53 protein-coding genes, 4 tRNA genes and 2 pseudogenes (1 of these 59 running past the window's edge) are annotated in these 54028 nt (G+C 73.2%); 30 read left to right on the top strand and 29 right to left on the bottom strand.

Annotated elements, in window-relative coordinates; all coding sequences use genetic code 11:
* Positions 1–10: 10 nt before the first annotated feature.
* On the bottom strand, positions 11–1402 hold the full coding sequence (locus S1361_RS15575; protein WP_208032450.1) for an MFS transporter: 1392 nt from the start codon (positions 1400–1402) through the stop codon (positions 11–13).
* A gap of 138 nt (positions 1403–1540) precedes the next feature.
* Here S1361_RS15575 and S1361_RS15570 point away from each other — a divergent pair, with 138 nt between their 5' ends.
* The 4 genes from S1361_RS15570 (at position 1541) to S1361_RS15555 (ending at position 4290) form a co-directional block, all read left to right on the top strand.
* Positions 1541–2089, top strand: a complete 549-nt coding sequence (locus tag S1361_RS15570; RefSeq protein ID WP_208036614.1) for a winged helix-turn-helix transcriptional regulator — start codon at positions 1541–1543, stop codon at positions 2087–2089.
* A 75-nt stretch (positions 2090–2164) separates the two neighbouring features.
* Positions 2165–2488: a DUF6412 domain-containing protein gene (locus S1361_RS15565; RefSeq protein WP_208032449.1), complete on the top strand. Its 324-nt coding sequence runs from the start codon at positions 2165–2167 to the stop codon at positions 2486–2488.
* 97 nt (positions 2489–2585) lie between these two features.
* Positions 2586–3296, top strand: a complete 711-nt coding sequence (locus S1361_RS15560) for a YidC/Oxa1 family membrane protein insertase (RefSeq protein WP_208032448.1) — start codon at positions 2586–2588, stop codon at positions 3294–3296.
* A gap of 136 nt (positions 3297–3432) precedes the next feature.
* Positions 3433–4290 (top strand): fumarylacetoacetate hydrolase family protein, encoded by an 858-nt coding sequence (locus tag S1361_RS15555; RefSeq protein ID WP_208032447.1) that lies wholly within the window; start codon positions 3433–3435, stop codon positions 4288–4290.
* Positions 4291–4416: 126 nt separating this feature from the next.
* On the opposite strand, the gene S1361_RS15550 is transcribed toward S1361_RS15555, so the two are convergent.
* From S1361_RS15550 to S1361_RS15540, 3 genes are all read right to left on the bottom strand, one after another.
* Positions 4417–5283, bottom strand: coding sequence for an LLM class F420-dependent oxidoreductase (locus S1361_RS15550; protein ID WP_208032446.1), 867 nt, complete (start codon positions 5281–5283; stop codon positions 4417–4419).
* 95 nt (positions 5284–5378) lie between these two features.
* Positions 5379–5888 (bottom strand): heme-degrading domain-containing protein, encoded by a 510-nt coding sequence (locus S1361_RS15545; RefSeq protein WP_208032445.1) that lies wholly within the window; start codon positions 5886–5888, stop codon positions 5379–5381.
* The gene (locus S1361_RS15540; protein ID WP_208032444.1) at positions 5888–6961 is read right to left on the bottom strand and encodes a Gfo/Idh/MocA family protein; all 1074 of its coding nucleotides are present in this window, start codon (positions 6959–6961) and stop codon (positions 5888–5890) included. The genes S1361_RS15545 and S1361_RS15540 overlap by 1 nt, the downstream gene beginning before the upstream one ends.
* A gap of 48 nt (positions 6962–7009) precedes the next feature.
* Between S1361_RS15540 and S1361_RS15535 the strand changes: the two genes are divergently transcribed.
* The 5 genes from S1361_RS15535 to S1361_RS15515 all read left to right on the top strand — a co-directional run bounded on the left by S1361_RS15535 (position 7010) and on the right by S1361_RS15515 (position 12322).
* Positions 7010–8197 (top strand): ROK family transcriptional regulator, encoded by a 1188-nt coding sequence (locus S1361_RS15535; RefSeq protein ID WP_425086629.1) that lies wholly within the window; start codon positions 7010–7012, stop codon positions 8195–8197.
* Positions 8198–8520: 323 nt separating this feature from the next.
* The gene (locus S1361_RS15530; RefSeq protein ID WP_208032442.1) at positions 8521–9435 is read left to right on the top strand and encodes a hypothetical protein; all 915 of its coding nucleotides are present in this window, start codon (positions 8521–8523) and stop codon (positions 9433–9435) included.
* 748 nt (positions 9436–10183) lie between these two features.
* Positions 10184–10963: an HAD-IIA family hydrolase gene (locus S1361_RS15525; RefSeq protein WP_208032441.1), complete on the top strand. Its 780-nt coding sequence runs from the start codon at positions 10184–10186 to the stop codon at positions 10961–10963.
* Between the two features lie 121 nt (positions 10964–11084).
* The gene (locus tag S1361_RS15520) at positions 11085–11642 is read left to right on the top strand and encodes a hypothetical protein (protein WP_208032440.1); all 558 of its coding nucleotides are present in this window, start codon (positions 11085–11087) and stop codon (positions 11640–11642) included.
* A gap of 8 nt (positions 11643–11650) precedes the next feature.
* Positions 11651–12322 (top strand): class F sortase, encoded by a 672-nt coding sequence (locus S1361_RS15515; protein ID WP_208032439.1) that lies wholly within the window; start codon positions 11651–11653, stop codon positions 12320–12322.
* 99 nt (positions 12323–12421) lie between these two features.
* Here the strand turns inward: S1361_RS15515 and S1361_RS15510 are convergent, their stop codons facing one another.
* Positions 12422–13111, bottom strand: a complete 690-nt coding sequence (locus tag S1361_RS15510; protein WP_208032438.1) for a FadR/GntR family transcriptional regulator — start codon at positions 13109–13111, stop codon at positions 12422–12424.
* A gap of 76 nt (positions 13112–13187) precedes the next feature.
* Positions 13188–13261: transfer RNA gene (locus S1361_RS15505), tRNA-Lys, on the bottom strand.
* A 186-nt stretch (positions 13262–13447) separates the two neighbouring features.
* On the opposite strand from S1361_RS15505, the gene S1361_RS15500 reads away from it, so the two are divergent.
* From S1361_RS15500 to S1361_RS39215, 5 genes and pseudogenes are all read left to right on the top strand, one after another.
* A complete protein-coding gene (locus S1361_RS15500) occupies positions 13448–14725 on the top strand; it encodes a peptidoglycan-binding protein (protein ID WP_208032437.1) in 1278 nt (425 codons plus the stop codon).
* Between the two features lie 66 nt (positions 14726–14791).
* A complete protein-coding gene (locus tag S1361_RS15495; protein WP_208032436.1) occupies positions 14792–15928 on the top strand; it encodes an SPFH domain-containing protein in 1137 nt (378 codons plus the stop codon).
* Positions 15929–16052: 124 nt separating this feature from the next.
* Positions 16053–16658, top strand: coding sequence for a lytic polysaccharide monooxygenase auxiliary activity family 9 protein (locus tag S1361_RS15490; RefSeq protein WP_208032435.1), 606 nt, complete (start codon positions 16053–16055; stop codon positions 16656–16658).
* A 119-nt stretch (positions 16659–16777) separates the two neighbouring features.
* Positions 16778–17245 carry a DUF3592 domain-containing protein gene (locus S1361_RS15485; RefSeq protein ID WP_208032434.1) on the top strand — a complete coding sequence of 156 codons (468 nt, stop codon included), beginning with the start codon at positions 16778–16780 and terminating at the stop codon, positions 17243–17245.
* A gap of 140 nt (positions 17246–17385) precedes the next feature.
* Positions 17386–17591, top strand: a pseudogene (locus S1361_RS39215) (acyl-CoA synthetase); the annotation flags it as partial.
* Here S1361_RS39215 and S1361_RS15480 read toward each other — a convergent pair.
* The 6 genes from S1361_RS15480 to ehuB form a co-directional block, all read right to left on the bottom strand.
* Positions 17557–17630 (bottom strand) — tRNA-Lys (locus S1361_RS15480). The pseudogene S1361_RS39215 and the gene S1361_RS15480 sit on opposite strands and share 35 nt — an antisense overlap.
* A gap of 92 nt (positions 17631–17722) precedes the next feature.
* On the bottom strand, positions 17723–18475 hold the full coding sequence (locus S1361_RS15475) for an IclR family transcriptional regulator (protein WP_208032433.1): 753 nt from the start codon (positions 18473–18475) through the stop codon (positions 17723–17725).
* Positions 18476–18665: 190 nt separating this feature from the next.
* Entirely contained in the window at positions 18666–19448 is a 783-nt protein-coding gene (gene ehuA, locus S1361_RS15470) for an ectoine/hydroxyectoine ABC transporter ATP-binding protein EhuA (RefSeq protein WP_208032432.1), read from the bottom strand.
* Entirely contained in the window at positions 19438–20088 is a 651-nt protein-coding gene (gene ehuD / locus S1361_RS15465; RefSeq protein WP_208032431.1) for an ectoine/hydroxyectoine ABC transporter permease subunit EhuD, read from the bottom strand. The genes ehuA and ehuD overlap by 11 nt, the downstream gene beginning before the upstream one ends.
* Positions 20085–20732 (bottom strand): ectoine/hydroxyectoine ABC transporter permease subunit EhuC, encoded by a 648-nt coding sequence (ehuC, locus tag S1361_RS15460; protein WP_208032430.1) that lies wholly within the window; start codon positions 20730–20732, stop codon positions 20085–20087. Before ehuC ends, ehuD begins: the two co-directional genes overlap by 4 nt.
* Positions 20729–21646, bottom strand: a complete 918-nt coding sequence (gene ehuB / locus S1361_RS15455) for an ectoine/hydroxyectoine ABC transporter substrate-binding protein EhuB (RefSeq protein WP_425086624.1) — start codon at positions 21644–21646, stop codon at positions 20729–20731. Before ehuB ends, ehuC begins: the two co-directional genes overlap by 4 nt.
* A gap of 192 nt (positions 21647–21838) precedes the next feature.
* On the opposite strand from ehuB, the pseudogene S1361_RS40320 reads away from it, so the two are divergent.
* Positions 21839–21967: pseudogene (locus S1361_RS40320) on the top strand (DUF3830 family protein); the annotation flags it as partial.
* Here S1361_RS40320 and S1361_RS15445 read toward each other — a convergent pair.
* The gene (locus S1361_RS15445; RefSeq protein WP_208032429.1) at positions 21949–22902 is read right to left on the bottom strand and encodes a D-2-hydroxyacid dehydrogenase; all 954 of its coding nucleotides are present in this window, start codon (positions 22900–22902) and stop codon (positions 21949–21951) included. The pseudogene S1361_RS40320 and the gene S1361_RS15445 sit on opposite strands and share 19 nt — an antisense overlap.
* Before the next feature lie 381 nt (positions 22903–23283).
* On the opposite strand from S1361_RS15445, the gene S1361_RS15440 reads away from it, so the two are divergent.
* From S1361_RS15440 to S1361_RS15425, 4 genes are all read left to right on the top strand, one after another.
* Positions 23284–24015, top strand: coding sequence for a maleate cis-trans isomerase family protein (locus S1361_RS15440; RefSeq protein ID WP_208032428.1), 732 nt, complete (start codon positions 23284–23286; stop codon positions 24013–24015).
* Positions 24016–24120: 105 nt separating this feature from the next.
* Positions 24121–24489 (top strand): hypothetical protein, encoded by a 369-nt coding sequence (locus tag S1361_RS15435; RefSeq protein ID WP_208032427.1) that lies wholly within the window; start codon positions 24121–24123, stop codon positions 24487–24489.
* Between the two features lie 109 nt (positions 24490–24598).
* Positions 24599–25168: a bifunctional DNA primase/polymerase gene (locus tag S1361_RS15430; RefSeq protein WP_208032426.1), complete on the top strand. Its 570-nt coding sequence runs from the start codon at positions 24599–24601 to the stop codon at positions 25166–25168.
* A tRNA-Lys gene (locus S1361_RS15425) sits at positions 25159–25232 on the top strand. Before S1361_RS15430 ends, S1361_RS15425 begins: the two co-directional genes overlap by 10 nt.
* Positions 25233–25316: 84 nt before the next feature.
* On the opposite strand, the gene S1361_RS15420 is transcribed toward S1361_RS15425, so the two are convergent.
* On the bottom strand, positions 25317–26576 hold the full coding sequence (locus S1361_RS15420; protein WP_208032425.1) for a M6 family metalloprotease domain-containing protein: 1260 nt from the start codon (positions 26574–26576) through the stop codon (positions 25317–25319).
* Between the two features lie 322 nt (positions 26577–26898).
* Between S1361_RS15420 and S1361_RS15415 the strand changes: the two genes are divergently transcribed.
* Entirely contained in the window at positions 26899–28704 is a 1806-nt protein-coding gene (locus S1361_RS15415; protein ID WP_208032424.1) for a putative bifunctional diguanylate cyclase/phosphodiesterase, read from the top strand.
* On the opposite strand, the gene S1361_RS15410 is transcribed toward S1361_RS15415, so the two are convergent.
* The 5 genes from S1361_RS15410 to S1361_RS15390 form a co-directional block, all read right to left on the bottom strand.
* On the bottom strand, positions 28683–29780 hold the full coding sequence (locus S1361_RS15410; protein WP_208032423.1) for an LLM class flavin-dependent oxidoreductase: 1098 nt from the start codon (positions 29778–29780) through the stop codon (positions 28683–28685). The two genes, S1361_RS15415 and S1361_RS15410, sit on opposite strands and share 22 nt — an antisense overlap.
* A 147-nt stretch (positions 29781–29927) precedes the next feature.
* Complete coding sequence (locus tag S1361_RS15405) at positions 29928–31262, bottom strand: AAA domain-containing protein (protein ID WP_208032422.1); 1335 nt, start codon at positions 31260–31262, stop codon at positions 29928–29930.
* Entirely contained in the window at positions 31259–32848 is a 1590-nt protein-coding gene (locus tag S1361_RS15400; RefSeq protein ID WP_208032421.1) for a hypothetical protein, read from the bottom strand. The genes S1361_RS15405 and S1361_RS15400 overlap by 4 nt, the downstream gene beginning before the upstream one ends.
* Positions 32839–34026 (bottom strand): hypothetical protein, encoded by a 1188-nt coding sequence (locus S1361_RS15395; protein ID WP_425086620.1) that lies wholly within the window; start codon positions 34024–34026, stop codon positions 32839–32841. The genes S1361_RS15400 and S1361_RS15395 overlap by 10 nt, the downstream gene beginning before the upstream one ends.
* Entirely contained in the window at positions 33923–34867 is a 945-nt protein-coding gene (locus S1361_RS15390; protein ID WP_208032420.1) for a phosphatase PAP2 family protein, read from the bottom strand. The genes S1361_RS15395 and S1361_RS15390 overlap by 104 nt, the downstream gene beginning before the upstream one ends.
* A gap of 236 nt (positions 34868–35103) precedes the next feature.
* Between S1361_RS15390 and S1361_RS15385 the strand changes: the two genes are divergently transcribed.
* Positions 35104–35700 carry a histidine phosphatase family protein gene (locus S1361_RS15385; RefSeq protein WP_208032419.1) on the top strand — a complete coding sequence of 199 codons (597 nt, stop codon included), beginning with the start codon at positions 35104–35106 and terminating at the stop codon, positions 35698–35700.
* Between the two features lie 94 nt (positions 35701–35794).
* On the opposite strand, the gene S1361_RS15380 is transcribed toward S1361_RS15385, so the two are convergent.
* The gene (locus tag S1361_RS15380) at positions 35795–37288 is read right to left on the bottom strand and encodes an NsdA family TPR-like regulatory protein (RefSeq protein WP_208032418.1); all 1494 of its coding nucleotides are present in this window, start codon (positions 37286–37288) and stop codon (positions 35795–35797) included.
* Positions 37289–37554: 266 nt separating this feature from the next.
* Here S1361_RS15380 and S1361_RS15375 point away from each other — a divergent pair, with 266 nt between their 5' ends.
* From S1361_RS15375 to S1361_RS15365, 3 genes are all read left to right on the top strand, one after another.
* Entirely contained in the window at positions 37555–37959 is a 405-nt protein-coding gene (locus tag S1361_RS15375; protein WP_243769181.1) for a hypothetical protein, read from the top strand.
* Positions 37960–38007: 48 nt separating this feature from the next.
* Entirely contained in the window at positions 38008–38874 is an 867-nt protein-coding gene (locus S1361_RS15370; protein ID WP_208032416.1) for a spermidine synthase, read from the top strand.
* Between the two features lie 165 nt (positions 38875–39039).
* Entirely contained in the window at positions 39040–39390 is a 351-nt protein-coding gene (locus tag S1361_RS15365; protein WP_208032415.1) for a hypothetical protein, read from the top strand.
* A gap of 76 nt (positions 39391–39466) precedes the next feature.
* On the opposite strand, the gene S1361_RS15360 is transcribed toward S1361_RS15365, so the two are convergent.
* The gene (locus S1361_RS15360; protein ID WP_208032414.1) at positions 39467–39970 is read right to left on the bottom strand and encodes a hypothetical protein; all 504 of its coding nucleotides are present in this window, start codon (positions 39968–39970) and stop codon (positions 39467–39469) included.
* A 98-nt stretch (positions 39971–40068) separates the two neighbouring features.
* On the opposite strand from S1361_RS15360, the gene S1361_RS15355 reads away from it, so the two are divergent.
* From S1361_RS15355 to S1361_RS15345, 3 genes are all read left to right on the top strand, one after another.
* A complete protein-coding gene (locus tag S1361_RS15355) occupies positions 40069–40785 on the top strand; it encodes a response regulator transcription factor (RefSeq protein WP_208032413.1) in 717 nt (238 codons plus the stop codon).
* Positions 40785–42185 (top strand): sensor histidine kinase, encoded by a 1401-nt coding sequence (locus S1361_RS15350; protein ID WP_208032412.1) that lies wholly within the window; start codon positions 40785–40787, stop codon positions 42183–42185. Before S1361_RS15355 ends, S1361_RS15350 begins: the two co-directional genes overlap by 1 nt.
* Positions 42186–42294: 109 nt before the next feature.
* Positions 42295–43755: a glycoside hydrolase family 18 protein gene (locus S1361_RS15345; RefSeq protein ID WP_208032411.1), complete on the top strand. Its 1461-nt coding sequence runs from the start codon at positions 42295–42297 to the stop codon at positions 43753–43755.
* 158 nt (positions 43756–43913) lie between these two features.
* On the opposite strand, the gene S1361_RS15340 is transcribed toward S1361_RS15345, so the two are convergent.
* From S1361_RS15340 to S1361_RS15325, 4 genes are all read right to left on the bottom strand, one after another.
* Positions 43914–45344, bottom strand: a complete 1431-nt coding sequence (locus S1361_RS15340; RefSeq protein WP_208032410.1) for a GH1 family beta-glucosidase — start codon at positions 45342–45344, stop codon at positions 43914–43916.
* A gap of 98 nt (positions 45345–45442) precedes the next feature.
* Positions 45443–46327, bottom strand: coding sequence for a carbohydrate ABC transporter permease (locus S1361_RS15335; RefSeq protein WP_208032409.1), 885 nt, complete (start codon positions 46325–46327; stop codon positions 45443–45445).
* Positions 46324–47349, bottom strand: coding sequence for a carbohydrate ABC transporter permease (locus S1361_RS15330; protein ID WP_208032408.1), 1026 nt, complete (start codon positions 47347–47349; stop codon positions 46324–46326). Before S1361_RS15330 ends, S1361_RS15335 begins: the two co-directional genes overlap by 4 nt.
* Positions 47346–48677 (bottom strand): ABC transporter substrate-binding protein, encoded by a 1332-nt coding sequence (locus S1361_RS15325; protein ID WP_208032407.1) that lies wholly within the window; start codon positions 48675–48677, stop codon positions 47346–47348. The genes S1361_RS15330 and S1361_RS15325 overlap by 4 nt, the downstream gene beginning before the upstream one ends.
* 310 nt (positions 48678–48987) lie before the next feature.
* Here S1361_RS15325 and S1361_RS15320 point away from each other — a divergent pair, with 310 nt between their 5' ends.
* A complete protein-coding gene (locus tag S1361_RS15320) occupies positions 48988–50043 on the top strand; it encodes a LacI family DNA-binding transcriptional regulator (protein WP_208032406.1) in 1056 nt (351 codons plus the stop codon).
* Positions 50044–50206: 163 nt separating this feature from the next.
* On the opposite strand, the gene S1361_RS15315 is transcribed toward S1361_RS15320, so the two are convergent.
* From S1361_RS15315 to S1361_RS15300, 4 genes are all read right to left on the bottom strand, one after another.
* Positions 50207–50279, bottom strand: a tRNA-His gene (locus tag S1361_RS15315).
* 127 nt (positions 50280–50406) lie between these two features.
* The gene (gene orn / locus S1361_RS15310) at positions 50407–51009 is read right to left on the bottom strand and encodes an oligoribonuclease (RefSeq protein ID WP_208032405.1); all 603 of its coding nucleotides are present in this window, start codon (positions 51007–51009) and stop codon (positions 50407–50409) included.
* A 141-nt stretch (positions 51010–51150) separates the two neighbouring features.
* Entirely contained in the window at positions 51151–52377 is a 1227-nt protein-coding gene (locus S1361_RS15305) for a helix-turn-helix domain-containing protein (RefSeq protein WP_208032404.1), read from the bottom strand.
* A 378-nt stretch (positions 52378–52755) separates the two neighbouring features.
* Complete coding sequence (locus S1361_RS15300; protein WP_208032403.1) at positions 52756–53025, bottom strand: hypothetical protein; 270 nt, start codon at positions 53023–53025, stop codon at positions 52756–52758.
* A 314-nt stretch (positions 53026–53339) separates the two neighbouring features.
* On the opposite strand from S1361_RS15300, the gene S1361_RS15295 reads away from it, so the two are divergent.
* Together S1361_RS15295 and S1361_RS15290 are read left to right on the top strand one after the other, a co-directional pair.
* Positions 53340–53867: a universal stress protein gene (locus S1361_RS15295; RefSeq protein ID WP_208032402.1), complete on the top strand. Its 528-nt coding sequence runs from the start codon at positions 53340–53342 to the stop codon at positions 53865–53867.
* Positions 53868–54003: 136 nt separating this feature from the next.
* Positions 54004–54028, top strand: partial view of a GPR1/FUN34/YaaH family transporter gene (locus tag S1361_RS15290; protein WP_208032401.1) — the start only. 536 nt of this gene lie beyond the right edge of the window; only the first 25 of its 561 coding nucleotides appear in the window; the start codon lies at positions 54004–54006; its stop codon lies beyond the right edge, outside the window.

Genomic DNA, 54028 nt, shown 5'->3' with positions numbered 1-54028 from the left:
CCGGCCACCCTCACGCCCGCTCCCGCAGCGCCAGCACGCTCACCGCGCCCGCCACCGCGAGCCCCGCCGACACCAGCAGCGCGAGGTTCGCGCCCCGGGCCGGCCCGTCGGCGGAGGTGGCGACGGCGATGGTCAGGGCCACGCCGGCGCAGGAGCCGACGTAGCGGAAGGTCTGCTGGGCGCCGGAGCCCATCGCGGCCCGCTGGGGCGGCACCGATTCGACGGCGAGCAGCGGCAGCGCGCCGTTGAGCAGACCGCTGCCGACGCCGCCGACGATCAGGCCGGGCAGCAGGCGGGGCCAGGAGCCGGAGCCGACCGCGCCGAGCATCGCCGCCATGGCGATCGTGTGCAGGGCGAAGCCGAGGGCGAGCTGGGTGCGCGGGGCGACCCGGCCGGCCAGGTGCTTGACCTGGAGGGCGACGGCGAAGCTCAGTCCGGACCAGAGCAGGAACAGCCATGCGGTGGCCGGCGGGGAGAGGCCCAGTGCCTGCTGGAGCAGCGCGGGCAGGAAGCTGAACAGGCCGATCACGGCCAGGCCGGTGAACAGGCCGCCCGCGGAGGAGGCCAGGAAGCGGCCGTGGCGCAGGAGGGCGAGGTCGATCATCGGGGTGCCGGTCCGGCGCTCCACCGCGACGAACACCGCGACCAGCACGACGGCCGCCGCGAACAACAGGCCGACCGGTGCGCGCAGCCAGCCGTCCCGGCCCAGGGTCAGGGCCGCGACCAGGGCCACCAGGGCCAGTCCGAAGGTGAGAGCGCCCAGCACGTCCGGCCGGCCGCCGCGCGGGGCGCGCGACTCGGCCAGCGCCCGGGTGCCGAGCGCGGCCACGACGAGGGCGGCGGCGCCCAGTACGACGTAGCCCGCCCGCCAGCTCGGCAGCGCGCCCGCGAGCAGCGGGCCCACGGCGATGCCGCCGCTGACGAAGGCGCCCCACACGCCGGTGGCGTGCAGCCGGCCGCGCGGGCTGGGGAAGGCGTGCACGATCAGGCCGAGGCTGCTGGCCAGCAGGGCCGCGCAGGCCGCGCCCTGGGCGATGCGGGCCAGGGTGAACTGCCACGTCGACGTGGTGAACGCGGCGAGGGCGGTGGTGAGGCCGAGGGCCAGGGTGCCGGAGAGGAAGATCCGGCGCCGGCCGTGGTCGTCGGCGAGGCTGCCGGCCACCAGGAGGAGCGCGGCGAGGCCGAGGGGGGCGCCGTTCAGCAGCCAGGCCTGGGCGGAGAGCGGGGTGTGCAGGGCGGAGGCGGTGTCCGGCAGCGTGACCATCGGGGCCGTGTAGGTCATGAGGGCCACGGCGGTGGCCGCGCTGGTCAGGGCGAGGGTGGCGCGGGGGCGTACGGGGATGTCCGGGGCGGGGGCACCGCGTACGGCCGCGGGGGTGGTGGCGGAGTCGAGCCGGGTCATGGCCTGTCCTGTCGTTCCGGGGCCCCGGTCGGGTCCGCCGGGGTCTGCCACAATCGGTTCAATCATTGAACCTAGGTCCGCCGCCCACCGTAGCACCGTCGGTTCGTTCACTGAACCCGCAGGTGGTCGATGGTTACAGTGGATGGCATGGCACTGGGCAAGGACTACGTGACGCAGGAGTGCTCGATCGCCCGGGCGCTCGAGGTCGTGGGCGAGCGGTGGACGCTGCTGGTCGTCCGCGACGCGATCTACGGCGTCCGGCGCTACAACGACTTCCTCGTCCACCTCGGCATCCCGCGCGCCGTCCTCTCCGCCCGGCTCCGGACGCTCACCGAGGAGGGCATCCTCGAAAAGCGCCGGTACCAGGAGGCCCCGCCCCGCGACGAGTACGTCGTCACCGAGCGCGGTGCCGCCCTCTGGCCCGTGCTCCGCGCCCTCGGCCGCTGGGGCCGTGAACACGTCGACGGCAGCCGGCTGCGGTCCTTCCGGCACGCGGACTGCGGAGGGGACGTCGAGCCGTCCGGAAAGTGCGCGGAGTGCGGAACTCTCGTGCCGGTCGCGGACGTTGTCATGGTGCCGGGGCCGGAACTGGACTCCGCCCCGGCGGATCCGGTCAGCAGGGCGCTGCTGCGGCCGAAGCGGCTGCTGGAGCCCCTGGTGACCGATCCGGTGCACCTGGCAGACTGACAGGCAGTCATACGACGGGCAGTCATACGACAGACGGTCGAGCGGCCGTCCGTCTCGCGAAGGGGGGGAGTGCTGATGGCCGGCCGTGTCGCCGTCGCGCGCCCCCTCGCCCTCCTGCTGCTCCTGGCGCAGCTGCTGGTCCTCCAGACCACGCTCCTCGGCACCGGCGGCCTCACCACCGCCGTCGCCCTCGCGGCGACCGCCACCGCGGCCGCCGCGCTCACCGCCTGCGCCCTGCTGGCCGCACGCAGCGTGCCCGCCGTACCACCCACCCGCGTCCGCACGGCGATACGCGACCGGGCCCGCCGTACGGCCTTCCTGCCCCAGCGCGATCCCGACGCGCCCGGCCGGCGGCGGCCCAGAGCGCCCGGGCACGCCGGTCCGGCGACCGCCGCGTAGGGCACGTCCTCGCATCTCCTCAGCGCGTGACCCCGCGCGGGTCGTCATGCCGTTCTCCGCTCCTTTCGGCACGACGAGACCCCCGGAGGGCTCACCCATGTCCGTTTTCGCCCGTCTGGTCGAGCACCTGGCCGACCTGCTCACCCCGCTCTTCCACGCCTCCGCCGCAGCCGCCGCGATCGTCCTGTTCACCGCACTCGTACGGCTCCTCGTCCACCCGCTGTCCCGGGCCGCCGCCCGCGGCCGGCGCGCCCGTGCCGCGCTCCAGCCGAGAATCACCGCACTGCGCGAGAAGCACGCCGGGAACCCGCAGCGGCTCCAGCAGGCGGTGCTGGAACTGCACGCCGAGGAGAAGGTCTCGCCGCGCTCCGGCTGCCTGCCCAGCCTGCTCCAGGTGCCCGCCTTCTTCCTGCTCTACCACCTCTTCTCCAGCTCCACGATCGGCGGTGAGGACAACGCCCTGCTCGGCCACCGGCTGTTCGCGGCACCGCTCGGCGGACGCTGGGCGGACGCGATGGCGGACGGCGGGGTGTTCGGCCCGGCCGGAGTCGTCTACCTCGGCCTCTTCGCCGTCGTCGCGGCCGTCGCCGCCGTCAACTTCCGGCGCGCCCGGCGGACGATCGCCGAACAGTCCGCCCCGGCCGCCGCCGGCGACCAGGTGCCCGGTCTCGCCGCGGTCACCCGGGTCACCCCCTTCCTGTCCTTCTTCACCCTCGTCACCGTGGCGGTCGTCCCGCTCGCCGCCGCGCTGTACGTCGTCACCAGCACCGCCTGGAGCGCGGCGGAACAGGCGCTGCTGTCCCGCTGAGCGGCGCGGGCCGTCCCGTTACGGTCCAGTACGTGAACATGGTCTTGCGGACTGGACGGGCGAATTGGAGGATCAGCCAGTCCTCCGATGGCCGCACCCGTCGGCGGGGCGCCCGCGATCGAGGGAGATTGTGACCATGAAGCTGCTGCGAGTCGGTACGGCAGGGGCCGAGCGCCCCGCGCTGCTCGACGCCGAGGGGACCCTGCGGGACCTGTCGGGCCTCGTGGACGACATCGACGGCGCGCTCCTCGCCGACGACACCGCGCTCGACCGGGTGCGGGCGGCGGCCGCGTCCGGTGAGCTGCCCGCGCTGGACGCGGCTGGACTCCGGATCGGCCCCCCGCTCGGCCGCATCGGCAAGATCGTGTGCATCGGGCTCAACTACCACGACCACGCCCGCGAGACGGGTGTCGAGGCGCCGCCGGAGCCGGTGGTCTTCCTCAAGGCGCCGGACACGGTCATCGGGCCGCACGACACGGTGCTGGTGCCGCGCGGCTCGGTGAAGACCGACTGGGAGGTCGAACTCGCGGTCGTCATCGGCCGTACGGCCCGCTACCTGGACTCCGCCGAGGAGGGCCTCGCGCACGTCGCCGGGTACGCGGTGGCGCACGACGTCTCCGAGCGGGAGTTCCAGATCGAGCGCGGCGGCACGTGGGACAAGGGCAAGAACTGCGAGACGTTCAACCCGCTGGGGCCGTGGCTGGTGACGGCCGACGAGGTCCCGGACCCGCAGCGGCTGCCGCTGCGGCTGTGGGTGAACGGAGAGCTGAAGCAGGACGGTACGACGGCCGAGCAGATCTTCCCCGTGGGGGAGGTCGTGCGGTACCTCAGCCGGTTCATGACGCTGTACCCCGGGGACGTCGTCAGCACGGGCACGCCGGCGGGGGTGGCCATGGGGCGGCCCGAGCCGAAGCCGTACCTGAGGGCCGGGGACGTGGTCGAGCTGGAGATCGAGGGGCTCGGGCGGCAGCGGCAGGAACTGAAGGACGCGTAGGCGCTCCGCCGGGAGCGCCGGGGAACTGCGGCATCGCCGCCGGCTGCGGGTGGTTCTCGGCCGGTCGCGCCCGCGCGGCGGGGCCGCATGTCGAATGCGGCCCCGCGCCACCCGAAGCCGGACCGGTTACCCGAGCAGCGAGGCCAGCCGGCGCCATTCCTCCCTCGGCAGGACGCTGCCGTCGGCCGCGGTCACGACCTGGAGGGCGACATGGTCGGCGCCCGCCTCGTGGAAGGCGCTGACGCGCTCGCGGATCCGGGTCTCGTCGCCCCACGCGAAGACCGCGTCGATGAGGCGGTCGCTGCCGCCGCCGGCGATGTCGTCCTCGGAGAAGCCCAGGCGGAGGAAGTTGTTGGTGTAGTTGGGGAGTTCGAGGTAACGGGCCAGGTAGGCGCGGGCCGTCTCCCGGGCGCGGGCCGGGTCGGCCTCCAGGACCACCTTGAACTCCGGGGCGAGCAGGGCCTGTTCGCCGAGGATCTCGCGGGCCTGCGCGGTGTGCTCGGGCGTGACCAGGTAGGGGATCGCGCCGGCCGCGCGGTCGCGGGACAGGCCCAGCATCTTCGGGCCCAGCGCGGCGAGCACGCGACGGCCGGCGGGTACGCCCGCCTTGTCCAGCTCGTCGAGGTAGCCGGTCATGGCCGTGTACGGACGGTGGTAGCCCTCCACCAGAGGGCCGTGGCTCACACCGAGGCCCAGTGCGAAGCGGCCGGGATGGGCCGTCTCCACCTCGGCGAAGGCGGCCGCGGTCGTGGCCGCGTCCTGCTGCCAGACGCTCTGGATGCTGGTGCCGACGACGATGCGGCGCGTCGCGCCGATCAGCGGGGCCGCGTGGTCGGCGGTGCTGTTGCCGCCCAACCAGAGGGCGCCGTACCCGAGTTCCTCCAGCTCGGCCGCGGCCTCGTCCAGTTCGCCGCGCCGGGCCGGGTCGTCCGAGCGCAGCTCGACGCTCCAGACGCCGTAGCGGCCGGTGGTCTCCTTCAGCGAGGTGGTCATCGGGTGCGTCCCTCCGGTGGTGTGCGGTGACGTGATCATCACGTCGTCCGACACTGCCAACCGGAGGGCACCCGGCCGTGATTCCCGCCGTTCGCTCAGTCGGCCGAACGGCCGAGGAACTCCTCCAGCGCCTCCACCACGAGCCGGTGGTCCTGGAGCTGAGGCAGGCCGGAGACGGTCACCGCGCCGATCACGCCCACGCCCTCGACCGAGATGGGGAAGGACCCGCCGTGGGCGGCGTACTCGTCCGCGTCGAGGCGGGAGGCCTCCTCGAAGGTCGTGCCCTTGGCGCGGAAGCGGGCCCCGACCAGGTAGGAGGCGGCACGGTAGCGCTCCACCACCCGGCGCTTGCGGACGATCCAGGCGTCGTTGTCCGGGGAGGAGCCCGGCAGGGCGGCGTGGAAGAGCTGCTGGCCGGCGCGGTGGATGTCGATGGCGACCGGCGCCTGGCGCTCCCGGGCCAGCTCCACCAGCAGGGAACCGAGGGCCCAGGCGTCCTCGTGGGTGAACTGCCGGAAGACCAGCCGGCGTTCCTGGGCCTCCAGCTCCTCCAGGCTCGGCGTCAGTTCGGGTGTCGACCGGGGCGTGATCTGCGTGTGCTGCATCAGAGGGTCACCGTCACCTTGTCTCGGGCGGACCTGCGGGCCGCTTCCAGTACGTCGAGCGCGGCGGCCGCCTCCAGGGCGCTCACCGGGTTGGGACCTGCGCCGCGCACAGCGGCGGCGACGGCCGCGTAGTAGGCGGGGTAGTCGCCCGCCAGGGTCGGAACGGGGGTGCCGCCACCCGACAGGGGGGATTCGCCGGAGCCGATACGGCCCCACAGCGACTCGTCCTCGGCACCCCAGTCGGCGACGGTGCCGGGGCGGCTGCCCTCGCGCAGGGCCGCCTCCTGGGGGTCCAGGCCGTACTTGACGTAACCCGCGCGGGAGCCCAGCACCCGGAAACGGGGGCCGAGCTGGGCGGCCGTCGCGGAGACGTAGAGGTGGGAGCGGACGCCGCTCGCGTGCGTGAGCGCGATGAAGGTGTCGTCGTCGGTCTCGGCGCCCGGGCGGCGGACGTCCGTCTCGGCGTAGACCTCGGTGACCGGGCCGAAGAGGACCAAGGCCTGGTCGACGACGTGGCTGCCGAGGTCGTAGAGCAGACCTCCGATCTCTGCGGGGTCGCCGGACTCGCGCCAGCCGCCCTTGGGCTGGGGGCGCCAGCGCTCGAAGCGGGACTCGAAGCGCCAGGCGTCGCCGAGTTCGCCGTCCGCGAGGAGCCGGCGGAGGGTCAGGAAGTCGTTGTCCCAGCGGCGGTTCTGGAAGACCGACAGGAGCAGGCCGCGCTCCTCGGCGAGAGCGGCCAGCTCGCGGGCCTCGGCGGCGGTGCCGGCGACCGGCTTGTCCACGACCACCGGCAGGCCGGCCTTCAGGGCGGCCGTGGCCAGCGGGACGTGCGTCTTGTTCGGGGAGGCCACGACGACCAGGTCCAGGTCGTCCGCGCGGTCGAACAGCTCCTCGGCGCCGGCGGCGAGCCGGACGTCGGGGAACTCGGCGCGGGCCTGCTGCTGCCGCTCCGGGTGGGAGGTGACCACGGTGTCCAGGGCGAGGCCCTCGGTGGCGGCGATCAGCGGGGCGTGGAAGACGGAGCCGGCGAGGCCGTAGCCGATCAGGCCGACGCGGAGGGGGGTAGCAGTCATGCCCTCCACTTTGGCAACGCTGTTGCGAAAGTGCAAGCGGTGCGGACAATGGGGGGTGTGAAGAGGGTGAGCACGGCGACGACGGGGACGGGACCTGGGAGCGGCGGGTCCGCGGGGGCGAACCTCGGGGTGCTGCGCAGCCACAACACCGCGCTGGTGCTGGGGCTGCTGCGGGACGCCGGGGCCGAGGGCATCAGCCGGCTGGAGCTCGCCGAGCGCACCGGACTGACCCCCCAGGCCGTCAGCAAGATCACCGCACGGCTGCGGGAGCAGGGGCTCGCCGCGGAGGCCGGCCGCCGGGCGTCGACCGGGGGCAAGCCGCGGACCGTACTGCGGCTGGTGCCGGAGGCGGGGCACGCGGTCGGGGTCCACCTGGACCGCGACGAACTGCGGGTGGTGCTCGTGGACCTGGACGGGACCGTGGTCGCGGAGCGGCGGGGGGAACTGGATCTCGGGGCGGGGGCGGAAGCCGTGCTGGGCGCGGTCTGCGCGGGTGTGCGCAGGGTGGCCGGGGGGCTGGGGGCCGGCGCACCGGGTGAGGGAGAACTCGCCCGGGCCGTCTCGTTGCTGGGCGTGGGCGTCGCGCTGCCCGGACCCCTGGACCATGCGCGCGGGGTGCTGCACCGGGTCACCGGCTTCCCCGAGTGGGACGGCTTCCCGCTGCGGGACGCGCTCGCGGAACGGCTCGGGGTGCCGGTGGTGGTGGACAAGGACACCAACGCGGCGGCGCTCGGACTGGCGGTCGGCGGCGAGGAGGGCGCCGCCGGGGACTCCTTCGCCTACCTGCACCTCGGTACCGGGCTCGGGGCCGGGCTGGTGATCGGCGGGAGCGTGCACCGGGGGGCGCGGACCGGGGCGGGGGAGTTCGGGCACCAGGTCCTCCAGCTGGACGGGCCGCTGTGCGAGTGCGGGAACCGCGGGTGCGTGGAGGTGCTGTGTCTCGGGGCCGTGGCGCGGGGGGAGGTGGCCGAGGCGGCGCGCGTGCTGGGGGTCGCCGCGGGGAACCTCGTGGGGCTGCTGGACATCGACGTGGTCCTGCTCGGGGGGCGGACCGTGGCCGGGGCGCCCGAGGTGTACGTGCGCGGGGTGAGCGAGGTGCTGGGGGCGCGGGCCCGCCGGGAGGGCGCGGCCGAGGCCGCCGTTCCGGTACGGGTCGCTCCGCGGGGGGAGCGGGTGGTGGCCGAGGGAGCCGCCCAGCTGCTGCTGGCACCGTTGTTCGGGCGGGGGCAGGCGTGACGGCGCGCACTGTGGCGGGGCACGCCGAACCTCGCTCACGGGGGCTTGCGGGTCTTGCTCCGCCCATCCGTGCTGCCCTGGCGGTACGGCTGCCCGCGGCCGGGTCCGCGGCGGCGGTGCTTCTCATGCCGGCGGCACTGCAACATCCCAGGGGCCCGGGGAACTGCGCGACCGGCCACCGCGGACCCGCACGGTCACGACGGCCCGTACCGGCACGGTGCTGTCGGCCCAGCCCACACCGCTCCGCTGATCGAGCAGACTTCGGCCCCACCACCGGCGCGGCGCCCCCCGTCCCCCGCTCCACCCGGCATGGTCATGTGTTCATGCGACTGTGCACGCCCCCGTCCCCGTCCCTCCGCCTCACCGCAGCCGTCGCCACCGCAGCCGTCGTCCCCGTCCTCGCCCCCCTGTCGCCGGACACCGCCTCCGCCGACACGACGACGCCCCCCTCCTGCGCCGCCGCCGACGCGCGGAGCTTCCCGCTGGCCACCCGGATCCGCGGCGGCCCCGCCTCCTACGAGGCCGGCGGCGGTTTCGGCACCTGGTACATCGACCTCACCAACACCACCCGCCGGGCCTGCGCCGGCGTTCACCCGGTGGTGGTCCTCGTCGACGACAAGCGCTCCCTGCGGCCGGACCAGCCCCAGCTGGACTTCTACGACGGTTCCACGCCCCGGCCGGTGGCCTTCGAGACCACCGACGAGCAGGAGCTGGTCGGGGTGCTGGACGGCACCGGCTTCCCCGGGTTCACCGTGCCGCCGGGCAAGACCGTCAGCGTCCGGGTCCGGCTGGCGCTCCCCTCCGACACCGTGGCCGGCGAGGTCACCGCCAACGCGGCCGTCGTCCAGCGGCGGGGGCAGGACGGGGAGTGGGTAGGGGAGTCCAACACGTACCGCTTCGGGATCGGCAGGGAAGGAGAGCAGGAACCGCGGGAGGCCGAGGAGGTGCAGGAGACCGGGGGCGCGCAGGAGACGCCGGGCGCGCAGGAGGCCGGCACCGCGCAGCGGACCGAGGGCGTGCCGACCGCCCCGTCCGGCACCACGCCGGACGACGCCTCGGACACCGACGCCGAGGACGACTCCTCCCTGGCGTTGGCCCGGGAAGCGGAGGACGCCGGGGAGCGGGCGCGCGAGCTGGCGCGCACCGGCCCGGACCTCGCCCACGGCCTCCTCGCGGCCCTGGCCGCCCTGCTGGGTGTGGCCGCCGGCGCCTTCATCGTCCTCCGCACCCGCCGCTGAACCCGCCGGGCCGTTCTCCGGCTGAGGGGCTGGAGGGGGCGGCGGCATCCGTATGGAGCGGGATGCTGCCGAGCGGTACGACGTGGCCCCGCTGGGCCCCGCGCAGTTGTTCTCCTCGCTGCGGGTGAGCGAGGGGCTGGAGGGGAGCGGCGGCATCCACACGGAGCGGGACTCCACCCAGCGGTACGACGTGCCCCGCGGGGCACGTCGCCGCAGGATGTGCGGGAGCTGGTGCCGGCGGGGCGGCTGCCGCGCCGGCAGGACGGTCGTCATCCGGGCCCGAGTCGGCCCGGCCGCTGCCCCGGCGGCGGCGCGAGGGGGCGGCGGGTCGTACGACCGTCATCCTCGCCCGTTCCCGTCGCCCGTTCCCCTTCTCCTTCCCCTTCCCGTTCCCGTTCCCGTTCCCGTGCCAGGGGCCATCGCCGTCGAGGCCGGGCCCATCCACGGCGAGCCGGTGTGGCACCCGCGGTGGGCGCTGCTCGGCGATGACGAGCGGACCGGTCGGGGGCACGTAGACCGTCGTCGCGCGGGTACCCCGGCTTGACGTCGGCTTCGATCGGGACTCCGCCGCCCACGTCGCCGCCGCCGGTGCCACCCCGGTGCTCCGCCCGGCGCCATGTCCCGCCCGCCGGAGAGCGGGTGATCGGCGGGGTCGGGATCGGCCCCTCCTGACTAGGCTGGGGGCGTCGGCACGCCGTGGTTCCGGCGCCCCCGCTTCCCGCCCGTACGTACGCAGGAGACGCACAGCATGGCAGACCGCAAGCCCATCGAGTCATGGCTCACCGACATGGACGGCGTCCTGATCCACGAGGGTGTCCCGATCCCCGGCGCCGACGCCTTCCTGAAGAAACTGCGCGAGTCCGGCCGCCCCTTCCTGGTGCTCACCAACAATTCCATCTACACCGCCCGCGACCTGCATGCCCGGCTGCGCCGGATGGGTCTGGACGTGCCGGTGGAGAACATCTGGACCTCGGCCCTGGCCACCGCCCAGTTCCTGGACGACCAGCGGCCCGGCGGCACCGCCTACGTCATCGGCGAGGCGGGCCTGACCACCGCCCTGCACGACATCGGCTACATCCTCACCGACCACGACCCCGACTTCGTGATCCTCGGCGAGACCCGCACGTACTCCTTCGAGGCCCTGACCAAGGCCGTCCGGCTCATCAACAACGGCGCCCGGTTCATCGCCACCAACCCCGACAACGTCGGCCCGTCCATCGAGGGCGACCTGCCCGCCACCGGCTCGGTCGCCGCCCTGATCACCGCGGCGACCGGCAAGAAGCCGTACTTCGTCGGCAAGCCGAACCCCCTGATGATGCGGGCCGGGCTGAACGCGATCGGCGCCCACTCCGAGACCTCCGCGATGATCGGCGACCGCATGGACACCGACGTGCTCGCGGGCCTGGAGGCCGGGATGCGCACGTTCCTGGTGCTGAGCGGGGTGACCCAGCCGAAGAACGTGGACCGTTACCCGTTCCGTCCCTCCCAGGTGGTCGACTCCATCGCCGACCTGGTCGACCTGGTCTGAGCCGGCCCCTCCGATCCGGCCCGGCCGAAACCCGGCGTCACCCGTCCGGAGCAACAGGGCGCCCCCCGAGGATGCGGGGGCGCCCTGCCCGGGGGAGTCTCCAGATAACTGGAGGTTCACGATGGGCTCACTACGCCTCACTGTCTGTACCGGAATCCTCGCAGTCACGTCCGCCGCGTTTCCGCCGGTGGCCCACGCGGCGGACGGCGGCTCGGTCGGCGTGACCCCCGCCGTCCCGGCGCCGGGCGACGACGTCACCCTGCGGGTCAGCGGCTGCGCCGGCGAGCAGGGCACCGCCGCCTCCTCCGCCTTCGTCAGCGACGCCCAGCTGACCGGCGCCCAGGGCAGCCTCACCGGCGAGACCCGGGTCCGCTCCGCCCTGACGCCCGGCGCCTACACCGTGAAGGTCAGCTGCGCCGGCTCCGTGCGCACCGGCATGATCAGGGTCACGGAGGCGGGCGGCACCGGCCGGGCGGAAGAGTCCCTCGAACCCCCCGCCGGCACGGCCTCGCCCATCGCCCCGGTCCCCGCGGGCGGCGGCGGCACCGCGCACTTCGCCACGGTGGCCACCAGCGGCTCCGGCCCCGACACCCTGCAGGCGGTGACCGGCCTCGCGCTCGCCGGGATCGCCGCGGTCGCCGCCGGGCTGCGCGCCCGCCGGAGCCGCGGTCCCCGCTGAGCCGCGCCATGTCCGACGACGAGGGGCACACCACCGGTTCGGGGCGGCTCGTCACCGCCCTGGCCTGGACGCTGCTGCTGTGCGGGCTGTGGCTGTGGGGGCGCGGCGTGACGGACGTGCCCGGGGGCACGGACGGCCCGGCCACCGGCGACGTCCTCGCCCTCGGCCGGGACGCCGATCCGGCCCGGCTGCCGCGCCCGGCGAAACCCCTGGCCGAGGCGGTGCCCCAGCGCGTCGACATTCCCCGGCTGGGCGTCCAGGCCCCGGTGGTGGTCCGCGGTCTGGACGCCCGTGGCGCGGTCGACCCGCCGCCGTACGACCAGCCCGGTGTCGTCGGCTGGTACGGCGCCGGTCCCAAGCCGGGCGCGGCCGGCGCGGCCCTGCTGGTCGGGCACGTCGACACCAAGACCCGGCCGGCCGTCTTCTACCGGCTCAGCACCCTCAAGCCCGGCGGAACGGTCCGGGTCTTCCGCGCGGACGGCAAGGTCGCCGATTTCACCGTGGACGACGTCCGCGTACTGCCCCGTGACACCTTCGACGCCCGCGAGGCCTACGGGCCCCGCGTCCCCGGCCGCGCCGAGCTGCGCCTGATCACCTGCGGCGGCACCTTCGACCGGGCGAACGGCAGCTACACGGCGAACGTGGTCGTCTCGGCGTACCTCACCCGGACCACCGGTTGAGCCCGTGCGAGGCGCGCACCCCCTGCGCACCCGGCCGAAAGCCACCCGGCCGCGAGGCCCACAGTCCCGCACGCCCGGCCGAAGGCCGCCCCCCGCCCCTCACCCGTTGGCCGCCGCCACCGGGGACAGGCGGGTGCGGAGGTTGCCGAAGTGGTCGCGTATGGCCCGTTCGGCCCGCAGGGAGTCGCCGGAGCGCACCGCGTCGAGGATCTCGCGGTGCTGGCGGCAGGTGACCCGCGGATCCTGTGCGACCTCCACGAGGTCCTGCTGCACCCGGTGGAAGGCGTCCCAGAAGGCCTCCAGCACCTCGCCGAGCAGCACGTTGTCCAGCCCCCGGTAGAGGGTGGCGTGAAAGGCACGGTCGGTCTCGGCGAGCCCGGTCCCCTCGGCGGCCTCCCGTTCCATGCGGTCCACGAGCGCCTCCAGCGCCACGAGGTCCGCCTCCGGCAGCCGCCCGGCCAGCCGGGACACCAGCCCGGTCTCGACGGCCTCGCGCAGTTCCAGCAGCTGGAGCAGGGAGTCCTCGCCGCGGTAGTGGCCGGCGACGGTCCGGAAGGCCAGCCCCTCGATCATCGGCGCGAACGACATCGAGCCGACGTACGTCCCGAACCCGTGCCGGATCTCCACGATCCCCATGGCCTGGAGCGCCTTCAGCGCCTCGCGCACCGAGTTCCGGCTCGCCCCGAGGAGCCGCATCAGTTCCGGCTCGGTGGGCAGCGGGGCGCCCGAGGGCAGCCGCTGGTCCACGATCAGCTTCTTGATCCGCTCCTGAAGGTCCCGGGCTGCCATGGCGAGAGGGTATCCGGCCATTCGGGCGGAGGGCATACGGAAAGCCCCCCGCTTCCGCGAGGGGCTTTCCGGTCGGTGCGCCGCCAGGGACTCGAACCCCGGACCCGCTGATTAAGAGTCAGCTGCTCTAACCAACTGAGCTAGCGGCGCCTGCTGACGGAGAAAACTCTACCCGACCTCCGGGGGTGCTCCGGACCACCGGGAGGGGGTGTGGCCGCCGTCCGGAGGGTCGCGTACATCATTCGGACCGTCAAAATGCGCGTTCTGTGCCCAGTTGGGAAACTGATCAACGTGCACACTCGCGGACAAACCACCCCCGAATGTGAGGCAGATCGCATGACCGCTCCCGTGTTCGAGGACATCGACCCGGCGGGCGGCTGCGACTGTCCCGGCTGCGCCCATGAGCGGCCGGTCCCCCGTCCCCTGCCCGGTCGCGGTCATCCGATGGCCCGCGGAGTGGTGGTCGTGGCCGCCGCCTCCGCCGCCCTCGGCGCGGTCCCGCCGGCCGCCGCCCTCACCCCCGACCACTCCCCGCACCGCCAGGCCCTGCCCGGCGACGGCGAACCCGACACCCCGCAGGGCACCAAGGCCCCGCTGCACGGCCGGCCGGGCAAGCCCGCGGGCGCCCCGGCCGACCCGCTCCCCGCCACCAACCGGACCACGATCATCAACCGGGCCAAGACCTGGGTCGCCGCACAGGTGCCGTACAGCATGTACGCCTTCTGGTCCGACGGCTACCGGCAGGACTGCTCCGGCTACGTCTCCATGGCCTGGGGGCTGCCCAACAACGAGTGGACCGGCAGCCTCGGCCAGTTCGGCGTCAAGATCACCAAGGAGGAGCTGCAACCCGGCGACATCCTGCTGTACCACAACCCCGACAACCCCGAGAAGGGCTCCCACGTCGTGATCTTCGGCGGCTGGACGGACCACACGCACACCTACTACACGGTCTACGAGCAGACGCCCCCGCACGCCCGCCGCCAGACCACGCCCTACCCCTACTGGAACAACACCGACAAATACGTCCCCTACCGCTACAAGGGCCTGACCAAGGCCGCGACCGCCGCCGCGCCGGCACCCGGCGCCAGGGCGGTGGCGGCCTACCCGGGCGCGGCCTACTTCGGTCCCGGCGCCCGCAACAAGTACGTCACCCTGCTCGGCGAGATGCTGACCGCCAGGGGCGCACGCTCCTTCTACACCGAGAGCCCGGGACCGGTCTGGGGCGAGGCCGACCGGCGCGCCACCCGGGCGTTCCAGCTCGCCCAGGGCTGGACGGGCGCCGACGCCGACGGGATCCCCGACCGGCGCACCTGGGAACTGCTGACCACCGGCCGGGGCAAGGACGTCGAAGCCACCGGACCCGCCTCGCACGGGGTCCCCGGCTATCCCGGCCGGCACTACTTCCGGCCGGGCCGGAGCAACGACCACGTCACCCGGCTCGGCGCCCAGCTGGTGAAGAAGGGATTCGGCCGGTTCTACGGCCTCGGTCCCGGTCCGCACTGGGGCGAGGCGGACCGGCGGGCCGTCGAGGCCTTCCAGCGCGCCCAGGGCTGGCGCGGCGGCGCGGCGGACGGCTACCCCGGACCGGAGACCTGGCGCCGCCTGTTCGCCTGACCAGGCACCCCACCCCCATCCCACCCCCCTTTTCATGACGCGTCTGGCGCGGAGGCTGGAGCACGCATGAGTACGACCGCATCCCACACGCCGCCCGAGTCCGAGGGGCAGTCGGACGGCGGGGCCGCCGGCCCCGGCATCCGGCCGGCCCGTCTGATCCAGAACGAGGCGACCACCGAGATCCCCGTCCACCTGCTCTTCCGGGACGACCCCGACCCGGTGAAGGTGCCGCTCCGGCCGGCCGTGGTGGCCCGCCGGCAGGGCACCGGCGAACAGCCGCGCCTGCGCCGCCCGGTGCCGGTGCGCAGACGCCCGCTGCCGGAGGCCGACCCGGAGCTGGCGGAACGCCCGGCGCGGGTGCTGCCCGGCGCGGCCGGGGTGCTCGCCGGCGCCTGCGGGGTCACCGGCTGCCTGGCCACCACCTGGTGGGCGGGGCTGCTGCCGCCGCTGGCCACCGAGGCGCTGCGGCTGCCGGCGTCCACGGGTGCCGGTCTGGGTCTCGCGCACTGGGCCGCGTACGCCGGGGCCGGGATGCTGGGGGCGTTCGGCTTCGGCGGGCTGGCCCGGGGACGGGCCGGACGGGCCTGGGTGCTGGGGCTGTTCGGGCGGTACCGGGGGACCGTCCGGCGCACCGGGCTGCTGTGGGTGAACCCGCTGGTGCTGCGCCGCCGGATGGACGTGCGGCTGCGGCACTGGCGCAGCGAGGCGATGCCGGCGACGGATCCCGACGGGGTGGCGCTGCGGGTGGTGGTGCTGGTGGTGTGGCGGGTGCGGGACACCGCGCGGGCCCTGCTCGGCATCGACGACCACGAGACCTATCTGCGCGAGTGCGTGGAGGCGGCGCTGGCCCGGGTGCCGGTGGAGCCGGCGGGCGGGACACGGGGCGGGACGACGGCGGCCGGGGACGCGCTGACCCGGCTGGTGGCGACGGAGACCGCGCCGGTCGGTGTGGAGGTGTTCTCGGTGCAGCCGGTCCGGGTGGACTACGCCCCCGAGGTGGCGCCCGCGATGCACCGGCGCCGGATCGCCGCGCTGGACGCCCGGCAGCGGGCCAGCATGCTCAGCTCGGTGGTGGACTCGGTGGAGGACACGGTGACCCGGCTGACCATGCGCGGTCTGGTCGAACTGGACGACTACGAACGCAAGGTGCTGGTCCGTGACCTGACGGTGGCGTTCTGCTCCGGGCGCGGTGAGCCGGTGTAGAGGCGGACGCACAGAGGTCCGCGATTGGTATGGACATGTTCAACTAGTGGCAATAATCTGTGACTTGGTCTAGACCTAATCTGCACGGCTCACCGAACTCCCCACGTTCCCCAGGAGCGGCAGCATGCGCACCAAGACCAAGTTGTCCGCGGTCGTGCTGGGCGCGGTCACCGCCGGAGCCTTCGCGCTCTCCACCGGCGGCGCCAGCGGGCACGGCTACACCGACCTCCCCATCAGCAGGCAGAAGCTCTGCCAGAACGGCACCGTCGCCAACTGCGGCCAGATCCAGTGGGAGCCGCAGAGCGTCGAGGGCCCCAAGGGCTTCCCGGCGGCCGGACCGGCCGACGGCCAGATATGCAACGCGGGCCTGGGCCAGTTCGCCCCGCTCAGCTCGCCGAGGACGCCGTCCGGCGCGGCCTGGCCCACCACCAGGGTGACGGGTGGTCAGTCGTACACGTTCCGCTGGCAGTTCACCGCCATGCACGCGACGACGGACTTCAAGTACTACATCACCAAGCCGGGCTGGAACCAGAACCACAACCTCACCCGCTCGGACCTCAACCTCACCCCGTTCCTGACGGTGCCCTACAACGGCCAGCGCCCGCCGGCCACCCTCAGCCACAGCGGCACCCTGCCGAGCGGGCTGAGCGGGCACCACGTCATCCTCGCGGTGTGGACGATCGCCGACACGGGCAACGCGTTCTACGCCTGCTCGGACGTCACCTTCTGATCCCCGTTCGGGTACGGGGCGGAAACTGAGGTTCCCTTGAGGCCGGGCGCCCCACGTGCCGGGTAGGTTCCCGCCACACCGCTCGACCGGGAGCGGCGGACCTTCCTCGGGGGAACCTCATGTTCGAGTCGCTCTTCTACGCCGTCCCCACCCTCATGCTCGCGGGCTTCGCGTACGCCGCCTACCTGCTGATCCGCCGGGCGCGGCGGATCAGCAGGACGTGGACGCACGGCCTCACCGCCGAGGCGCGCTGTCTGAGGATGTTCACGACGACCAGCGGGGGCGGCGGGGACACCTCCGTGCACACGACCGTGCACCACGTCTACGAGTTCACCACCCGCGAGGGGCGGACGGTCCGCTTCGAGGAGGAGAACGGGCCCGCCACCGTCCTGGAGGGCGACTTCGTGACCGTGCGCTACCTGCCGGAGCTTCCCCAGCGGGCCACCGCGCTGCCCCCGGCGCGCGGCAGGCTCGCCGTCGGCACCGGCGTCGGACTGGTCCTCCTCGGCGTGGCCGGCTCCTTCTGCGTCGGCTTCATCGTCGTGGCCCACATGATGTTCTCCGAGTCCGCCGGCATGATGCCGTAGCCCTCCACGTCCGACGCGTCGTCGGCTACCGTCCGCCGCCATGGAGCCGCCGACGGTCGCCGCGCTGGTCGCGGCGGGCTGGGGTGACCACCGGCCGGGGGGCTTGTGGTGCGAGGACCGGGAGCTGACCCACCACGAGGCGGATGCCGGTGACGGCGACGAACAAGATCGAGCAGGGCCCGGCTGCGGCGGGAGGGCTGCGCGTGCGCGGATCCGGTGTGGTGGCGGCCCCGGGGGAGGAGCCGTACCGGAGACTGACCGCCGAGGACGCCGAAGGGCCCCTCGCTTCCACGAGGGGCCCTTCGATCAGGTGCGCCGCCAGGGACTCGAACCCCGGACCCGCTGATTAAGAGTCAGCTGCTCTAACCAACTGAGCTAGCGGCGCATGACTCCCGCCCGCCTCGGATTTTTCCTTCCGCGGCCGGCGACGAAGAAAATACTACCTGGTCCCGAGGGGTGCTCGTGACCACGGCCGATCTAGATCGTCAGCGACAGGACCACGGGAGCCGCGTTCCGGTTCAGGGTCTGCGCCGCCTGCTTCAGCCGGTGCGCGTGCTCCACCGGGAGCGACACAGCCAGGCAGCCCACCGAGGACCCCGCGGTGAGCGGCACCGCGGCGCAGACCGTGCCGACCGCGTACTCCTGGAGGTCCAGCACCGGCACCGTCGGCGGCTGCGACTCCAGCCGGGACAGCAGCAGCTTGTCACTGGTGATCGTCCGCGAGGTCAGGCGGGCCATCCTGTACCGGGAGAGGTGGTCGCGGCGGGCGTTGTGGTCCAGCTGGGTCAGCAGGCTCTTGCCGACGGCGGTGGCGTGGGCGGAGCAGCGGAAGTCCACCCACTCGTTGACCGCCGGGGTGCCCGGCCCGGCGGCGTACTGGGTGACGCGGACCTCGCCGTCGAGATACCGGCTGAGGTAGACCGCCGCGCCGACCGAGTCGCGCAGCCGGTCCAGGGTGTGCTGGAGCTTGTCGCGCAGGGCCCGCTCCCGGTCGTGCGCCGAGGTGAGCCGGCGCAGGGTGTCGCCGGTGACGTACGCGCCGTCGGTGATCTGCTCGACGTACCCCTCGCGGCGCAGCATCCGCAGCAGGGCGGTGAGCCGCTCGGCGCCGAGGCCGGTGCGGCGGGCCAGCTCGGTGTCGGTGACGCCGGCGGAGTGCCGGGCCACGGTCTCCAGCACGCGCAGCGCGTCCTGGGCGGAGTGGTACGGGGCGGTCGGCTCGATCCTCATGTCGGTCCCCCTCGGCCGCGATCCGGGTCGGCGGATCGTCTCCACGATAGCCGTGAAAGGGCCACCGGCGAGAGGGTGTTGGCGAGATTGTCCGGGCGCACCCCTGCTCCCAACTGGGGCGGAGATCCTCTGGCATATGCCAGAGTCAAGACCCAGTCGGTGGACCTCGGCTCTTCCCGCCCCCGCGTCCTCACAGGACCGCGCTGATGAACTCCCGGGTGCGCCGCTGCTCCGGGTCGCCGAAGATCTGCTCCGGCGGCCCCGACTCGATGACCCGGCCCGCGTCGAACATCAGCACCTGATCGGAGATGTCCCGCGCGAAACCCATCTCGTGGGTCACGCACAGCATCGTGATGTCGGTGCTGCGCGCGATGTCCCGGAGCAGGTCGAGCACGCCCGCCACCAGCTCCGGGTCGAGCGCGGAGGTCACCTCGTCCAGCAGCAGCACCCGCGGCCGCATCGCCAGCGCCCGGGCGATCGCCACCCGCTGCTGCTGCCCGCCGGAGAGCCGGGTCGGCTTCGCGTCGCACTTGTCGGCCAGGCCCACCAGGTCCAGCAGCTCCCGGGCCCGCGCCTCGGCCTCGTCCTTCGACAGGCCCAGCACCCGGACCGGCGCCTCGGTGAGGTTGCGCAGCACCGACATGTTCGGGAACAGGTTGAACTGCTGGAAGACCATCCCGATCTTCTTGCGGACCTCCCGGACCTGCCTCTCCGGCGCCGGGAACAGCCGCTGCCCGTCGACGGTGATCGTGCCCTCGTCCGGCTGGGCGAGGGTCATCAGCAGTCTCAGGATCGTGGTCTTGCCGGAGCCGGAGGGGCCGATCAGGGTGACGTGCCGGCCCGTGTCCACGGACAGGTCCAGGCCGTCGAGGACGGTGTTGTCCCCGAACCGCTTGGTCACGCCCTCCAGACGGATCAGCTCGGTCGGCAGGGTGCCGGTCACGGCCGGCTGCTTGCGGGTCTCAACGGACAAGGCGTCGCTCCAGGGTGCGCAGACAAAGGGAGGCCAGGTACGAGACGACGACGAAGGCGATGCCGATCACCGTCAGGGGCTCGGTGAACTGGAAGTGCTGCTGGGAGACGAGCCGCGCCCGGCCCAGCATCTCCAGCACGCCGATCGTCATCAGCATCGGCGTGTCCTTCAGCATCGCGATGACGTAGTTGCCGAGCGGCGGCACCACCCGGCGGACCGCCTGCGGCAGGATCACCGCCGCCCAGGTGCGCCGCACCGGCAGGCTGAGCGCCGTCGCGGCCTCCCACTGACCCGGCGGCACCGCCTCGATGCCGGCCCGGTAGACCTGCATCGTGTACGTCGAGTAGTGCAGCCCCAGGCCGATGACCCCGGTGGTCAGCGGAGACAGGGTCAGGCCCGCCTCCGGCAGCACGTAGAACAGGAAGAACAGCTGCACCAGCAGCGGGGTGTCCCGCACGAACTCCGTGAGGACGCCCACCGGCCAGCGCACCCACCGGGTCGGCGTGCGCAGCAGCAGGGTCCACACCAGGCCCAGCGCGAAGGAGATCAGCGATCCCAGGGCCAGCGCCTCCAGGGTGACGACCAGGCCGCTGACGAAGTACGGCAGGAAGTCGGCGACGGCTCCCCAGTCCCAGCTCATCGGGCCACCTCCGCCTTCAGCCGGCGCTCCAGCACCCGCATCCCGCGGGTGAGCAGGAACGCGATCACGAAATAGATCAGCAGCAGGTACGCGTAGATCCGGCCGCTCTGCTGGAGCGCCAGGCGGACCAGGTTGCCGCTGAAGGCCAGGTCGCCCATGCCCGTGATGGACACCAGCGCGGTGCCCTTGAGCAGCTCGACCAGCAGGTTGGAGAAGGACGGGATCATCTCCGGCACCGCCTGCGGCAGCAGGACCAGCCGCAGCCGCTGCCAGGGCGAGAAGCCGAGCGCGATCCCGCCCTCCCGCTGGGCCGGGTCCACCGCGGCCAGGGCGCCGCGCACGATCTCCGCGCCGTACGCGCCGTAGGTCAGGCCCAGCGCGAGCGTGCCCGCCCACATCGGCACCAGCTGCCAGCCGAAGGCGACCGGCAGCACGAAGAACACCCAGAAGATCATCACCAGCGCCGAGATGCCGCGGAACACCTCGGTGTAGCAGGCCGCGAGGAAGCGGGCCAGGCGCGAGCGGTGCGTGCGCGCGGCACCGACGACGAAGGCGACCACGAGGGTGAGCAGCGCGCTGTACACCAGCAACTGCAACGTGGTGGTCGTCCCTTGGAGGACGAGTTCCCAGAGTCCCGCAGTCATCGGCCGCACAGCTCCTCGGCGGTCAGGGTCGTCATCTCGGCCCTGGTGAAACCGAAGGGCCGGACGATCCGGTACAGCTCCCCGCTGCGGCGCAGCTTGTGCAGCTCGGCGTTGAAGGCGTCCCGCAGCCGGGTTTCGGTCGGCCGGAACGCGAACGCCCCGCCGTCCGCCTTCGGCCTGCCGTCGACGAGCGCGACGAACGGCTCGGTCGACTCGGCCCCGGCGGAGTCCCGGGCGACGAGCCGGGCGGTGACGGCCGTGGCCGCGAACAGGTCGACCCGCCCGGACTCCACCGCGTTCAGCCCCGCGACCTGGTCCGGGACGATGACGAGGTCGTTCTCCTCGTAGCCCGCCTCCACCGCGTGCTGGATCTGCGCGTACCCGCTCCCGGTGGCCACCTTGGCGTGCCGCCGCAGCGCGTCCGCGTACGTGCGCAGGCCCAGCGGGTTGCCCTTGGGGACGATGAAGGCGTCCGGCATCCGATAGTCCGGATCGGCGAAGATGACCTGCTCGCAGCGGTCCGGAGTGACGTACATCCCCGCGGCCACCACGTCGAACTGCTGCGACTTCAGCCCCGGGATCAGCGAGCCGAACTCGGTCGGCACCGGCTGCACCCGGTCCACGCCGAGCCGCTTGAAGACCGCCTTCGCCAGCTCGGGCGCCTCCCCGGTGAGCTTCCCGTCCCGGTCGATGTACCCGAAGGGGATCTCCCCGGCGATCCCCAGCCGTACGACACCCAGCGCGCGCAGCCGCTCCAGCAGATCGCCGCCGCCCTTGCCGGACGCCGACGCCACCCGGGTGCAGCCCGCCGCGCCCAGCGCGCCGAACGCGGCGAGGCCCGCCAGCACCGAGCGCCGGGTGTGTCTGTGTTCCGGCCGGATCATGTGTACGTCGTTGCCACGTGGTGGAGCCATGGCGGCGCGGCTACCCAAGCGCATCCGGGCCATGCGCCCCGGTTTTCCCGGCCGAACGGTGCGTCACCGTCCCGCCGACCGGCGGGAACCGCCACCGCACGGCACGCCTTTCGACCGACCGAGCGGCCCTGACCTGCGCGGCAGTGGGACAGACCCGGGCGCGTACCCGGCGAGGCCCCTCCCGCCGAGTACGCGCGCGACGCGATCCAGGCCCTCTTCCCGCCCTGCGCCTCCACGGAACCCCCACCGGAGAACCCGACGGCCACCCCGGTCCCCGGCGGTCTCCTTCACCTCTCGGGCCCTCAGTGGCCGGGCACGTAACCGCGCCTCTTGTCGACCACGTTCGGCAGGGAGCTGCCCGCCGCCCACCGCTCGTACAACTCCACGAACTGCGCACCGAGTTCATCCCGCCAGCCGATCGTGTCGCCGCTCATGTGCGGGGACACGATCAGCCCCGGCAGCTCCCACAGCGGGCTGTCCTCGGGCAGCGGTTCGGCGGCGAACACGTCGAGCGCCGCGCCCGCGATCCAGCGCCGGCTCAGCGCCCGGGCGAGGGCCTCCTCGTCGACCAGGTCACCCCGGCCGACGTTCACGAAGAACGCCGAGGGCTGCATCACGCCGAACCGGCGGGCGTCGAACATGCGGTACGTCTGCTCGGTCAGCGGGGCCGCCGCGATCACCCAGTCCGCGCGGGAGACCAGCCGGTCCAGGTCGTCCGGTCCGTGGATGCCGGTCCGCGGCACCCGCCCGACCAGCGCCGTCGTCACCCCGAGGGCCTTCAGCGTCCGGACGATCGCCCGGCCGATCGGACCCGAGCCGACCACGCACGCACGGGTGCCCGCCACCCGCCGCGTCTCCCGGTGCCGCCAGGTCCGCTCCCGCTGGTGCTCCAGCGTGCGCGGCAGGTCCTTGGCGACCGCCAGCACCAGGGCCGCCACGTACTCGGCGATCGGCTCGTCGAAGATCCCGCGCGCGTTCGTCACCACCGTGTCCGACGCGGCCAGCTCCGGGCACATCAGATGGTCCACGCCCGCGCTCGCCGTGTGCACCCAGCGCGGCCGGGGACCGTCCCCGGGCCACGCCCCGCGCACCGCGTGCGAGGTGAAGTCCCACACCAGCAGCACGTCCGCGGCGGGCAGCCGCTCGGCCAGGTGCGCCGCGTCCGTGTGGACGATCCGGGCGCGCCCGGTGAGGCGGCCGAGCCGGGGCGGGGGATCGGCGTCGAGGACCAGCACGGTGGGGACGGTCGGCGTCATACGGGGCGGCTCCCGGCGTCTGACGTGCGCGGATCGACCACGCTCGCACCCGAACCCACCTTCGTCAACACGGGCGGGCCCACGATCCGTTGCCCCCTGCTCTCCGAGCGTGAGGCCGGTGCCGCCATGGCTCGCCGCGGCGCGCCGCCCGCCCGGGCCCGGCCGGCGCCCTGCTCCTCTCCTGCACCGGGCACCCGGCCCACGACGTCGTCCCCCGGCTGGAGGACGGAGCCGCGCAGGCCCCGTCTCGGCCAACCAGGTCACCAGGTGGGCTGCGCCGCGCCGGCTGGGTACCCGAGCCGTGGAGCCCTGCCGGGCGCTGCCGAACGCGGCTGCCCGCGCACGGCCCGTACTGCCCGAAGAACAGCAGGAAGGCTGGACATGACCGCACTCGGATTCCTCTACCCGGGCCACTCCGCCGAGGACGACTATCCACGCATCGAGCAGCTCCTGGGCAGCGACATCCGGGTGGAGCTGAGCCACACCGACGTCGGCGAGGACGCCCGCCGGGTGGACGCGCTGCGCGCGGTGGGCTCCGCCGCCCGGCTCGCCGAGGGTGTGGAGGAGCTGCGGCTGGCCGGGGCCGAGACGGCGGTGTGGGCGTGCACCGGCGGCAGCTTCGTACACGGCTGGGAGGGCGCCCAGGAACAGGTGCGGACCCTGGCCCGGCTGGCCGGGACGCCGGCCTCGTCGACGTCCTTCGCCTTCGTGCACGCGGCCCGGGAGATCGGCGCACGACGGGTCGCCGTCGGCGCCACCTACCCGGACGACGTGGCCGCGCTCTTCGCGGACTTCCTGCGGGCCGGCGGCCTGGAGGTGACCGGACTGTGCGCCTCCGGGATCGTCACCGCGGCGGAGGCCGCCACCTGGGGGGAGGAGGAGGTGCTCACGCTGGCCCGCGCGGCCGACTCCGCCGACGCCCAGGCCGTGCTGCTGCCGGACACCGCCCTGCACACCGCCGCGCACCTCGCCCTGCTGGAGAAGGCCCTGTCCAAGCCCGTGCTCACCGCCAACCAGGTCACGGTGTGGGAGGCCCTGCGGCTCACCGACCGCCGGGTGAACGCACCGTCGCTGGGCAGCCTCTTCACCCGGGAGCCGTTGGTGCAGGTGTAACCCGGGTCTCCTCCTCGACGCCGGTGCCCTTGCGTGGGCGCGGGACAATGGACGGTGGCCCACCCGAAGGCGGTGCCGGTGAACCGTACGAGGAGGAGACGAGACATGGCGGAGCCCACGCCGCGTCGGAACGAACCGCGGCTACGCCCCGCGCCCCTGCTCTTCGAGCCGGCGGAGGCGGCCGGGGATCCGGAGCACTTCTTCGACCTGGAGTCGATCGAGGATCCGCGGGCGCTGCTGGCCCGGGCGACGGAGCTGACCCAGGCGTTCCGCGCGGCCGCCGACCGGGCCGTGGAGTTCCAGGCCATCGCGGCGGCCCAGCTCGCCGACCCGCGCCGGTTCGACCGGCTGACCCCGGCGGACATCGCCGAGCGGGCGGAGTGGACCGAGGACTACGCGAAGAAGATGGTCGAGTTCGGGCGGGACCTGATGCGCGGCGAGCCGGACGGACGCACGTCCGCCGATCCGCTGTAACACCCGGTCGGCATATGCCAGGCGGGCAAGATACTCCTCCTCCACCCCTCCTGTCCCGGTTTTCGGCAACCCAGAAGAACGGCCCGCTCACAGCCAGTACATGTAGTACATGACCAGCGCACCGAACGTCACCTGTGTCAGCTCCGCCGGCGTCGCCTGGCTCGCCTCGGCGGGAACACACTCCCGGAGCACCCTCGCCCTGTGGGAGGAGCGCCCGGACGCCCCGGTCGTCCTGGCCTGCGGCACCGTCTTCGACGTGGTGAGCGTCCCCGCGGTCTTCGGACGCCGCATGCTGGACCGGCTGTGGGACGAGGGCGCGGGATCGGGCCCGGTCGCGGTGTTCCGGGGTCGGATGCTGCTGTTCGCCGCCCCGGGCACGGCCCAGCGGCTGCCCTCGCTGCTGGACTGGGAGGAGTGGGGGTCGCAGCGGGCGCAGGCGGTGCCGCCGCTGCTGTGCCACGGCGTCGGCGACGCGGTGACCGTACCGCCTCTGACCTGCGGCGACGCCTCCGGCTCCGCGCGCTGGCTGGTCGCCCCGGACACCCGGCACCCCTGGCTGCCCGGCCCCGAGGTGCTGCTGTGGGCGGCGGTGCGCGCCGCCCGGGCGGCGGTACGGATTTCGATTTTTCCTCCCGCCGACCAGGATGCTAATGTCTACGACGTCAGCAGGCGCCGCTAGCTCAGTTGGTTAGAGCAGCTGACTCTTAATCAGCGGGTCCGGGGTTCGAGTCCCTGGCGGCGCACGCGAAGGAAACGGCGGGTCCGGTTCGAAAGAATCAGGCCCGCCGTTTTCGTATACGTATGCGGCTGCGCGGGGCGCCCCATCCTCAGTCCTCGACGCCCGGCGTGATCTTCACCGTCCACGCCCCCGAGGCCGTCCGGCCCTCCGCCTCCACCTTCACGCCCTCCCCGGGCACGGTGAAGCTCTCCCCGAGGAAGACCGGCGCGTCGGCGAGCGGCGGGTAGACCGAGTTCTCCCAGCAGGCGTCGGTGCGCGGGTGGGCGTCCACGACCTGGACCGGGCCGTCGCCGGACTCCGCGCCGCCGTGCACCCGGTAGACCAGGATCCCCTGCCGGCAGGACATCCGGTCGTTGCCGGCCGCACCGCGCGCCTCGAAGGCGAGGGCGCTGTCCGGGCCGGTGCGCACGACGGCCAGCTTGACGCCGTCGCCGAGGCCGAAGGCGGGGGTGCCGCCCGCGCCCGGCACCGTGACGCCCCGCCCGGCCGCGAGGGGTTCCAGGGTGAGCCGGGTCGGAGTGGCCCCGCGCACGCACACCACCTGGCGCGGCCCCAGCCAGCCCAGCCGCCACTTGTGCCAGCCGAACAGGTCCGGCGACAGTCCGAACTGGCTGCCCATCAGGTCCCAGTCGCCGACGTAGGTGTCCCAGTCGCCCTTGCCGTCGACCGGACGGTGGTACAGGTCGGGCAGGTCGAAGACGTGGCCGGTCTCATGGGCGAGAACCAGCCGGTCCGGCGGATGGTGCTCGAACACCGTGACGACCCGGTGGATGTCGGTGTCGTCCAGGTGCAGGGGTGTTTCGAGGTTCACCACCTTCGTGGCGTCCGAGTCCACGCCGGGCGCGTCCGGATCGGCGATCAGGTACACGACCGGGTAGCGCGAGAAGTCGACCTCCTTGTCGGCCACGGCGAACGCGTCCCGCAGGTAGGCGGCCCGGTCCTCGGCGCTCCAGTCCCGCCGCATGGCGTACGACGTCGACGGGCGCGGCATGCGCAGCCAGTGCTTCAGCGGGTGCGGGCGCAGGGTGAACCTGCCGTAGGAGGCCTGCTCGTAGAAGCGGCTGGTGGCCGGGAAGTGGTCGGCGGTCAGCTGGGCGGGGGTGGTGCGCGGGGCCGCGTCCGGGAAGGAGAGGAACACCATCACGGCGTCGAGCGCGCCGGTCGGCCGGGTGTAGGCGGGGTTCCAGCCGTCCACCCCCTCGGAGTGGTGGGCCTCGGTGCGGTGCAGGGCGCAGGGGGCCGTCGAGAACGGCTCGGCGACCGACGGGCCGGTGAGGACCGAGGTCGCGGCGAGCGCCGACATCGTGGTGAACACGGCGGCGGTGCTGCGCAGCTTGGGCACGGACATGACCTCCGGGTGCGGTTCGCGGGACCCGCACCCAGATTGCTGGCATTTGATGTGTTCTGCCCTGTTTGCCTGCACCAGAAGGGTGAGCGCGCCCCCGCCGTACACCGGCGCGCCCCGGCGCTCGACACCCCGAAACACTCACGGAACGTCACAACTGGTCGGGGGGCCTGTAGAACCTGTCCAGGTGCGGGCAGAAACGATCTGTCAGAACCTGTGGTCGGTCCGGGACACTGGACAGTGGCTGGAAGGGCCCGGGGCCAGCCTCTATGATCGGCACACTTTCCGGCACGGACAGAGATCGAGTGCACTGCGGGAGCGAGCGGTGAGCGGAACGTCCGAAGGGCCGACGCCCGCGGCAGACCTCGACCGGTCGGCCGTCACAGACAGTCACTACACCACCTACCACCGTGTCTTCGCGACCGCGCCGCTCGCCATGGCGGTCGTGGCCCCGGAGGGATACGTCGTCAGCGCCAACGCCGCCCTCGGCGAGCTGCTCGGCACCGACCCGGACACCCTCGTCGGGCGGGTCGCCGCCGACCTGGTGGACCTGGCCGCCGACGCCCGTAGCTGGCACTCCTACCGCGAGGTGCTGCGCGGCCGGCAGGCCCGTCTGCGCTGCACCCGCCGCCTCAAACGTCCCGAGGGGCACTCGGTGTGGGTGCAGGTCGCCGTCGCCCCGCTGGCCGACGGCGAGCCCGGCGTCCTGATGTCGGTCACCGACATCAGCTCGCGCCGCGAACTCCAGGCGCAGCTGCGGCACTTGCAGATGCACGACCCGGTGACCCGGCTGCCCAACCGCACACTGTTCTTCGAGCGCCTGACGGCCGCGCTGGAAGCGGAGTCGTACGAGCAGAGCGGCACCGGCCGGATCGGCCTGTGCTACCTGGACCTCGACGGCTTCAAGGCCGTCAACGACACCCTCGGCCACCGTGTCGGCGACCGGCTCCTGGCGGCCGTGGCCGAACGCCTCACCCGCGTCGCCGACGAGGCCGGGTACGCCCGCGCGGCAACCCCCCTCGTGGCCCGGCTCGGCGGCGACGAGTTCGCGCTGCTGGTGGAGGCCTCCACCGGCACCGAACAACTCGCCGACCTCGCCGAGTCCGCGCTGAAGACACTGGAGGAACCCTTCGATCTGGCGGGCCAGCGCTTGTCGTTGACCGCGTCCATCGGCGTCGTCGAGCGGCATGCGGCCGGTACGACGGCAACGGGCCTGATGCAGGCGGCCGATACGACGCTGTACTGGGCGAAGGCCGACGGCAAGGCCCGCTGGACGCTGTTCGACCCCGAGCGCAACGCCCACCGGATGACCCGTCAGGCGCTGTCCTCCACCCTTCGCCCCGCCATCGAGCGCGGGGAGTTCGTCCTCGACTACCAGCCGTTGGTGGCCATGGAGGACGGCCGGCTCAACGGCGTGGAGGCGCTGATCCGCTGGCATCACCCGCAGTTCGGCACGTTGACGCCGAATCGGTTCATCGGATTGGCGGAGGAGGACGGCTCGATCGTGCAGCTCGGCCGCTGGGCGCTCGCCACCGCCTGCCGGCAGGCCCGCCGCTGGCAGCTGGACCGCCCCGGCGAACCGCCCATCTTCGTCAGCGTGAACGTCGCCGTACGGCAGGTGTGGGACTCGGACCTGGTCGCCGACGTGGCGGAGGTTCTCGCCGAGACCGGGCTCGCCCCGCATCTGCTCCAGCTGGAGCTGACCGAGTCCGCGGTGATGGGCTCGGCGGGCCGCCCGCTCCAGGCGCTGCAGGCCCTGAGCGACATGGGGGTGCGCATCGCCATCGACGACTTCGGCACCGGCTACTCGAACCTCGCCTACCTGAGCCGGCTGCCGGTGTCCACGCTGAAACTGGACGGCTCCTTCGTCCGCGGCTTCCAGTACGAGGGCGACAAGAAGGCGGTCGCCCCCAACCCGGCCGACGAGGTCATCGTGGAGGCGATGATCCAGCTCGCCCACCGGCTCGGCCTGACGGTCACCGCGGAGTGCGTGGAGACCTCGGCGCAGGCCACCCGGCTGCGCCGGATCGGCTGCGACACCGGCCAGGGCTGGCTGTACTCCCGCCCGGTGTCGCCGGATCGTATCTCCGAGCTGCTGGGGGAGCAGGCCTACGCGGTCGGCAACCCGTAGGCGTCCGCGATCAACTCGTACGAGCGCAGGCGCAGTTCACCGCGGTGCGCGTGCGAGGTGAGCATCAGCTCGTCGGCGCCGGTGCGCTTGTGCAGATCGTCCAGGCCGGCGCGCACCTCGTCGGCGGTGCCGTGCACGATGTTGGCCGTCCAGGAGGCGACGAACTCCTCCTCCATCGGGCTGAACTCGTAACTCTCGACGTCCTTCGGGTCCGGGAACAGGCCCGGGCGGCCGGTGCGCAGCCGGAGCATGTTCAGCGCCACCGCGCGGGTCTGCCGGCGGGCCTCCCGCTCGTCGTCCGTGGCGATCGCCGAGACGCCGATGAGGGCGTACGGCTCGGTCAGCACGGCGGAGGGCCGGAAGGTCTGCCGGTACAGGTCCAGGGCCGGGATGGTGTTCTGCGCGGAGAAGTGGTGCGCGAAGGCGAACGGCAGGCCCAGCATGCCGGCCAGCCGGGCGCTGAAGCCGGAGGAGCCGAGCAGCCAGATCGGCGGGCGGTGCGGGGACTGGACGCCGCCGGGGGTGGTTCCCTGCACCGGGCCGGGGATCGCGTGGATACGGCCGTACGGGTGCCCGTCCGGGAAGCTGTCGTCCAGGAACCGGGTCAGCTCCGCGAGCTGCTGCGGGAAGTCGTCGGCGCCCTCGTTGAGGGTGTCGCTACGGCGCAGCGCGGCGGCGGTGGCCCCGTCCGTGCCCGGCGCCCGGCCCAGGCCCAGGTCGATCCGCCCCGGCGCCATGGCCTCCAGCGTGCCGAACTGCTCCGCGATCACCAGCGGGGCGTGGTTGGGCAGCATGACGCCGCCCGAGCCGAGCCGGATGCGGTCGGTGTGGGCGGCGAGGTGGGCGAGGATCACGGCGGGCGAGGAGGAGGCCACACCGGGCATGGAGTGGTGCTCGGCGACCCAGTACCGGTGGAAGCCGCGGGACTCCGTGAGCCGGGCGAGCGCGACGCTGGTGCGCAGGGCTTCGCTCGCGGTACTGCCCGCGCCGACGGTCACCAGGTCCAGTACGGAGAGGGGGGCGGGGGCGGCGCCCCGACGCGTCCCCCGGATCTCGTCTGCCTCGTCTGCCACCACGGTGTGGGCCTCCTGTTCCCGAGCGTGAGCTGTCCCGGTGCTAACAGGAGGGAGTCTCCGCTTATTCCGTGAGGCGCCCGGGGAGCGTGTCACCACCGCCGGCTCACCGGGTGTTCCGCCCAGGTACGGGTCCCGGGGAGCGTGTCCTCAGCGTTGGCTCACCCGGTGTTCCGCCAGGTGGGCGAGGACCGCGTGGTTGGCCTCCCAGCCGTCCGGGAACTTCACCAGCGTGCCCAGCTGGACCGGCTCTGTGGAGGGGTAGTCGTCCAGGAGGTCGGTCACGCCGGCGCGGCAGACCACGATGCAGGCGTGGCGGTGGCGGGACGCCAGCACGCACAGGCGGCCGGTCTCCAGGTGGAACGCGGTTGCGTCGGGGCGGCCGGAGAGCGGGTGCAGGACGACCGTGACGTCGTACTCGCGGCCCTGGAGCCGGTTCGCGGTGTCGACGGTCACGTCCGGCACGCCGAGGTCGGACAGGGCCGCACGGACCGCCGCCGCCTGGTCGCGGTGGGCGGTGCCGACGGCGATCCGGTCCGCGGTGAGCGGCGCCGGCTCCGGTGCGCGCTCCGAGACCGCCGCGCCGCCCCGGTCCAGCAGGCGCCGGACGACCGCCGCGACCGCCCGTACCGCCTCCGGATCCGTGCGCGGGGTGTGCCGGGCGGGCAGCTCCAGCAGACCCCAGCCGGACTCCGCGGCCTCGTCGATCACCCGGTCCGGGCCGGAACCGTCGGAGGGGACCGCGAAGGTCAGGCGGCGGTCGTCGTGGGACGTGCCGCTGCGGAAGGGGGTGTAGGGATAGAACGCCGTCGAGACCAGGGGCGCCGCCGAGGCCGGCAGACGCCAGGAGACCGGGAGCCGGTGCTGGGGCAGGTCCGGGTTGTGGGCGAGCAGGGTGGTGACGGCGGACGCCGACGGGTCGTACGACAGACCCGCCCACTGCTCGCTGCCGACGATGGAGAAGGGGTCCAGCTGCCCGGGATCGCCCACGAACAGCGCCCGCTCGAACAGGCCCGCCACGGCGAGCAGGGAGTCCGAGCGCATCTGGTACGCCTCGTCCACGATCGCGTGCCGCCACGGCTCGTCCGCCTTCACGTGCGCCCACTTCGCGGCGGTGGACAGGACGACCGGCAGGCCGTTCAGATCGGCCGCCTTCGCCGACGTACGGACCTGCGGCAGGGCGTCCAGCGCCTTGTCGTACGCGTCGGCGTCGCTGCTGTGCAGACGGCCCACGGGCAGGTCCGGGTTCTTCTCGGCGAGCCGCAGGACCAGGTCGTCGACCTGGGCGTTGGTCTGGGCCACCACCATCAGCGGGCGGCCCGCACCGGCGAGTTCGAGGGCCGCGCGGACCACCAGGGTCGACTTGCCGGCGCCCGGCGGCGAGTCCACCACCACGCCCCGCCGGTCGCCGTGCAGCGTGTCGTGCAGGATCGCGTCGGTTGCGCGGGCGGCCTCGGCTCCGGGGTCGAAGTCGACGGTCGTCACAGCACGTCCTCCTCGGTCACGGGGTCGGGAGCCTCCGGCGCCGGTTCGCCCGGCGGGCCGCCGTGCGTCCAGGGGGTCTCCTCGGGGTCGGGCAGCTTCGCGCCGCCGCGCTGCTCGTGCTCGAAGAGCGTGAAGCAGACCCGGTCGCCCTTCTCCGGCACCGACCCGGGCTCGGGCTCCTTGCCGCGGCCCATCCGGTCCAGGATCCGCAGGACGAGGACGCCCTCGGCCTCCTGACCGACGAACTCCGCCGACTGCGGCCTGCCGCCCAGCGAGCGGTACACCCGCGCCCGCTCCGCGAGATGCGGCCGGTCCTCCGTGCGGACCGTCACCAGCGGGCGCGGGCTCGGCCGCCTGCCCTCGCTGTACGCCGTCTCGACGCCGGTCACCTCGCCCGCGAACGCCTCCCCGGCCAGCCGCCGCCCCGCCATCACCAGCGGATCGTCCAGCGCCTCCTGCGCCTCCAGCCGGGCCTGTTCCCGCTCGCGCGTGGCCAGCTTGTTCGCCGCCGTCACCGCGTCGTCCCGGCGCGGCTGCGGCGGCTCCCCGGCCAGCACCCGGTCCCGGTGCGCGGTGAACGACCAGCGGTCCCGGGTCCAGCGCCCCTCCACGTGCGCGCCCTCCGGCAGCGCCCGCAGCAGGTCCAGGCCCCGCCACACCGCGTCCCAGGTGGGCCGGGTGCGGCTCTCGACCAGATCGCGGATCTCCCGCTCGGCCCTGCTGAGCGCGGCCAGCCGGCCGTCGGCCTCCAGCGGATCCTCGGCGGCGGCCAGGGCGGTCCGCGCGCGGTCGTAGCGCTCGATCGCCGGGGCCAGCAGCCTGTTGTCGAACGCCGGGTCGGTGGCGGGGCCGGCCGGCGGGCACAGCAGCTGCCCGTCGGCGTCCCGGGCGAGTTCGGCCCGGCGGGCGGCCTCGGCGCCGGACACGCCCTCCGGGGGGTCGATCCAGGCGAGCAGCGCGCCCAGGTGCTGGTCCTCCAGACCGGACTGGCCGGTCGCCCAGTGCCGGGACAGCACGTCGGTCAGGGCGAGCAGCAGCGAGGAGCCGGGGACCCGGGCCCGCTCGCCGTAGTGGGTCAGCCAGCGGCCGAGCAGCGGCACCCGGGGCGGCGCCGGGTAGGGCGCGTCCGGGTCCTGTTCGGCGGTGCGCCGGAACCGCATCGAGCGGCCCAGCAGCCGGACGAGGTCCAGGCCCGTACGGCTCGGCACGATGAGCTGGGGCGCGTCCGCGCACAGCTCGGCCGCCACCTTGACCCGCTTGCCGGTCTGCGGGTCGGTCTCGGTGCGCTCGGCCGCCTCCACCGACTGCGCGTACCCGTCGATGTACGGCAGGACGATGTCGGCCAGGTCGGCCAGGAACGTGAAGCGCAGGTCGCGGTCGCGGGGCTGCGGTACGACCAGCAGGCGGGGCGCGTCCCGGTCGGTGCCGACCAGCGCGCCGAGCGGGGCACCGGTCTCACCGGCGGTGATGAGCGGCACGAAGACCAGCGGACGTTCGGACAGATGCCGGTGGCGGACCGTGGCCGCGGGCTGCGCCCGGCCGCTGCCGACGGCCTCCAGCCGGGCGAGCGTGGTGATCAGGGACACGCGGTCACCTCCGCGGCGGCGGCCAGCGCCTCCGCGCGCAGGGCCGCGGCCCTGCGCAGGGCGGCCACCGCCGGGTCGTCCGGGTCGCCGCTCTCGCCGCGGGCGGCGGCCAGCACCTCCTCGACCGTGGCCAGGCCGCCCAGTTCGGCCCGCAGCGGCCGGCCGAGGCGGGTGACCGCGCCGGCCGCGCGGGCCCGGTCCCGGCAGTGGAAGGCCAGTTCGCACGCGGACAGGCACTCCGGCGCGTAGGTCGCCGGCACCGCCTCCACGGCCGCCGTCAGTTCCTCGGCGGGCCGGTCGGGCGCGAAGCACGTGCCCTCGGGCAGCGCGCCGGCGAGTTCCTCGATGCGGGTGAGCCGGGCCAGCTGGCGAGCCGTGACGGCGCGCTGCCTGCGGATGTCGACGGCGGAACCGGCGGGCAGGTTCGAGAAGTCCTTCGGGCACACCAGCAGCACCCGGTGCCGCACGCGCGGGGCGGGATCCAGCCGCGCCGCGACCTCCTCCAGGGCGAGCACGTACACCGCTGCCTGCCGGGCCGCCGCGCCCACCTTCGCCGGGTCCGCGGAACCGTCCACCATCGGGAAGGACTTGATCTCCACCACCGACCAGCTGCCGTCCGGGTGCACCACCACCGCGTCCGGCTCCAGGAAGGCGGGCGAACCCGCCACGTCCAGGGCGAGCATCGGATGGTCCAGCAGCGTCCAGCCGCCGGCCCGCGTGGCCTCGCGCAGCGCCAGCGCCGTACGGGCCGTACGGCCCTCGGGGCCGTGCGCGCTCAGGTCGGGCACGGCCGCCCCGGCGGGCGGCTCGGCGCCCGGGTCGAGCCGGGTGTGCACCAGCCGCAGCAGCTCCGCGCCGCCGTCCGCCTTCACCCGCGCCTCGAACGCGTTGCCCCGGGTCAGCGCGAACTGCGACTGGCCGAAACCGGACGGCGCGCCCAGTGCGGTCGCCAGCCGGGCCTTGTCCACCCCGGCGCCGTCCAGGACGGCCCGCCGCGCGCACCCGGGGTTCGCGGCGAGCGCGGCGAGGGCACGGGCGTCCAGGGCCTTGGCGGGTACATCGGGACCGCGCAGCTCAGCGAGCCGGTGCCGGAGTCCCTTCGCCCGCGTCGCTGGGGGAGGCGTCCGGTCCGGCCGCGGGGTCGAGCCGCGACGCGCGCTGCCGTGGAATTCGCTCACCCGCCGAAGTCTGGCATCCGGCACTGACAATCGGGGACCCCGTGCCGTCGGGGACCGGTGCGGTGCCGCGGGACAGCCGGATGCGGACCAGGTCCGCGGCCCGCATCACGCGCGGCGCCAGCAGGAGGCCGACGCCCATCACGGCGACGCCCGCGGCCGCGTCCAGGAAGTAGTGGTTGGCGGTGCCCATGACCACGATCGCGGTGAGCAGCGGGTAGAGGACACCGAGGACCTTCGCCAGGCGGGTGCCGCCGTACCGCCACAGCATGACCCCGCACCACAGCGCCCAGCCCACGTGCAGACTCGGCATCGCCGCGTACTGGTTGGTCATGCCGCCCATGCCGCGCGGGGCGCTGGCCTCGCCGCCCCACCAGCCGTACGAGCTGTACTGGGCCATCGTGTCCACGAAGCCGTGGCCGGCGGAGAGCAGGCGGGGCGGGCAGGTCGGCAGCAGGGTGAAGCCGATCAGGCCGAGGAACGTGGACGTCATCAGCCAGGTGCGGGCCGCCCGGTAGTGCCCGGCGCGGGTCCGGAACAGCCAGACGAGGACGACCGGCGTGACCAGGTAGTGCAGCGAGGCGTACCAGAAGTCGGCGGGCACCCCGAGCCAGGCCTCGCGCGTGAACAGCCGGTTGAGCGGGTGCTCGGCGTCGAGGTGCAGGGCCTTCTCGATGCGCAGGATCGCCACGCCGTGGTCGACGGCGCTGCCGACGTCACCGCGCGCGAGGAGCCGGCCGGCCGAGTAGCAGCCGTAGACCAGCAGGATCAGGGGCAGCTCGGTCCACCAGCGCAGCCGGGTTCGCGGGACCACCTCGGTGCCCGGTGTCTCGGTCTGCGGCATCCGATCGCCCTCCCCCTTCTGCTGTGCGGCGCCCCGGCGGGCGACCGTGCCACTTTACGGTGTCGCTCCTCGGCCCATGAGGGGAGCTCCGGACACTTCGTTGCGTTTCCAGTCCACGAAGACGCCGGGATCGCCCGGCGGGTTGCCCGGGACCGGGGTGCGCGATGATGGAGGGACCGCATCCACTTGTTCCGGGTCCTCGTCCCGGATCCCCTCGCTCCCCGGAGAGGTCTCGCATGGCACCGCGCATCCTGCTGGCCCGGCACGGACAGACGGCCTGGTCGCTGTCCGGCAAGCACACCGGCAGGACCGACGTGCCGTTGCTGGAGGAGGGGCGGCGCGGGGCCAAGCTGCTCGGCGAGCGGCTGCACCGGGCGCCGCTGGACGGGCTGGCGGACGCGCAGGTGCGCACCAGTCCGCTGTCCCGCGCGCGGGAGACGTGCGAACTGGCCGGCTTCGGCGACCGGGCCACGACCTGGGACACGCTCATGGAGTGGGACTACGGCGCGTACGAGGGCATGACCCCGGCCGAGATCCAGGCCGTCCGGCCCGGCTGGCTGATCTGGCGGGACGGGGTCCCGGAGGGCGAGACCCTCGCCGAGGTCACCGCGCGCGCGGACGAGGTCGTCGCCTGGGCCCGCTCGGCCGACCGCGACGTCCTGGTCTTCGCCCACGGGCACATCCTGCGGTCGATCGGCGCGCGGTGGCTGGGGCTGCCGCTGGACTTCGCGGCGCGCATACGGCTGAACCCGACCTCGCTGTCCGTCCTCGGCTGGGCCTACGGGGAACCGGCGATCGAGAGCTGGAACGACCTGGGGCACCTGGCGGGCTGACGGGGCGCCCGGCGCCCCCGAGGGGCGCGCAGCCATGGCGGTGTGCGCTGCGCCGCGCCGGCACGCCCGGCTCCCGCCCCGGACCGGAAGGGCCTTACACCCGCCGCGGCAGCGAGGCGTGACGGTCCAGGAACTCCGCCACCCCGGAGGCCCGCCGGTGCGGCAACAGCACCCGCGCGGTCCCCGCGAGCATCGTCTGGATGCGGGAGGACTGCACCTGGTCCAGCAGCGACAGCACCCGCAGCCCCGCCTCCGCCGCCTCGTCGGGGCGGCCCTCGCGGGCGAGGTCGTCGGCCAGCTCCGCGGTGTAGAGCGCGATGTTGCGGGTGAAGTGCGGATCCTGCAGGTGCGCCGCCCGCCGCGCGTGCCGGGACGCCCGCCCCCAGTCGCCCAGGGTGGACCAGCACTGCGCCTCCAGTCCCTCCAGTTCGGCCTCTCCGTAGAAGCTCATCCACTCGGGGTCGGCGTCCGAGCGGCCCCGCTCGAAGAGGGCCTGCGCGCGGGCCAGCGTCTGTGCGCAGGCGGTGCGGTCGGCCAGCCCCGCCCAGCCGCCCGCCTCGCGCAGCGCGAGCAGGGACATCAGCCGGTCGGAGCCGAGCGGCCGGGCGGCGCGCTGTGCGGCCTGCGCGGCCCGGACCGCCTCCCGGGGGCGCCCGGCGTCCCGGGCCAGGAACGCGGTGTTGCAGAAGGCGTGGGCCTCCAGCGCCGGGTCTCCGGTCATGCGGGCGGTGGCCAGCGCCTCCGCGTAGTGCGAGCGGGCGTCGTCGAAGCGCCCGGAGTCGTGGGCCAGCCAGCCGACGGAGATGGCGAGTTCACCGGCGCCCGCGTGCAGCCGGTCGGCGGTGGTCTGCCGGGTGGCACCGGCGTCGAGCAGCGCGTAGGCGGCGCGCAGCGGAGCAGCCGCGCGCCGGTAGAGGCCGTCCGCGCCGTGCCGGTCGTCGAGCAGCCGGATCCGGCGGACGGCCTCCTCCAGCGCCACCGCCTCGGGGGTTCCGGCCCGCCGCGGCGGCCGTTCGGCCGCCGCGGCGCCGGTGGCGAGCCCCAGCGGGGCCAGTGTGGCGGCGGCCACCGTGGCGCCTCCGCCGGTCATGAATGCGCGACGCAGCACGTCGCTCTCCTCGTGGTTCAGGGGGTCTTCCGCACATGGTTCGTGCGGTTCGTACCGGTGGTGCGTTTCCTGCGGATCGTGCGTGTCCTGCGTGTCGTAGGAGTCATACGGCCCCCCGGCCCCGCACGACTCACCGGACGCCGTGCCCGCGGTGCGCTCCCGGGTCGCCTCCACGGCCGTACGTGCCGCGCGGCCGCGGACGGACGAGCGGGGGGCGAAGCCGAGGTCGGCGAGGGTGCGGCCGGGGAACATGTGCAGGAACACCCGTTCGTACGCGTAGTTGGGGCAGCGGATCTCGCCGGCCTCGACCCGGCCGATGTAGCGCGCGTCACAGCTCACCCGCTCACCGATCTCCCGCGCCGCCCGCCGTACCAGCGCCGCGAACTCGGCCGGTGAGCGCCGGCCGCGTAACTGCCGGAAGGCGAGGTTCGGCCGGGCTGGCCGTTCGGGCTGTGACGAGGTCGCGGTTGACGACGCCATGGCCGGGTCCTCTCGTGCGAACCGTCGAACCATGCCGGGACCGGGATGATTTCGGGACGAGTTGCCCGTGGGACGCCCTGGTTCCGGCGGGCATGAACGTACCTGTTGTGAAGGGCCCGCCACGCGGTGTTTGGCTACAAACCGGATATCTCATCCAAGATCTGCCATGAAGTGCCATCCTTTGCGGCGCACTTGTGCCGTAGCCGTTGACGGTTTCGCGCGTTGGTCACCATGGACCGCAACAGGGCTGTGTGTTGGAGGCCGGCATGGAGACCAGCCAGAGCAACGAACCTTGTACCTCGTCGTCCGCGTTCGCGGTGGGCGACAGTGCATGCGACCTCGTGACGGTACCGACCCGGCAGGGGCTGGAGGCGGTCGACATCCTGCGACGGGGAGCCGCGGACGCGGTGGGGCCCGTGCTGCACGACGACGGCTGCGGCACCCTCGGCTTCCTGGTCCCGGCCGGTACGGCCGCCGGCTGGGACGTGCCCGGCAGCACCTGCACCGAGTCGGACGGCCGCGGGCTGTGGCCGGCCCCCTGGCCCCCCGTGGAGGGCTCCGACTGGCTGCTGCCGCCCGGTGAGGCCGACCTCGCCACCGACCCGGTGGTGCTGCGCCGGGCCCTGGGCGAGGCGGCCCGCATCATCGAGGCCGCGGACAACTGCCGCTGACGCCCGCCTGCGGCCGCGACCGCTCCCGGCAGCTGCGAAAATGGCCCCATGGGCAGGTCCAGGAACACGCGGCGCGGGTCGGCCGCCGCCGCCGTCGAGGAGCCGGTCGACGGCGGGACCGCACGGCTCGTGCCCGACCCGGACCGCGGCCGAGCCTGGACGCTGCTGATCGACGGGGCACCCCAGTCGCACGTCGACCTCGACGACCCGGCCCACCTCTCCTTCGAGTACCAGCGCCGCATCGGCCATGTCATCGACCTCGTCGCCCCGCCCGGCAGGCCGGTGCACGCCGTGCACCTCGGCGGTGGCGCCTTCACCCTCGCGCGGTACGTCGCCGCGACCCGGCCCCGCTCCACCCAGCAGGTCGTGGAGCGGGACGCGCGCCTGGTCCAGCTGGTCCGGCGTGAGCTGCCCCTGGATCCGAACGCCCGGATCCGGGTGCGCGCCGCCGACGCGCGCGCGGGCCTGGCGAAGGTGCCGGACGGCTGGGCCGACCTGGTCGTCGCGGACGTGTTCAGCGGCGCCCGCACCCCCGCCCACCTCACCTCCACCGAGTTCCTGGACGAGGTCCGCCGCGCCCTGAAGCCCTCCGGTGTCTACGCGGCCAACCTGGCCGACGGGCCTCCGCTCGCGCACCTGCGCGGCCAGATCGCCACGGCCGCCGCCCGGTTCGGCGAACTCGCGCTGATCGCCGACGCGGCCGTGCTGCGCGGCAAGCGCTTCGGCAACGCGATCCTCGTCGCCGCCGACCTCCCGCTGCCGCTCGCCGACCTCACCCGCCGCGCGGCCTCCGACCCGCACCCCGGCCGGGTCGAACACGGCAGGCAGCTCACCGACTTCACCGGTGGCGCGCTGCCCGTGACGGACGAGGCCGCGGTGGCCTCGCCGGCCCCACCGCCCTCGGTGTTTCGCTAGGGCCCCGCGGCCCGGGCCGAACCGGTTGCCGGGCGGATCAGGATCAGTCGTAAGCGGTCTGCATGAGTGCAACCCGCGTCAATTCAAGGCGCTTTCGCGTGTCGTTTTGCCGCTGATGCTGATCTGGTGGCCCATCACTTCGGTAGTAACCGAAAGGAAACGGTCATGAGCGCAGCTGTCCGACGGACCGCCTACGCCCTGGGCGCGGTCGCCGCGGTCCTCCTCGCCCTGGTCGCGTTCAACTCGTTCACCTCGTCCACGGCCAACGCCGCGGTCTCCAACCCCACCGTCAGGTCCCAGTACTTCACCACCGGCTCCTCCACGATCTACTGCCCGGCCGGCTACATCGCCACCGGGGGCGGTGTCGGCGTCGACGTGCCGGACAGCATGTACGTCTCGCGCACCGAGCCGGTCCAGAACTCCGCCGGCCAGCCGGTCGGCTGGAAGGGTGACATCCGCCAGCGGGCCAACGGCGCCGCGGCCAGCGGCACCGTCTACGTCGTCTGCGCCCAGTGACCCCTGCGCGCATGTGGTCGTAGCGCCACGATGAAGGCCGCCCCCGCCGGCCGGTCGGCCGAGGCGGCCGTTCGGCTCAGTAGGTTCCGACCTCCACCCGCGGCGGACCGTCGTGCCAGGTGCAGAACACCGACACCCGGTCCGCGCCCCGGCTGAACTCCACCCGGATCCAGCTCTCCGTCTTCCACACCTGCATGGACCAGCCGGTCCCCGGGGTCGCCGAGACCAGGGTCGCGCTGGAGGTGCCCAGGTCGAACACCGCCCGGCCGCCGTCGGTGTCGTAGGACCTGACCCGGCCGGAGACCGTGGCGCTGGGGGAGGGTTTCGGCGTGCGGGCCGGGGCGCGCGTCCGCGCCGGGGCCGGCGACGTCCGCTCGCGGGACGGGGTCGGGGACGCAGCGGGCGCCCGGGACACCGAGGTCACGTCCCGGCTGTCCGCGTCGGCCGCCTTCACCGGCAGGGCGCGCGGCGGGTCGTACGCCGTCCCCGCCATCACCGTGTGCACGCCCCACCACGACAGCGTGGCCGCCGCTCCCGTCGCGAGCAGCCACGCCAGTACGTGTACGAGTCCTCTGCGCATCGCGGGCCATACTGCCCCAGCAGTACCGCTGTGTGCACATGCTCCGGGTTATCCACAGGCGCCCAACCGGACCGGCCGCATGGCGTACGGTGCGGCGCATGGCAAGTGTGCTCGTGGTCGAGGACGACCAGTTCGTACGCTCGGCGCTCATCCGGCATCTGACCGACGCCGCACACACCGTGCGCAGCGTCGGTACGGCACTGGAGGCGCTGCGCGAGGTCGCCCATTTCCGCTTCGACCTCGTCATCCTGGACCTCGGACTGCCCGACCTGGACGGCTCCGAGGCCCTGAAGATGCTCCGCGGCATCACCGACGTGCCCGTCATCATCGCCACCGCCCGGGACGACGAGACGGAGGTCGTCCGGCTGCTGAACGCCGGGGCGGACGACTACCTCACCAAGCCGTTCTCCGTCGAGCACCTCTCCGCCCGGATGGCGGCCGTACTGCGCCGGGCCCGTTCCGCCGGCGCGGAGACCCCGCCCCCGGCCGTCCTGCGCGTCGGCGGCCTGACCGTCGACCCGCTGCGCCGCCAGGCCGAGTTGGACGGCGTCCGGCTCGACCTCACCCGCCGCGAGTTCGACCTGCTCGCCTTCCTGGCCGGCCGCCCCGGGGTCGTCGTCCCGCGCAGGGAACTCCTCGCCGAGGTGTGGCAGCAGTCCTACGGCGACGACCAGACCATCGACGTCCATCTGTCCTGGCTGCGCCGGAAACTGGGGGAGACGGCCGCCCGGCCGCGCTATCTGCACACCCTGCGCGGTGTCGGCGTGAAGCTCGAACCCCCCGTGGACCCCGCGGCGGACGGGCAGGTGCCGTGATGAGATGGGCACTGGTCAAGGTCTGCCTGGCGGTCACCACGATGGTCGTGGTCGCCTTCGCCGTGCCGCTCGGCCTGGTCGTCAAGGAGATGGCCCGCGACCGCGCCTTCGCAGGCGCCGAACGGCAGGCCGCCGCGGTCGCGCCCGCCCTGTCCATCACCACCGACCGGGACCAGCTGGAGCGGGTGGTGGCCTCGGCCGGCGCCGGCTCCGGAATGGCCGTCCACCTGCCCGCCGACGGCGACCGGGCCGCGCTCGACCTCGGCCGGCGGCGCGCCGCCGCCCGCGACGTCGAGGCCGTACGGAGACTGGGCCGTGCCTCCACCACCTCCGTACCCGGGGGCTCCACCCTGCTCCAGCCGGTCGCGCTCGGCTCCGGCGTCGCGGTGGTCGAGGTGTACGTCCCCGAGTCCGAGGTGACCAACGGCGTCGGCACGGCCTGGGCGGTGCTCGCGGCCGTCGGCCTCGCGCTCATCGTCGGCTCGGTGGCCGTCGCGGACCGGCTCGGGGTGCGCATGGTGCTGCCCGCCCGGCGGCTGGTCGAGGGCGCGCACGAGCTGGGCGAGGGCAAGCTGGGTGCCCGGGTGCGCGAGGAGGGGCCGACCGAACTCCGGCTGGCAGCCGCCGCGTTCAACTCCATGGCCGACCAGGTCGTGCAGCTCCTCGCCAACGAGCGGGAACTGGCCGCCGACCTCTCGCACCGGCTGCGCACCCCGCTCACCGTCCTCCGGCTGAACGCGGCCTCCCTGGGCGCCGGACCGGCCGCCGAGCAGACCCGCGCGGCCGTCGCCCAGCTGGAGCGCGAGGTCGACACCATCATCCGCACGGCCCGTGAGGCCAAGCCGCAGACGGCCGCCGCCGGACCCGGCGCCGGCTGCGACGCGGCCGAAGTGGTCCGCGAGCGCATGGAGTTCTGGTCCGCGCTCGCCGAGGACGAGGGACGCAAGTGGCGGGTGGCCGGCGTGGACCGGCCGGTGCGCATACCCGTGGCCCGCGCCGACCTGGCCGCCGCCCTCGACGCCCTGCTCGGCAACGTCTTCCGGCACACCCCCGAGGGCACCGCCTTCGCGGTCGACGTGCACAACGGCGAGGACGCCGTGATCGTGCTCGTCTCCGACGCGGGCCCCGGCATACCCGACCCCGAGGCGGCCATGGCCCGCGGCCGGGGCTCCGGGACCACCGGCTCCACCGGCCTCGGGCTGGACATCGTGCGCCGGCTCGCCGAGTCCACCGGCGGAGACGTCCGCATCGGCGCCTCGGTGCTGGGTGGCACGGAGGTGCGGGTCTGGTTCCAGCTGGACGCGCGCAAACCGGCGGGGCGCAGGCAGCGGGGGGTCACGCGGAGGCGTCGACCGGGCAAATTGGTCTCGACCTTTAACCGTCCCCGATCCCTTCCTTAAGTGAACCCTAAGGTCTTCAACAAGAGCCCCGAACAAGCCGTTTGTCCAATTCCAGGTCGCTAGCGTGCTGCCGCACCCCACCCCGTGAACAGCGAAGGCAGGCACGCGCATGAGTACGCACCGGCGCAGGATCAGTGGCAGGAACAAGGCGATAGGCGGCCTGGTGACCGCGGCCGTGGTGGGCGGCGGCGCGGTCCTGCTCACCGGCACCGCGAACGCGGCCGGGGTGAACGCCGCGTACACCAAGACCAGCGACTGGTCCACGGGCTACTCCGCCCAGTACGTCGTCACCAACAACACCGCCCAGGCCGAGAAGACCTGGACGCTGGAGTTCGACCTCCCGGCGGGCGCCAAGCTCGGCTCGCTGTGGAACGGCGAGTCCAGCGTGAGCGGTCAGCACGTCACCGTGAAGCCGGCCAAGTGGGACACCGACGGCCTGGCCCCCGGCAAGTCGGTGACCGTCGGCTTCGTGGTGAGCGGCAGCGGCGACCCGACCGGCTGTCGTGTCGACGACACCCAGTGTTCCGCGGACGGCGGCGCGACCCCCGAGCCGAGCGGCCGGCCGACGCAGACCACGCCGGCCCCCACCCCCACCAAGACGACCCCCACGCCCACCCCCACCAAGACGACGGCCACGCCCACCCCCACGGGCAGCACCGGAAGCGGCACCCCCGGCTCCGCCGGCTTCGCCCCCTACGTCGACACCAGCCTCTACCCCGCCTTCGACCTCCTCGGCGCCGCCGACGCGACCGGCGTGAAGAACTACAACCTCGCCTTCCTCACCGACGGCGGCGGCTGCACCCCCAAGTGGGGCGGCGTCACGGACCTCACCGGCGACGCCGTGGCCGCGCAGATCGGCTCGCTGCGCGCCAAGGGCGGTGACGTCCGGGTCTCCTTCGGCGGCGCCTCCGGCTCCGAACTGGCCACCACCTGCTCCTCCGCGGACGCGCTGGCGGCGGCGTACGGCAAGGCGGTCGACGCGTTCAAGCTGACCAAGGTGGACTTCGACGTCGAGGGCGGCGCGCTGCCCAACACCGCGGCCAACACCCGCCGCGCCCAGGCCATCGCCAAGCTCCAGGCCCAGCACCCCGGCCTGGACGTCTCCTTCACCCTGCCGGTGATGCCCGAGGGCCTCACCCAGGACGGCGTGAACCTCCTCGCCGACGCCAAGACCAACGGCGTGAAGATCAGCACCGTCAACATCATGGCGATGGACTACGGCCCCGCGTACAGCGGTGACATGGGCACCTACGCCGAGCAGGCCGCGACGGCCACCCAGGCCCAGATCAAGAGCGTGCTGGGGCTGTCCGAGGCCGCCGCCTGGAAGACCGTCGCCGTCACCCCGATGATCGGCGTCAACGACGTCTCCTCCGAGATCTTCAAGGTCGAGGACGCCACCCAGCTGGTGGACTTCGCCCGGTCCAAGGGCCTGGGCTGGCTGTCCATGTGGTCCGCGGCCCGCGACCAGCAGTGCGCCGGCGGCACCAAGCCCACCGCCGACGCCACCTGCAGCTCGATCCTCCAGGAGAAGTCCGCCTTCGCCAAGGCGTTCGGGGCGTTCAAGGGATAGCGCGAAGCACCGATGTGTGCATGGCGGGGCCCGGCGGATCGTGTGCGCCGGGCCCCGCCCCGTTCCCCCTGCCGCCCCGGCCGGCCAAAGCCCGGACGCCCCCTCCCGCTGGTGGAAGAGGACGCGGCCCGCTCCCACGACGGGCCGCGCCCCACCTGTCACGCGACGGAGTCCACCGGCGGCAGCACCCCCGTCCGGGCCGCCTCCGCGTACCAGCGCGCGCTCGACTTCGGCGTCCGCTCCAGCGTCGCGTAGTCCACGTACACCGCGCCGAACCGCTTGCCGTAGCCGTACGCCCACTCGAAGTTGTCCATCAGGGACCACAGGTAGTACCCGCGCACATCGGCGCCGTCGGCGATCGCGCGGCGCACCTCCGCCAGATGCCCGTACAGGTAGGCGATCCGCTCGGGGTCGTGCACCCGGCCGTCGGGCTCGGGCTTGTCGTCGTAGGCCGCGCCGTTCTCGGTGACGTACAGGGGCAGGCCCGGCGCCTCGCGCGTGTAGCGCATGATCAGGTCGTACAGGCCGGTCGGGTCGATCGTCCAGCCCATCTCCGTACGGTCGCCGGGGGTCTGGTGGAAGAGGACGTCGTCCGCGGCCGGCCAGGGCGAGTGCTCGCTGGCGCCGTGGCCGTCCGCCCGGGGGCCCTTGACCTCGCCGGACGCGGCCGAGACCAGGGTCGGCGTGTAGTAGTTCAGGCCGAGCGCGTCCAGCGGGGCGTTGATCGTGCGGACGTCGCCGTCGAGGACGTACGACCAGTCGGTCACCGAGCGCGTGGCCTCCAGCAGCGACGACGGGTACGCGCCGTGCAGCATCGGGCCGTGGAAGACGCCGTTGGCCAGGTCGTCGATCCGGCGGGCCGCGGCCAGGTCCGCCGGGTCCTGGGAGAGCGGCCGTACGACCGAGGAGTTGAGGCTGATCGCGATCTGGTTGCGGGCCGGCATCGCCGCCCGCAGGGCCGACGCGGCCAGCCCGTGCCCCAGGTTGAGGTGGTGGGCCGCGCGCAGCGAGGCCGCCGGGTCGGTGCGCCCGGGCGCGTGCACCCCGGAGCCGTACCCCAGGAAGGCGCTGCACCACGGCTCGTTGAGGGTGATCCACTGCTCCACGCGGTCCCCGAGCGCCTCCCCGACGAGCTGGGCGTACTCGGCGAACCGGAACGCGGTGTCCCGCACCGGCCAGCCGCCCGCGTCCTCCAGCTCCTGCGGCAGATCCCAGTGGTAGAGGGTGAGCGCCGGCTTGATGCCCCGCGCCAGCAGCTCGTCGACCAGCCGGCGGTAGAAGTCCAGCCCCCGCTGGACCACCGGCCCCCGGCCCGTCGGCTGCACCCGGGACCAGGAGACGGAGAAGCGGTACGCGGTCAGGCCCAGCTCCGCCATCAGCGCCACGTCGTCGCGGTAGCGGTGGTAGTGGTCGACCGCGACGTCCCCCGTCTCGTCGCCGGCCGTCCTGCCCGGCGTATGGCTGAAGGTGTCCCAGATCGAGGGGGTGCGGCCGTCCTCCCGCACCGCCCCCTCGATCTGGTACGCCGAGGTCGCGGCGCCCCAGAGGAAGGCGGGAGGAAAGGTCACGGACGAAACGGAGTCAGGCATGGAAGCGCTCCCATGAACGGTCGGAAGGGCCGACGGATGAGTGGGGAGAAGGGGCCGGAACGGCGGTGACCCGGCCCCCGTGACGGTGGACGGGCGGGTCAGCCCTTGATCGCGCCCTGCATGATCCCGCCCACGATCTGCTTGCCGAACAGCAGGAAGGCGACCAGCAGCGGCAGCGTTCCGAGCAGCGCCCCCGCCATGATCACCGCCTGGTCGGGGACGTACCCGGTGCCCAGCGAGTTCAGGGCCACCTGCACGGTCGGGTTCTGCTGGGTCAGGGCGATGATCGGCCACAGGAAGTCGTTCCAGGCGAACACGAACGTCAGCAGACCCAGCACCGCCATCGCCGGCCGCGCGGCCGGGAAGACCACGTGCCACACGATCCGCAGGCTGCTGGCCCCGTCCACCCGGGCCGCCTCGATCAGCTCCGTCGGCAGCGCCTGCACCAGGTACTGCCGCATGAAGAACGTACCGAACGCGGTCACCAGGCTCGGCAGGATCACCGTCTGGAGCTGGTTCGACCAGCCCAGGTCCGACATCCACAGGTACAGCGGTACGACGGCCAGCTGCGGCGGGATCATCATCGTGCCGATGGTCAGCAGCAACAGCACGCCGGAGAACCGGAACCGCAGCTTGGCGAAGGCGAAGCCGGCCAGCGTGGAGAACAGCACCGTGCTCACCGTGATGGTGCCCGCCACGATCACCGAGTTCAGCATGGCGGTACCGAGCCCGGCCTGGTCCCAGGCCGCCTCCAGGTTCTTGAAGAGATTGCCGCCGAACCACAGCGGCGGCGGGGTCTGGGCCAGGCGCCGGTCGGTGCGGGAGGCCGCGATCGCCGTCCACACCAGCGGGGCGAGCGAGACCAGCGCGAACACGGTGAGCACGAGGTAGGTCACCGGGCCCGCGTGCAGCTGCTTGCCCGCGCCCATCCGGCCGCGGCGCCGGCCCGCCTCCCGGGGCAGGGTCGCTTCAGTGGTGGTCATTGGGACTTCCTCAGCCGTCGGGTGAGCAGCAGATTGACCGCGGCGACGATCAGCAGGATCAGGAACATCGACCAGGCGATCGCGGACGCCTTGCCGAGGTTGCCGATGATCCAGCCCTGGTCGTACATGTACAGACCCAGCGTCTGGTACTGGTGCTCCGAGCCGCCCTTGGACCCGCTGACCCCGCCGAACAGCAGCGGCTCACCGAAGAGCTGGGTCGCGCCGATGGTGGAGACGACCACCGTGAACAGGATCGTCGGCCGCAGCTGCGGAATGGTCACGTGCCGGAACTGCTGCCAGCGGTTGGCGCCGTCGATCGCCGCCGACTCGTACAGATCGGCCGGGATCGCCTGCATGGCGGCCAGGTAGATCAGCGCGTTGTACCCGGTCCACCGCCAGATCACGATGGACGACACCGCGAACTGCGAACCCCAGTCGGACTCCCGCCAGTTGACCGGATCCACGCCGAAGAAGTGGAGGACCCAGTTGACCATGCCGCCGTCCCACGAGTACAGCAGCGTGAACACCAGGGTCGCCGCCGCCACCGAGGTGGCGTACGGGGTCAGCATCACCACGCGCCAGGCGGTCGAGCCGCGCAGCCTGTAGTTGAGCAGGTGCGCGAGCCCGAGCGCCGCCAGCAGCTGCGGCACGGTCGAGATGACGCCGATGCTCAGGGTGTTCCTCAGGGCGTTCCAGAAGAAGTCCGAGGACAGCAGGTTCTTGTAGTTGTCCAGGCCCGCCCAGGTCTGGTGGTCCAGCGCCGACAGCTGCACGTCGTGCAGCGAGTACCAGGCCGTGTAGAGCAACGGGACCAGCGAGAAGGCCCCGAAGAGAACGAAGAAGGGGGCGACGAACGCGTACGGCGACGCCTTCATGTCCCAGCGGTACAGCCGGCTGCGCCAGGAGTCGGGCGCCGCCGGCCCACCGCGACCGCGAGCGCCCCGGGCCGCGCCCGGCGTGGTGCCGGGCGCGGCCTCGGCGCTCGACGCGGGATGCGCGAGAGCCTGCTTGGAGCTGCTCACTGGCCGAGCACGTCCTTGATCTCGTTCTTCGCGGCGTCCCAGCCCTGCTCGGGCGACTTGCCCTTCTGCTCGACCTGGAGGATGCCGACGTCGGTCAGCGCGCTGTTGATCGGCTGGTCCTTGACGCCGAAGTACTGGACCGGGATGGTCTTCGCCGAGTCGGCGAAGATCTGCGTGATCGGCGCGTTCGAGAAGTACGTCGTGGTGTCGGCGGCCGGCTTCAGGCTCGCGTACGCCGACGGGGTGGACGGGAAGCTGGCCTGCTTGGCGAAGACCTTCGCCTGCTGCTCCGGCGCGGTCAGCCACTTCACCAGCTCGATGGCCTCCTTCTGGTGCTTGCCCGCCGTCGGCACGCCGAGGAAGGAGCCGCCCCAGTTGGCCGCGGTCGGAGCCGCCGCCACGTCCCAGTTGCCCTTGCCGGCGTCACCGGACTTCTGCTCGATGTAGCCGATCATCCAGGCCGGGCAGGCCACGGTCGCGAAGGTGCCGTTGGCGAAGCCCTGGTCCCACGGCTTGTCGAACTGCTTCAGCTTGGCCGACATGTTGCTCGTGGCGACGGCCATCGCCGCGTCCCAGGACTTCTTCACACCGGCGGACTCGTCCCAGACGACGTTGCCGTCCTTGTCGTAGTACCGGGTCTCGGCGCCGCCGAGGGCCGCGTTGTAGACCGAGGAGGCGGAGTCCACGAACTTGGTGCCGTTCGGCGCCTTCTGCATGTACTGCTTGCCCACGTCGACGTACTTGGCCCAGTCGCCCTTCCACCGGGCGGCCAGCTTGGTCCGGTCCGTCTCCAGACCGGCCTTCCTGAACAGGTCCTTGCGGTAGCAGATCGCCATCGGGCCGATGTCCGTGCCCAGGCCGATGGTCCTGCCGTCCTTGGTGGTGGCCTGCGCGAGCTTCCAGTCCAGCCACTGCGACTTGTCGACCTCCTTGCCGAGGTCGACGAACTTGTTCGCCTGGGTCTGCACGGCCTCGGTGATGTTGCCGACCTCGATGGCCTGGACGTCGTCGGTGCCGGAGCCGGCCTGGAGGCGGGTGAGCACCTTCGGCCAGTAGACGTCGGTACGAGTGGTGACGTTCTCCTTGATGCTGATGTCCTTGTGGAGCTTCATGTACTCGTCGTAGAGGCCGGCCTGCTTGTAGCCGAAGACGCCGAAGGTACCGATGGTCAGCGTGATCCTGCCCTTGCCGCCACCGCCGTCGCCGCCCGAGTCGTTCGACGAGCCGTCGTCCGAGTCGTTGGCGCAGCCGGCCAGCAGCCCGGTGGTCAGCGCGGCCACGGCCGCGAGGGCCATCAGCCGCCGTGACCGGCGGATGCTCGTGCGCATTGCGTCCTCCTGTTGCCTGACGTACCGACCCCCCGGCCAACTGCTGGAATCGGGCCCGTTCGTACTCGCTGCGGCTCGGGCGGGGAACGTGCGGGATGTGTAGGTGTCAGGTACTGTGGGAGCGCTCCCACAAGTGATGTGTTGAAGAGTCGTCGGTTCCCGGCGGGGTGTCAAGGGAACGGACAGGGCGAACCGCGTTCAGTTATCTGCCTGTTAACTGCCCTCGCGGGCCGCCTGGCACCGCTCACCACTCTGGCCAGGACTGTTAGATTCCAGCCAGAATCAGGACACGGCGAGAAAGGCGGAGCCCATGGCAAGCCACGGCGGGCGGGGCCGGAGCGGAGGGCGGCCCACGCTCGAAGAGGTCGCCGCGCGGGCCGGGGTCGGACGGGGCACGGTCTCCCGGGTGATCAACGGCTCGCCCCGGGTCAGCGACGCCACCCGCGCCGCGGTCGAGGCGGCCGTCGCCGAACTCGGCTACGTCCCCAACACCGCCGCCCGCGCCCTCGCGGCCAACCGCACCGACTCCATCGCCCTGGTCGTCCCGGAGCCGGAGACCCGGTTCTTCGCCGAGCCGTACTTCTCGGACATGCTGCGCGGTGTCGGCGCCGAACTCGCCGACACCGAGATGCAGCTGCTGCTGATCTTCGCGGGCAGCGACCGTGAGCGGCAGCGGCTGGCCCAGTACCTGGCGGCCCACCGCGTCGACGGCGTCCTGCTGGTCTCCGTCCACGCCGACGACCCCCTCCCCGACCTCCTGTCCCAGCTGGAGATCCCCGCCGTGATCAGCGGCCCGCGCTCGGCGGCGGAGTCGCTCACCTCGGTGGACTCGGACAACTACGGCGGGGCCCGCTCCGCCGTCGAGCACCTGCTCGCCCGGGGCCGCCGCCGGATCGCGCACATCACCGGCCGGCTGGACGTCTACGGTGCCCAGCGCCGCGTCGACGGCTACCGCGAGGCCCTGCGCGACGCGGGCCACCCGGCCGACGACCTCCTGATCGAGCCGGGCGACTTCACCGAGGAGGGCGGCCGCCGGGCGATGACGGTCCTGCTGTCCCACCACCCCGACCTGGACGCGGTCTTCGCCGGCTCGGACGTGATGGCGGCCGGCGCCCGCCAGGTGCTGCGGGAGGCGGGCCGCCGTATCCCCGACGACGTGGCCCTGGTGGGCTACGACGACTCGGCCATCGCCCGCCACATGGACCCACCGCTCACCAGCGTCCGCCAGCCCATCGAGGAGATGGGCCGCGCGATGATCGACCTCCTCCTCGCCGACATCGCCGACCGCCGCCCGCCCGCGTCCCGCGGACTGGACCGCCGCCGGGCGGTACTGCCCACGGAACTGGTGGTGCGGGCTTCGTCGTAGCGGAGATCGGCAGGGGAGAGCGGCAGGGGAGAGCGGCAGGGGGCCGGGCCGGTGGGGGAGGGAACACACCTGCCGATCTCGGCCTGCCGGGCGATCGGAGGGGCCCGAAACGCGTTCAGCCGGTGACTCCGTCTTGCGACGGAGTCACCGGCTGAACACTCAGGGTGAGTGACGGGACTCGAACCCGCGGCATCCTGGACCACAACCAGGTGCTCTACCAGCTGAGCTACACCCACCATGACCGGCGGTGGAACTTGTCGTTTCCCCGACCGGCCGAGAAGAAGTCTACAGGGTCCGAAGGGGTGCTCGCGCACAGGTTTTCGCGCGGGCCGCCGAGCGCGCCCGGGGAGCCCGCGCGGGCGGCTACTGCGCGGGCAGTACGTGCTTGGCGGCGATCGTCCTGGCGGTGTCGGAGTCCGGACCGGGCTGCGGCACGAAGATGGCCTCGCGGTAGTAGCGCAGCTCGGCGATCGACTCGCGGATGTCGGCGAGGGCCCGGTGGTTGCCGTTCTTCTCGGGGCTGTTGAAGTACGCCCGCGGGTACCAGCGGCGGGCCAGCTCCTTGACCGAGGACACGTCGACGATCCGGTAGTGGAGGTAGTCCTCCAGGGTCGGCATGTCCCGCAGCAGGAAGCCCCGGTCGGTGCCGACCGAGTTGCCGCACAGCGGTGCCTTGCCGGGTTCCTTCACGTGCTCCTTCACGTACGCCAGCACCTGCTCCTCGGCGTCCTTCAGGGTCGTACCGTTCTCCAGCTCCGCGAGCAGCCCGGACGCGGTGTGCATCCGACGCACCACCTCCGGCATCGTCTCCAGCGCCCGGGCCGGCGGCCGGATGACGATGTCCACCCCCTCGCCCAGTACGTTCAGCTCGGAGTCGGTGACGAGGGCGGCCACCTCGATGAGCGCGTCGTCGGACAGCGAGAGGCCGGTCATCTCGCAGTCGATCCACACCATGCGATCGTTCATGTGTCTCACCTTACGGCGCGCCGCGCTGAGCTGGACCGACCGTGCGCCGACCTTGTCGGTGCGCGGACACCCGAAGGGGCGGGCACGGCGAGGGGGGCGGAGTCCTGCTCCGCCCCCCTCTGTGCTCCGTGCGGGAGTCGCTCAGCTTCCGCTGCGCGGTCCCGGCAGCAGTCCCACCGCGCCGGCCGCGGCGCGGCGGCTCTGCAGGGGTACCCCGCCGTCCCGGTGCTCGTGCAGCAGGGCCGGTGGCGGGCCCACCGGTCCGCCGTGGCCGGAGAGGCCCGCGGGCGCGCCCTGCTGGCCGGGCGGCTGCATCGTCGGCTCCGCCTCACCCGGTTTGTCGCCCTGCGGCCGACGGGCCCGGTAGGCGGCCCGGTAGGCGGCGGGGGACGAGCCGAGCTGGCGGCGGAAGTGCCCGCGCAGCGCGACGGGTGAACGGAAGCCGCACCGGCCCGCCACCACCTCGTCCACGGAGTAGTCCGACGTCTCCAGCAGCCGCTGCGCCTGGAGCACCCGTTGCGTGATCAGCCACTGCAGCGGTGCGCTCCCGGTGAGCGAGCGGAACCGGCGGTCGAACGTACGGCGGCTCATGTAGGCGCGTGCCGCCAGCGTCTCCACGTCGAACTGCTCGTGGAGGTGTTCCAGCGCCCAGGCGACGACCTCGGCCAGCGGGTCGGCGCCGATCTCCTCCGGTAAAGAGCGGTCGAGGTAGCGCTCCTGACCGCCCGACCGGCGCGGCGGGACCACCAGGCGCCGGGCGAGCGCACCGGCCGCCTCGTTGCCGTGGTCCGTCCGCACGATGTGGAGACAGAGATCGATTCCGGCCGCCGTACCCGCGCTCGTCAGCACGTCGCCGTCGTCGACGAACAGCTCACGGGGATCGACGTGCACCGACGGGTAGCGCTTGGCCAGCGTCGGTGCGTACATCCAGTGGGTGGTCGCCGGGCGGCCGTCCAGCAGTCCGGCCGCGGCGAGCACGAACGCGCCCGTGCACAGCCCGACGATGCGGGCGCCCTCCTCGTGTGCCCGGCGCAGCGCGTCGAGTGCCTCCTCCGGTGGTGGTGAGGTGATCGAACGCCAGGCCGGTACGACGACCGTCCCGGCGCGGGAGATCGCCTCCAGCCCATGCGGTGCGGTGAGTTCCAGGCCCCCTGTGGTCCGCAGCGGGCCTTCCTCGCCGGCACACACCAACAGGCGGTAGCGCGGCACGCCGGCGTCCTGGCGGTCAATCCCGAACACCGACAGCGGAATGGAACTCTCGAAAATGGGGCCACCGCTGAACAGCAGCACCGCGACGATCTCCTTGCGGCGTCGCCCGGACAGTTTCCGGGCTGCGGCGTCCGGCGAGGCAGTGGAGTCGTGGCTCATACTGCTAAGCCCCCCTCGGTGGTCGCGGCTCCTCGGTTGTGTCGCTCCTGCACGTTTCCCCTCGGTCCTGCACGAGTCCCCCGCCGTAAGACAGTCAAGATCGAATTTACTGGTTCCCGCGATCGGGCGGTGACCAGTTCCCCACGCGCCACATTGTCGACATGACAACTTGGCGTGAAGCATTCGATCACGAAGCGTTGCACTCGTGAGGCGCGCAGGGAAGTGCGCCTTGTGGCAGTGGCCAAACCGCGTAGGGTGCGCAGCGGCCCGTAGACCCTTTCCGTGCAGGTGGAACGGGGGTTGGAGGGTGGTTCGGACCCCTCCTGGCCGATATCCAGAAGTTGGCTGAAAAGTAGCGTTCGGAGGCGCGGAAACAGGTCAGTCGACCGGTGTCTGCTCCCGGGTGTGACGTCCGCCTCTTTGCGCGGTGCAACGCCGGGCGCACCGCTCGGAGCGCCGCAGCAGCACCCGGCAGACGGCGGTGACGGCGGCGAGACCCAGCGCGGTGCCCGCGGCGCCGGCCAGCGAGGTGCCGTACCAGACGAGCACCACGGGCACGAGCACGCAGCTGAAGGCCGCCCAGCGGATCACATCGCTCGCGCTGTCCGGTGCGGGGCGCGGTTCGCTGCTGGGTCGGGGTCCGGGCATCTCGTACTCCCTGTGGCGGTGGCTCACCCCGATTCAACGCCCGTTCGACCGGTCGGTCACCGCAGGCGCAGCTGTGAACGCTGTGCAAACCGCCTGTACGGGGCAGCAACCATTGCGTTACGGGCGCGGCTCGTGCATGCTCCGGTGAACCCCTACGGACGTCGGGGGGCCGCTCACGGAGCGTGCGCGGGATCTGGGCTCAGGAGGCGTGCCGCCGTACCCTTGAGGGTATGGGCCTGGGAAGACGTTTCCCGGACACAGCTCCGCCGCACACTGTCGTCCCTCCCATAAAGGATCACAACGCCGAGACAGCCATGGCCGGTCACGAATTCTTCGAACCCGCGGACCGCAAGCGGCCGGTCGCCGATCCCACGGCGGCCGATCCCCTGGCGGCGGAAGACGCACGCCCTTCCTGCGACCCCGCCTTCCGGCACGGAGTCGTGGTCGGCTTCGACGGCTCCACGTCCAGCGAGCGCGCCCTCGCCTACGCGATCGGCATGGCCCACCGTTCCCACTCCGGTCTGATCATCGTGCATGTCGCGAACCGGCTGCCCACCACCGTGTGGGCCGGCTGCGAGCCGCCCGTCTTCGTGGACGTGCCGGACCACCGCACGGAGGTCCTGGGGCTGGAGCTGGCGTGTGCGGACTATCTGGCCGAGGTGCCGTGGATCCTGGTCGAGCGGGGCGGTGACATCTGCCACGAGCTGGAAGAGGTCGGGCGGGAGTACGAGGCCGACGCGATCGTCGTCGGTTCCACGCACGGCATCGTCGGCCGCATCTTCGGCTCCGTCGCGGGACGGCTCGCCAAGCGGGCGCGGCGGCCCGTGATCGTCATTCCCTGAGCCTCCCAACTGCCCTGGTGCAGTTCGGCGCAGCTTGGTGCAGCGCAGAACTACTCGCGCGTAGAGGTGGTTCGTGCCTTTGTGAAGGGCATATAGCGCTCACCGCACAACTGCACCTGCACGAAGGGAGCCCGCCGTGGACAACGACGTCTCTGCGGGAA

This window comes from Streptomyces cyanogenus (assembly GCF_017526105.1).
Lineage (GTDB): Bacteria > Actinomycetota > Actinomycetes > Streptomycetales > Streptomycetaceae > Streptomyces > Streptomyces cyanogenus.
This window is presented reverse-complemented; position numbering and strand designations above follow the sequence as displayed.

What these genes read in the sequence shown, in the direction of transcription:
- S1361_RS15575 (WP_208032450.1), bottom strand. Translation starts at nt 1,402, where the DNA reads ATGACCCGGCTCGACTCCGCCACCACCCCCGCGGCCGTACGCGGTGCC.
- S1361_RS15565 (WP_208032449.1), top strand. Translation starts at nt 2,165, where the DNA reads ATGGCCGGCCGTGTCGCCGTCGCGCGCCCCCTCGCCCTCCTGCTGCTC.
- S1361_RS15560 (WP_208032448.1), top strand. Translation starts at nt 2,586, where the DNA reads ATGTCCGTTTTCGCCCGTCTGGTCGAGCACCTGGCCGACCTGCTCACC.
- S1361_RS15555 (WP_208032447.1), top strand. Translation starts at nt 3,433, where the DNA reads ATGAAGCTGCTGCGAGTCGGTACGGCAGGGGCCGAGCGCCCCGCGCTG.
- S1361_RS15550 (WP_208032446.1), bottom strand. Translation starts at nt 5,283, where the DNA reads ATGACCACCTCGCTGAAGGAGACCACCGGCCGCTACGGCGTCTGGAGC.
- S1361_RS15545 (WP_208032445.1), bottom strand. Translation starts at nt 5,888, where the DNA reads ATGCAGCACACGCAGATCACGCCCCGGTCGACACCCGAACTGACGCCG.
- S1361_RS15540 (WP_208032444.1), bottom strand. Translation starts at nt 6,961, where the DNA reads ATGACTGCTACCCCCCTCCGCGTCGGCCTGATCGGCTACGGCCTCGCC.
- S1361_RS15535 (WP_425086629.1), top strand. Translation starts at nt 7,010, where the DNA reads ATGGGGGGTGTGAAGAGGGTGAGCACGGCGACGACGGGGACGGGACCT.
- S1361_RS15530 (WP_208032442.1), top strand. Translation starts at nt 8,521, where the DNA reads ATGCGACTGTGCACGCCCCCGTCCCCGTCCCTCCGCCTCACCGCAGCC.
- S1361_RS15525 (WP_208032441.1), top strand. Translation starts at nt 10,184, where the DNA reads ATGGCAGACCGCAAGCCCATCGAGTCATGGCTCACCGACATGGACGGC.
- S1361_RS15520 (WP_208032440.1), top strand. Translation starts at nt 11,085, where the DNA reads ATGGGCTCACTACGCCTCACTGTCTGTACCGGAATCCTCGCAGTCACG.
- S1361_RS15515 (WP_208032439.1), top strand. Translation starts at nt 11,651, where the DNA reads ATGTCCGACGACGAGGGGCACACCACCGGTTCGGGGCGGCTCGTCACC.
- S1361_RS15510 (WP_208032438.1), bottom strand. Translation starts at nt 13,111, where the DNA reads ATGGCAGCCCGGGACCTTCAGGAGCGGATCAAGAAGCTGATCGTGGAC.
- S1361_RS15500 (WP_208032437.1), top strand. Translation starts at nt 13,448, where the DNA reads ATGACCGCTCCCGTGTTCGAGGACATCGACCCGGCGGGCGGCTGCGAC.
- S1361_RS15495 (WP_208032436.1), top strand. Translation starts at nt 14,792, where the DNA reads ATGAGTACGACCGCATCCCACACGCCGCCCGAGTCCGAGGGGCAGTCG.
- S1361_RS15490 (WP_208032435.1), top strand. Translation starts at nt 16,053, where the DNA reads ATGCGCACCAAGACCAAGTTGTCCGCGGTCGTGCTGGGCGCGGTCACC.
- S1361_RS15485 (WP_208032434.1), top strand. Translation starts at nt 16,778, where the DNA reads ATGTTCGAGTCGCTCTTCTACGCCGTCCCCACCCTCATGCTCGCGGGC.
- S1361_RS15475 (WP_208032433.1), bottom strand. Translation starts at nt 18,475, where the DNA reads ATGAGGATCGAGCCGACCGCCCCGTACCACTCCGCCCAGGACGCGCTG.
- ehuD (WP_208032431.1), bottom strand. Translation starts at nt 20,088, where the DNA reads ATGAGCTGGGACTGGGGAGCCGTCGCCGACTTCCTGCCGTACTTCGTC.
- ehuC (WP_208032430.1), bottom strand. Translation starts at nt 20,732, where the DNA reads ATGACTGCGGGACTCTGGGAACTCGTCCTCCAAGGGACGACCACCACG.
- ehuB (WP_425086624.1), bottom strand. Translation starts at nt 21,646, where the DNA reads ATGGCTCCACCACGTGGCAACGACGTACACATGATCCGGCCGGAACAC.
- S1361_RS15445 (WP_208032429.1), bottom strand. Translation starts at nt 22,902, where the DNA reads ATGACGCCGACCGTCCCCACCGTGCTGGTCCTCGACGCCGATCCCCCG.
- S1361_RS15440 (WP_208032428.1), top strand. Translation starts at nt 23,284, where the DNA reads ATGACCGCACTCGGATTCCTCTACCCGGGCCACTCCGCCGAGGACGAC.
- S1361_RS15435 (WP_208032427.1), top strand. Translation starts at nt 24,121, where the DNA reads ATGGCGGAGCCCACGCCGCGTCGGAACGAACCGCGGCTACGCCCCGCG.
- S1361_RS15430 (WP_208032426.1), top strand. Translation starts at nt 24,599, where the DNA reads ATGACCAGCGCACCGAACGTCACCTGTGTCAGCTCCGCCGGCGTCGCC.
- S1361_RS15420 (WP_208032425.1), bottom strand. Translation starts at nt 26,576, where the DNA reads ATGTCCGTGCCCAAGCTGCGCAGCACCGCCGCCGTGTTCACCACGATG.
- S1361_RS15390 (WP_208032420.1), bottom strand. Translation starts at nt 34,867, where the DNA reads ATGCCGCAGACCGAGACACCGGGCACCGAGGTGGTCCCGCGAACCCGG.
- S1361_RS15385 (WP_208032419.1), top strand. Translation starts at nt 35,104, where the DNA reads ATGGCACCGCGCATCCTGCTGGCCCGGCACGGACAGACGGCCTGGTCG.
- S1361_RS15380 (WP_208032418.1), bottom strand. Translation starts at nt 37,288, where the DNA reads ATGGCGTCGTCAACCGCGACCTCGTCACAGCCCGAACGGCCAGCCCGG.
- S1361_RS15375 (WP_243769181.1), top strand. Translation starts at nt 37,555, where the DNA reads ATGGAGACCAGCCAGAGCAACGAACCTTGTACCTCGTCGTCCGCGTTC.
- S1361_RS15370 (WP_208032416.1), top strand. Translation starts at nt 38,008, where the DNA reads ATGGGCAGGTCCAGGAACACGCGGCGCGGGTCGGCCGCCGCCGCCGTC.
- S1361_RS15365 (WP_208032415.1), top strand. Translation starts at nt 39,040, where the DNA reads ATGAGCGCAGCTGTCCGACGGACCGCCTACGCCCTGGGCGCGGTCGCC.
- S1361_RS15360 (WP_208032414.1), bottom strand. Translation starts at nt 39,970, where the DNA reads ATGCGCAGAGGACTCGTACACGTACTGGCGTGGCTGCTCGCGACGGGA.
- S1361_RS15355 (WP_208032413.1), top strand. Translation starts at nt 40,069, where the DNA reads ATGGCAAGTGTGCTCGTGGTCGAGGACGACCAGTTCGTACGCTCGGCG.
- S1361_RS15350 (WP_208032412.1), top strand. Translation starts at nt 40,785, where the DNA reads ATGAGATGGGCACTGGTCAAGGTCTGCCTGGCGGTCACCACGATGGTC.
- S1361_RS15345 (WP_208032411.1), top strand. Translation starts at nt 42,295, where the DNA reads ATGAGTACGCACCGGCGCAGGATCAGTGGCAGGAACAAGGCGATAGGC.
- S1361_RS15340 (WP_208032410.1), bottom strand. Translation starts at nt 45,344, where the DNA reads ATGCCTGACTCCGTTTCGTCCGTGACCTTTCCTCCCGCCTTCCTCTGG.
- S1361_RS15335 (WP_208032409.1), bottom strand. Translation starts at nt 46,327, where the DNA reads ATGACCACCACTGAAGCGACCCTGCCCCGGGAGGCGGGCCGGCGCCGC.
- S1361_RS15325 (WP_208032407.1), bottom strand. Translation starts at nt 48,677, where the DNA reads ATGCGCACGAGCATCCGCCGGTCACGGCGGCTGATGGCCCTCGCGGCC.
- S1361_RS15320 (WP_208032406.1), top strand. Translation starts at nt 48,988, where the DNA reads ATGGCAAGCCACGGCGGGCGGGGCCGGAGCGGAGGGCGGCCCACGCTC.
- orn (WP_208032405.1), bottom strand. Translation starts at nt 51,009, where the DNA reads ATGAACGATCGCATGGTGTGGATCGACTGCGAGATGACCGGCCTCTCG.
- S1361_RS15305 (WP_208032404.1), bottom strand. Translation starts at nt 52,377, where the DNA reads ATGAGCCACGACTCCACTGCCTCGCCGGACGCCGCAGCCCGGAAACTG.
- S1361_RS15300 (WP_208032403.1), bottom strand. Translation starts at nt 53,025, where the DNA reads ATGCCCGGACCCCGACCCAGCAGCGAACCGCGCCCCGCACCGGACAGC.
- S1361_RS15295 (WP_208032402.1), top strand. Translation starts at nt 53,340, where the DNA reads ATGGCCGGTCACGAATTCTTCGAACCCGCGGACCGCAAGCGGCCGGTC.